Source organism: Brevibacterium linens ATCC 9172 (genome assembly GCF_900169165.1).
Taxonomy (GTDB): Bacteria; Actinomycetota; Actinomycetes; order Actinomycetales; family Brevibacteriaceae; genus Brevibacterium; species Brevibacterium linens.
Genome location: NZ_FXYY01000026.1, coordinates 1 through 44,127, shown reverse-complemented (window position 1 = coordinate 44,127; position 44,127 = coordinate 1). Strand labels below are relative to the sequence as shown.

Here is a 44,127-nt window from a genome sequence, read left to right as displayed (position 1 = left end):
TCGAGGCGGAGACATTCGAGTCTGGGTTATCGAGCACCGGTTGACTTCGAGGTCGATTACACATTTATGATGGACATTGCCGCCTGATAGTACACATTGATGTGTCCACTTCCAGGGGTTCACGCCCGGGCTTCTTACCGTGCTTCCGGGCCCGTTTGATCGTGAGGGAGAACAGTTCCTGCTGCGAGCACAGCCGCCACACACGACGCTCTGACGCCTCATATCCGCACGCGTGGAGTTCATCAGCGATGAACCGGTGCCCGAACTCGGGATCGTCCGTATGCACGTCGTAGGCGGCATTGATCAAGTGCGCCTCCTCGAGATCCCGGTCAGAGATAGGTTTCGCGCACCACTTGTAGAAGCCCTGCTTGGTAAAACCGAGGACCCGGCAGGCCACTGCCACCGGCACCCCGGTGGCAGCAAGGTCGAGGACCAGCGGATACATCATTTTGGGTGATGACCACCGAGCCTCAAGTTCGCTTGCGAGAGATACGCTGCAGCCTCGCGGAGGATCTTGTTCTCCCTCTCGAGCTCGCGAATGCGTTTCAGCGCTGCCGCCTGGGCGCGAGACTCCTCGACATCACGGGAGGGCTCGAGTCCGTGCTCGCGTAGCCGCGAGTCACGTACCCAGGCCTGGAGAGCTGACTTCGAGATGCCGAGGTCGGCGCAGACCTGCTTCTGGGTCATCCCCTCGCCCAGGAGCTCGAGCGCTGATTGCTTGAACTCATCGGTGTAGATCTTTGGCATGACTTCCATCCTTCCTGGAATTTATCCAGTCGTGAAGTCAACCAAACCTTCAGCAGTCCCTGCCAGTAACGGAAACACCCCAGGCCATTGACCTGGGGTGATGTTGCCGAGCCGCCTGCGGGAATCGAACCCGCGACCTATTCATTACGAGTGAATCGCTCTGCCGACTGAGCTAAGGCGGCAACCGAACCAACTTTAGCCAACTTCTCTGCCGGTGGTCAAAACGACGAATGCCATCCTGGACGGTTCCGACAGAGACCTTCGTCACCCCCTCTCCAGCAGGCGAGAACCGAGCACCTGGACCGCCTCAGTGCGGGTGCCGCCGGGGACTCGTCTCGGCACCCGTTAACCTTGAAAGGACAGTTGGTGCACAGACACGAGGGAGAGACATCCATGGCAGAGTTCGACTCCGACGACTTCATGAGCGACTTCCAAGCGCTCATCGAATGCGAGTCGTTCTCCAACGACCTCTCTTCATTGGCCCGCAGCGCCCGGCTCGTCTCGCGCATCGGCACCGGGATGCTCGGTGCCGCGCCTCAGATCATCGAGACCGACGGCCACCCGCATGTGCTGTGGCGCTTCGGCACCGGACCGCGCAAGGTCGTGCTTATCGGCCACCACGACACTGTCTGGCCGACGGGAACGCTCGCTGGTTTTCCGTATTCGGTCAAGGACGGAGTGGTCCGCGGACCCGGTGCCGATGATATGAAGGGCGGTCTGCTCATCGCCATCTATGCGTTGGCAAAGGTCCGCGCCGAACTCGGCAGACTCGACGGCGTCAGCCTCCTCATCACCGCCGATGAAGAACTCGGTTCCCCTGGTTCCCGGCAGATCATTGAAGACGAAGCGCGCGGAGCGAAGGCGGCTCTCGTGTTCGAAAGCGGCGCCGCCGACGGTGCCGTCAAGATCGCGCGCAAGGGAGTGGCGATCTACCAGCTCGAAGTCACCGGTCTGGCATCGCACGCCGGAGTCGAACCGGAAAAGGGCATCAACGCCACCATCGAAGTGGCCAACCAGGTCATCGAGATCGCGGCACTTCACAGACCCTCGGTCGGCACCTCAGTCGTCCCGACCGTGATGACCAGCGGATCAACCACGAACACCGTGCCTGCCAAGGCCGTTGTCGGAATCGACTCCCGAGCTGCCTCGGCGGGTGAACAGGTCCGCATCGACGACGCTCTGCACGCTCTGACGCCCACCGTGGCCGGTGCAAAGATCGAACTCAAGGGCGGAATCAACCGCGCCCCGCTCGAAGAGGACATGGCGATGGGCCTCTATGCCCGTGCCCAACGACTGGCAGGACGACTCGGGCATCCCCCACTGAGGTCAGTCGCAGTCGGCGGCGGATCGGACGGCAACTTCACCGCCGGAGTCGGGACGCCGACCCTCGACGGACTCGGCACCGTCGGCGGAGGTTCCCACGCCCGGACCGAACACGCTCTGCAGATCTGGATTCCCCGCCGCATCGAACTCACCGCGGCACTCGTCGCCGAACTCCTCGGCGACGACTGAAAGCCCAATCACTCCCCCAGCACCGGCGAACGTCGGCGATCAGAGTGCGCCCGTGCGGTCCTCTTGCAGCCAGGGGTTCGACAGCAGCACGAAGGCTGCTTCGACGATGAGCACGGGCGACATGTTCGTCTGCAGGCGCTGCCGGGCCTCGGTGATCGCATCGATGCGCAGCAGCGTGGTATCGGGCCCGTCCCGGTTCGCCTGTTCGGAGATGAGATCGATTTCGCCGGCATTGATCCATCCGTCTCGGATCCCCAACTGGTACATGAGGATGTCGCGGTAGAGGCTCATCAGCTCGAGGAAGATCCGGTCGAGCTCATCGTTGCGGGCCCGCACCGAGCGGCGCTTCTGCTCCTCCTCGAGCTTCCTGATCTGCGCTCTGGCCGACGGCGGAATCGTCTTCTCCCCTTCGACACCCAAGGTGGTCAGCAGCTGAGTCCGCTCGGCAGCGTTGCGCTCTTCGACTCGTGACTTCGCGGTTTCGGCAGCGTTGTCGACGATGCGGCCGGCCAAACGGATCGTCGCCCCCACGGAGGTGAGTTTGCCGGGGATCGCGAGAATCTGTTTACGTTCGGCATCAGCCGATTCGTTGAGTGCGAGGTATTTCGCGCGCCCGATGTGGTTCTGGGCCACTGCGGCAGCCCATTGTGCGCGATCTTCCGAGACGTTGTCGCGCTGCATCAGCAGCTGTGCCACGGCATCCCGAGAGGGGATGCGCAGTCGCACAGGACGACACCGCGACCGAATGGTGGTGAGCACATCGATCGGACTCGGCGCGCACAGCAGCCACACGGTTCCCGGAGGCGGCTCTTCGATGGCTTTGAGCAGCACGTTCGCGGTGCGTTCCATCATCCGGTCGGCATCTTCGATGATGACGACGCGCCATTTCGAGTTCACGGGCGACGCCTGTGCCTTGGACACGAGTTCACGGACCTCTTCGATCGATATGACCGATTTCTGCGTCGACATGATCGTCAGGGACTCGTGATGACCCGACAGCACTCGGGCGGTCACGTCATTCGATTCAGTGCCCCCGGAGATGAGCGCGGCGGCGAAGGCGCGTGCCGCATTCGATCGGCCCGACCCGGGCGGTCCGGTGAACAGCCACGCATGGGTCATCGCCGCCGGGTTGTCGAGCGCATAGCCGAGCTGGGTGATGACGTCATCCTGGCCGACGAGTTCGTCGAAGACGCTCACTTCAGGAATCCTCCCGGTTGGTGAAGCGACGGTTACTGCGTTCGCGCTGCCGGCGCAAACGCTCCCGAGCCTGCCGTTCGATCTCGGCCTGAGCCTGCAGTCGTTCACGGCTCATCTCGCGGGCGGTGCGGGCTGGCAGAACCGTGGTCTCCGCGTCCCCGGCAGCGGCCGAGTCATCGGCCGCGTCATCCGATTCGGTCTCCACCGCCGGTTCGGGACGGTGGACCACACGGGTTTCGGCCTCGTCGGGATCGACACGGTTGACGATCCGGGTCTCCGCTTCGTCGTCCGTGGCGATTCGGTCCGTCGGCACTCCGTCGGCATCGTCGCTGTCGTCGATGATCGCCTCGGACGTGCTCCCGTGGGCCGGCAGCACCGTAGTCGCCTCATCTTCGTCGGATCGGCGCGCACCCTTCTGTTCAAGGAAAGTCGGGAGCTCCTTTTCGTCATTCTCCGATTCCCGATCCGCGGCCTCACCCGTGGGTGCCGGAGAATTGGAAGCACCGGTCGATTCCTCACTCGCCGAGGCGGTCGGGTCGTCCCGCAGATCCGCTCCGAGGTCCACGCGTTCGGTGGGAACGGCGCCGGAGATCTCGGCATCGGCGTCGGTGACGGCAGAGGGAACGAACCGGTCGCCGGAGGCGGGAACGAAACGGGGTCCCCGTTCGTGCACCGCGTCATCGCCGCTCGTGTCGTTTTCGTCGGTGTCGCTGTCGTCTGCGACTGTTTCGTCTGCTTCGTCGTTGCCGTCGGCGGCGGTGTCGTCGGACTCGCTCTCACCGTTCACGTCTGAGGAGCTCTCACCGGAGTCCGCGTCGGCGGCCACGTCGTCGGCCTCCGCCGGATCACCTTCGTCCGCGGTGCCGGCGGCCACGGCAGCGATCGGCACGGAACTGCGTTCCGGACCGCTGTCGGCCTCAGCGATCGACGTCGAGGCGGGGGCCGCCTCGGTGCCGGTATCGCGTTTGACCAGCGTCTGCGGAAGCCTGGCGCGGATGGCTGCGAGGATCTGTTCGGTGAGCTCATCGGCGTCGACCGAAGCGTCGAGGACGACATACCGGTCGAGTTCTTTATGCGCACGGGACAGGTAGGTCTGGCGCACGCGCTGATGGAACTGCTGGTTCTCCTGGTCGAGGTAGTTGCTGTCGCCGCGTTTGCCCATCCGCTCGGCCGCGACTTCGGGTTCGATGTCGAGGACGATCGTCAGGTTCGGCACGAGCCCCTGGGTGGCCCACCGACTCAGTGCGAGGATCGTCTTCTCGTCGAAGCTGCGGCCGGCCGACTGGTAGGCGATCGTCGAATCGATGTACCGGTCGGTGATGACGATGTTTCCGGCATCGAGGCTGGGGTCGACCAGGGACGCCACATGGTGGGCACGGTCGGCGGCGAAGAGCAGGGCTTCGGTGCGCGGGCTCGGCGGATCCGAGTCGAAGAGGACGGAGCGGATCTTCGTGCCCAGTTCGGTGCCGCCGGGTTCGCGCGTGGACTCCACGTGATAACCGTCATCGGCCAGGGCAGCGGATATGCGTTTGATCTGCGTGGATTTGCCCGAACCGTCTCCGCCCTCGATGGCGATGAAGAACCCGGCGCCGAGGCGTTCGGCGGAGTTCCCGAGGCCGCCGGACGCGGTCTCCGGCTGGCTGGGCGGACGGAATCCGTGGACGATGTCGACGGACAGACCCTGCAGTCTGTGCGGGTCGAAGGTGAAGAGTCCGATGATTCCGGCGATGAGAGCGGCGATGCCGAAGACGATGAATGCGACGTCGCTGGGCGCCAGCACCCAGTCGGGGCTCGAGCCGACTTCGACCGTGCCGCCGAGGTCGAGTGCGTTGATCACCAAGGCCAGGCCGGCACCGGCGACGGCACCGTAGCGGCGGGAGAAGTCATAGGGCTGAGCGCGCACGCCGATGCCGACGAGGAACGCGATCGCCGCCGAGAGAACGACCTTGCCGGAGAGCTCGTTGATGCTGCCGGTGGCCAACAGCAGCACACCGGAGACGAGCAGAGCGAAAGTGGACACGCGCGGACGGGACATTCCGGGAGCGAAGGTCGGCCCCATCTCGAATCCGATGGCCCAGCCGACGAGGCAGCAGGCGATGATGACCGCGAAACCGGCCTGACCGTAGCCGTGGCCGATCGCAGTCGGCTGAGCGAGCATGAAGGTGGCGCCGAGGACGGCGAAGAGGCCGATGCACACCCACGGATTCGAAATCGATTCGGCGGGGCGGGCCACCCGGGCTTTGAGTTCGGGGAACTGCCCGGTCGTCGCGGACTCCGCGTGCAGGGCGCGTTCGGGGGTGAGGAAGATGATCACGGAACCGGCGGCCATGCCGATGCCCACCAGCAGTGACACCCATCCGAGCGCCTGGGTTCCCGCAGCGGAGCCGCCGAGGATCTGGAAAGCGCAGGAGACGAACACGAGGACGGCCGCGGGAATGCCGACACGGCGCCATGGCTTCTCGTGTCTGAAGGGATTGATGCTCATGAGCAGGCCCACCACGGCGCCGAGGAACAGGGCCGCGACCCAGGTCAGCCAGGCACTGGGAGCGAGGCTGAGGACGACGAGGATGGCGGCTTCGACGATCGCTGAGATCGACAGAGCGGTCTTGCGCACCGCCGGAGGTCGGGAGGCGAACACCTTGGCGGGGATGAAGAGGCCGGCGCAGGAGAGGGTGAAGACGATGAGCAGCGACAGACTGCCCATCTGGTTGTCGAAGCCTCCGGCGCTCAGCGACTCTCCCATAGCGGTGTACGCGCGTCCGCCCACCGTCGCGACGAGGCCGCTGGTTCCTGCCACGACGTAGCTGATCGCGACAAGAACGATCAGGGCACCCCAGGCGGCGGTCTCGGTGACCAGGCGGCCGGGGGCTCCGGGCAGTCGGTGTCCTGTAGTCGTCAACATGCTCACACCCCTACACTATCTGCCCGAACTGACATATCTCTTGGAAACGAGTGCGATCTGCGACAACCCGAACCGGACCGACGTCTGCCGATCCTCTACTCTTGAACTCGTGCACACAGACTCACAGGCGATGACCACGGTGGCCGCAGACGGCTTGGGCCCGGTGGAGGAACTCGCATTCGCCCGCGTCCTTCTCGATTCGGTCAAGGCCGGACGTCGCGGGGCGACTCTGCGGATGTACCGACCGGCCCCGACCCTGGCGTTCGGTGCTCGGGATCGTTTCCTGCCCGGTTTCGCCACCGCCGTCGAAGCGGCCCGGGACCACGGCTTCACGCCTGCACTGCGCAGCCTCGGCGGGCGTGCGGCTGCCTACCACCCGGGATCTCTGGTCATCGATCACATCGAACCGAGTGATTCATTCATCACGAACACCAATGCCCGGTTCGCCGGTTTCGGCCAGGACTATGTCGAGGTGCTGCGGAGGCTGGGCATCGATGCCCGCCTCGGCGAGATTCCCGGCGAATACTGTCCGGGTGAGCACAGCGTCAACGTGGCCGGGCGGATCAAAGCGATCGGCACCGCGCAGCGGGTGGTCTCCGGGGCGTGGCTGTTCTCGTCGTCCGTCGTCGTCGAGGACCCGAATCCGATCCGCGCCGTCCTCACCGACGTCGAAGCCGCCCTCGGCATCGATTGGGATCCGTCCACGGGCGGATCGATCAGCGAGATCCACCCCGAGGTGACGATCGATTCTGTCGCCGAGGCGTTCGCCGCCTACTATTCCGACGCGAATCCGCATACGCCCCTGTCCCCCACCGCCGAGGAGCTGGCCGAGGTGGCCGCCCACGCGGACAAACACCGACTCTGAGGACACACCATGACCGTCACCATACGTGAAGCAGAGCCGACCGACCTGCCCGACATCCTGCGCCTCGTCCACGCACTGGCCGTCTACGAGAAGGAACCGGACGCGGTCGAGGCCACCGAGGCGGACTTCGCGGCAGTGATGTTCCCCGACGATGGGCACGCGAACACGTTCGGTCTCGTGGCCGAGGCGGACGGCGACGTCATCGGCATTGCGATCTGGTTCCATTCGTTCTCCACCTGGACGGGCAGGAACGGCATCTGGCTCGAGGACCTCTTCGTCGCGCCCGACCATCGCGGTTCGGGAGCCGGGAAGGCGCTGCTCGGTCGGCTGGCGCAGATCTGCCAGGAGCGTGGACTGACTCGGCTCGAATGGTGCGTGCTCAAATGGAACACACCGTCGATCGGTTTCTACGAATCGCTGGGAGCGAAGCCGCAGAACGAGTGGGAGACCTATCGCCTCGACGGCCAGGCGCTCACCGACTTCGCGGAGTCATCGCGCGGCTGACCTCGTCCCTGAGGCACTGCTGACCTCGTCCCAGAAGCACTGGAGTACGTGACCGGTGTCGACCCAACAATCACCGGCCACGGGGTATCACAGGCCACGGGAGAAGAAACGACTTTCGCCACCGGCCCAGACCATCAGGCAGGTGGCGAAAGCAGTGACAGGTGAATGCCTCGGGCTCGACGGCCGTCGACTCAGGGAGTCTTCGGCTTGGCCGTGCTCGTCTTCTTCGCGGCCGTGGTCTTCGTCCCTGTCGACTTCGATGCCGTCGACTTGGCGGCCGTCGTCTTCTTCGCAGCAGTCGTCTTGGCCGCCGTCGTCTTCTTGGCCGGGGCCTTCTTCGCCGGAGCCTTGCGCGTCGTCTTCTTCTTGGCCGGTCCCTTCGCGCGCTTCTCTGCGAGCAGAGTCGCCGCACGTTCGAGGGTCACGGCTTCGACGGAGTCGTCCTTGCGCAGAGTCGCATTCGTCTCACCATCGGTGACATACGGCCCGAAACGGCCGTCCTTGACGACGACGGGCTTCTTCGTCTCCGGATCCTCGCCGAGTTCCTTCAGCGGTGCCGCGGCACGACGACCGCCGCGCTGCTTCGGCTCGGCATAGATCTTCAGCGCCTCCTCGAGGGTGATGTTGAAGATCTGCTCCTCATCCGTCAGCGAACGGGAGTCCGTACCCTTCTTCAGGTACGGTCCGTAGCGGCCGTTCTGCGCGGTGATGTCCGTGCCCTCGTCGTCCTGACCGACCACTCGGGGAAGGCTGAGCAGCTTGAGCGCGGTCTCGAGGTCGATCGAGTTCAGATCCATCGACTTGAACAGGGAACCGGTGCGCGGCTTCGGCTTCTTGGCCCCACGCTTCGGCTTCTCCGCAGGTTCGGGCAGCACCTCGGAGACATAGGGTCCGAAACGACCATTCTTCGCCACGATGGTGTGTCCGGTCTCCGGGTCGACACCGAGCTCGCGGTCGCCGTCGCCCTGGGATTCGATGAGTTCGGCCGCCTTCGCCGCTGTCAGCTCATCGGGTGCCAGATCGTCGGGGACGGAGACCCGCTTCGGGTCCTCGCCGTCCTTCTCCGAGGCGACCTCAAGGTAGGGACCGTAGCGGCCCACCCGCAGGTTCACACCTTCGCTGATGGCCACGGTGTTGACCTCGCGCGCATCGATATCGCCGAGGTCGTCGACGATTGCTTTGAGTCCCTCTCGGTCCTGACCCTTGTCGCCGAAGTAGAACCCGGCCAGCCAGTCGTTGCGGTCCTCTTCGCCCATCGCGATCCGGTCGAGTTCGGATTCGAGGTCGGCGGTGAACGCGTAGTCGACGAGTCCGGTGAAGTGCTCCTCGAGCAGGCGCACGACGGAGAACGCCAACCAGCTGGGCACCAGTGCGTTGCCGCGAGTGGTCACATAGCCGCGGTCCTGGATGACGGAGATCGTCGCCGCATAGGTCGAGGGACGGCCGATGCCGAGCTCCTCGAGCTGTTTGACGAGGCTGGCCTCGGTGAAACGCGGCGGCGGAGCAGTCGTGTGTCCGTCGGCTTCGGCCTTGACGACCGACAGCGCCTGGCCCTCTTCGACCTGCGGCAGCCGCGACTCCCCGGACTTCGTGTCGTAGCGGGACGCGTCCTGGCCCTCTTCATAGGCGGCGAGGAACCCGCGGAAGGTGATGACGGTGCCGCTGGCGCTGAATCCGGCCTCATGACCATCGGCGAGAGCTGCACTGACCTTGATGGTCGCGGTCTTGCCCTTCGCATCGGCCATCTGGCTGGCGACGGTGCGCTTCCAGATGAGGTCGTAGAGGCGGAACTCATCGCCGTTGAGCTGTTTGGACACCTGTGCCGGGGTGCGGAAGGAGTCACCGGCAGGGCGGATCGCCTCGTGGGCCTCCTGTGCCGATTTCTGCTTGCTCGCGTACTGGCGCGGTGACTGCGGAACGAATTCGGGGCCGTAGAGTTCGGTCACCTGCTTGCGGGCGGCGGCGATGGCCTGACCCGACAGCGCCGAGGAGTCGGTACGCATATAGGTGATGTAGCCGTGCTCGTACAGCGACTGGGCGGTGCGCATCGCCTGACGAGCGCTCATGCGCAGTTTGCGTCCGGCCTCCTGCTGCAGGGTCGAGGTCGTGAACGGCGCGGCCGGGCGGCGGGAGTACGGCTTCGACTCGACCGCGGTCACCGTCAGCGCATCCTTCGCACTGCCGTTGAGCTCTGTGGCCAGAGACTCCGCGCGTACCTGGTCGACGACCGTCGCCGAGGAGTTCTTCAGCTCACCCTTGTCGTTGAAGTCACGACCGGTGGCCACCCGCGACCCGTCGAGGGTGGTGAGGTTCGCGGCGAACGGGTTCGTCCCGTCCGGCAGACCGAGGTCGATGTCGAGGTCCCAGTAGTCGGCGGGCACGAAGGCCATGCGCTCGCGTTCGCGTTCGACGACGAGTCGAGTGGCCACGGACTGGACGCGTCCGGCCGAGAGCCCTGCGCGGATCTTGCGCCACAGCACGGGTGAGACCTCGTAGCCGTAGAGGCGGTCGAGGATGCGGCGGGTCTCCTGCGCGTCGACGAGCGAGGTGTCGATATCGCGGGTGTTCTCCAGGGCACGGTCGATCGCCTCAGGCGTGATCTCGTGGAAGACCATGCGCTTGACCGGGATCTTCGGTTTGAGGACTTCGAGCAGATGCCAGGCGATGGCCTCTCCCTCGCGGTCCTCATCCGTTGCCAGATAGAGTTCGTCGGCGTCTTTGAGCAGACGCTTGAGTTCGGTGACCTTCTTCTTCTTGCCCGGATCGATCCGATAGTAGGGGTCGAAGTTGTTGTCGACGTCGACAGCGAACTTTCCGTACGGCCCCTTCTTCATGTCGGCGGGCAGCTCCGAGGGGGTGGGCAGGTCGCGGATATGACCGACGGAGGCCTCGACGTCGTAACCGTCGCCGAGGTATCCCACAATCGTTCGCGCCTTCGTCGGAGACTCGACGATGACGAGGCGACGGGGCTTCTTCTCGGTTGTGGTCACGCTTTCACATTCCTCTCACGGCATCAGCTGCCCGCTGCAACGGACGATCCGGCCCAATGTAACACTGTTGAACGGACACGTTCCTCATCGACCCTTCCGGCCCGGATGCTGTCCGGACCTCGTCCGGTTTCGGCTCGGACACGGGGTCAACGGTTTCCGATCCTATCCCTATTCCGCCGACGTCCCAGTCGTCGAGCTCCCGACCGAACCGCTGTCGGGCAGCAGTGCACCCGCCGCGCACAGGGCTCTGACCTGGGCCACGAGTTGGTCTTCCAGTGCCGTGGGATCGACCTCGAGAAGCTGGGCCAAGGCCCCGGCCGTCTGTCGCAGGGTCAGCGTCCCGTCCGCGACGGACACGAATCCGGCCAGTGCCGTATCGAGGTCGAAGACCTGCCCGAAGCCGATCCCCTGTTCCAAGGTGATCGAGTTGGGTTCCGGCGCTCCGGGAACGAAATGGCGATGTTCGACGAGGTCGGGTGAGCGGGTGAAAGCGGTTGCGGCGATCTCCTCCGGCCCGGCCGATGCCAGCCACGACCGGATCGCGATGATCGTGGTGAGGAACTCTGCGAGTCCGTGCGGATTGTTCGCCGGCGCCGAGGTGACTCTGACCCTGGTCTTGAATACTCCCTCGGCCGTCCCCGACGGACCGCGGTCGACGTCCGAGGTGACGTCGCCGATCGCGGGATCTTCGGTACCAATCGTTGGCACATCGTTATCGGACTTCGCCATCAGCACGTACCCGAAGACGACTTCGTCCACAGCTCTGGTGGCGAAGTCGTCGAGCCATGCGGCGACTGCGTCGTTCCAGGCGGTGCTGGCGCGGGGGATCCCGCCGTCGCGGATCCAGGTTTCGGCGTAGGCGATGGGGTCGAGGGCCTCGCGTTCGATGACGAACACCGACGTATCCGCATCGTCGACCCAGGTCTCCGGTCCTTCGTCCGTCCCCGAGGCGGCTTCCCAGTTTCCGAGGCAGACGCTGCGTCCGCCCGGGGTGAGGTTCTCAGGGATCCGGGTGAACAGCTCCCGAACGAGGCGGTCTCCGGTCATTCCGCCGTCCCGGTATTCGAATGTGGTGTCCGTGCTGCGCGGGGTGATGACGAACGGCGGATTCGACACGAGCAGATCCACGGGTTCGTGCAATGGTTCGAGGAGGGACCCGTGCCGGAATTCGATCGTCGTCACCGCGTTGAGTCCGGCCGAGAGTTCGGCCAGGCGCAGGGCTCGGCGGGAGATGTCGGTGGCGATGACTCGGTCGCTGTGGCGGGCCAGCAGCAGAGCTTGGATTCCGCAGCCGGTGCCGATATCGGCGGCCACGCCCACGTGGTCACGCGGGGTGATCGACACCAGTGTCCGGCCGGCTCCGCCGAGGCCGAGCACGAATTCTCCGTCGAGCACATCCGGGGTGGTCAGGGTGCCGTGGTCGGCCACGAGGTAGAGGTTCTCGTCCCCGGGACGGAAGCCGCGCGGGACACCGACGGGAAGTTCATAGGGGGTCAGGGCGAAGGGGGCGACCACCTCGTCGTCGTCCACGGTGATCAGCCCCGCCTCGGTGGCGGTGTCGAAGGACTCCCCCAGCAGTGCTCGGACGTCGGTGACCGGGGCTGTGCGGTGGAAGTGGAAGAGCAGCGCCGCGCTGGCCAGGGTCCGGTCGGCGGCCGTCGACGACTGGTCCGCCAGCGTCCGGGTGCAGTGGTGGATGGCGGGTGCGGCGTTGTTGCGCAGCAGCGCCTCCGAGGTCGGGCCGCCCCAGAACTGGCGCAGCCGTGGTTCGGTGTATCCGGAATGGTAGAGGGTCTCGCCCAGGTGGGCCAACGGCAGATCAGTCACAGAAGAATCCTAGCGACTGCGCCATAATTGACTCATGGCCTCCTCTGCTCTTCTCGACATCGTCACCGGTTTCGGTGCCCGGGATGAGCGGATCGTCCATGTCCGCGATATCCCGCAGCGTTTCGAACGCGACGCCGCGTGGCCTGACTGGATCGACGAGGAACTCAAGCACGCCTGCCATGCCATCGGCGTCGACGCTCTGTGGCAGCACCAGCTCGAGGCGGCGCAGACGGCCAGGGACGGTTCCGACGTCGTCATCGCCACCCCCACCGCATCGGGCAAGTCTTTGGGATTCTGGCTGCCGGTGCTCGAAGCGATCCAATCGACTCGCGGGAAGCTGCGCTCCGCCTCGGCGATCTATATCGCTCCGACGAAGGCACTGGCCGCCGATCAGCTGGCCAAACTCGAACGGTTCGTCATCCAGGGCATGCGTCCTGCCAGCTATGACGGGGACACCTCGCAGGTCTCGAAGGACTGGGCGAGGCGGCATGCGAACATCGTCTTCACGAACCCGGACATGCTCCACCGGTCGATCCTGCCCCAACACGAGCGCTTCGCCCGGATGTTCAAGAACCTGCGCTTCATCGTCATCGATGAAGCCCACCGGTACCGGGGAGTGTTCGGCTCCCATGTCGCACTCATCCTCCGCCGCCTGCTGCGCATCGCCGCCCACTACGGGGCGGCACCGGTCGTCATCGGAGCGTCGGCGACGATGGCGGACCCGGACGCAGCCTTTGCGAAGCTGACCGGGCGGTCCGCGCATGCGGTGACCGAGGATTCGTCCCCGCGTGCAGCCGGCAGCTTCGCCCTGTGGGAGCCTCCCGTGTCTCCCGGCGGGGACCGGCGCAGCGGTCTGGTCGAAGCCGCCGATGTCATCACCGACTCCATGTGCGCCGGCTTTCGGTCGATCACGTTCATCGCCTCCCGCCGCGGCACCGAAGCCCTCGCCCAGACGGTCCGTGACCAGGTGGGGCAGGTGGATGAAGCCCTGACGGGCAAGGTCGCCGCCTACCGGGGCGGGTATCTGGCCGAAGAGCGCAGGATGCTCGAGACCGCGCTGCGTTCGGGTCAGCTGCTGGCCGTGGCGTCGACGAACGCCCTGGAGTTGGGCATCGACATCTCCGGACTCGACCTCGTCATCATCTCCGGCTGGCCGGGAACCCTGGCCTCCCTGTGGCAGCAGGCGGGGCGCGCCGGCAGAGCCGGACAGCGGTGGATGGCCGTGTTCATCGCCCGTGATGATCCGCTTGATACCTTCGTCGTCCATCATCCCGAAGTCATCTTCGACTCCCCCGTCGACGCCGGCGTCATCCATCCGGGCAACCCGCATGTGCTCTCCGGTCACCTGTGTGCGGCCGCCGCCGAGGTGCCTCTGAAGTCGGCTGACCTCGTGCACTTCCCGGACAATTCGCCCGCGGTCATCGACGACCTCGTGGAGGCGAAGATGCTGCGGGCACGCCCGACCGGATGGTTCTGGGCAAAGGACCAACCGGCGGCTGACCTGTCCGATATCCGCGGTGCCGGCGGCGGACAGTTCAGCCTGGTCGAGGCGAGCACCGGCACCCTGCTGGGCACGGTCGACGAATCGGGTGCACATACGGGAGCCCATCCGGGAGCGGTGTACACGCATCAGGGCATCGACTTCACCGTCCTCGATCTCGACCTCGAGGACCGGATCGTTGCCGTCGAACGCGCCGAGGTCGACTACACGACTCAGCCGCGCTCGCAGACCGAGATCTCGATCGTCGACACCGATGCGCAGCGGGTTCTGCCCTCCGGGGTGGCTGTGTGCAGCGGAACCGTCGACGTCATCGATCAGGTCGTGGCCTACCGGATGCGGGCCAAACGCGGTGGAGCGATCATCGCCGAACACGAGCTCGACCTGCCCGAGCGCACGCTGCGGACGAAGGCCGTGTGGTGGACGATTCCGCAGAGCGTCCTCGACGAGGCCGATGTCGTCTCCGGGGACCTGCCCGGAGCCGTCCATGCGGCCGAGCACGCCTCGATCGGTCTGCTGCCGCTCTTCGCCGGCTGTGACCGCTGGGACATCGGCGGCGTGTCGACGGCACTGCATGCCGACACCGGGCTGGCGACGGTGTTCGTCTATGACGGTCTGGCCGGAGGCGCCGGGTTCGCCGAACGCGGCAGCGAGGTCATCGATGAGTGGCTGGGTGCGACCAGGGACGCCATCGCCGCATGCGAGTGCGTCGACGGGTGCCCGTCGTGTGTGCAGTCGCCCAAGTGCGGCAACGGGAACGAACCGCTCGAGAAGGACGCTGCGCTGCGGCTGCTGCGCACCGTACTCAGGTAGCGATCCCCTCATTTCCCGGCGACGGCCTCCTCTCTGACCTTCGGCAGAGGCCCGGGGATGTCGACTTCGATGACGACGTAGGCGGATTGCTCACTCAGCGAGGCACGGCAGTCCTTGAGGTGACCGCCATTGCGAATCGCCACCTCCTTCGCCATCTCACACGGTTCGCCGGTGGCCAGTCCGCGCACGGCGTCCGCGGCGGCGAGCGCCGCCAGGTCCGCGGCGCTCTGCGCCCGACTGTGGGCCACGAAGGCCTGGCCGAGGCTGCCGATGGCGGCGACGAGGACGAGCACGATCGAGCAGAGCCCCACAACGATGTTCGTCATGACGGCCCGGACCTGTCCCCCTCGAATCGCGCAGTGGCATGCGCATCGACGGCGTCGAGGAAGAAGATCGCAGCCGGCAGTTCGATCGTGACGGTCACGACCGAGTATCCGCCGTCGGCTCGGACGCGGACCGAGGAGGACTCACCGGCGTGCTTCTTCGCTTCGGACACGACGGCGGCTCGGGGTTCGCCGCGGGCGATCTCACGGGCCGCCGACCGGGCGGCGTCGAAAGCTCGCAGCTGGGAGAAGCCGACCGCGGCGGCTCCCGTGAGCAGCACGATGAGAAGCACGACAGCCGGCATGACGACGGCGAATTCCGCGGTCGCCGTTCCCGCATCGCGATCCCGACCTCGCTGCCGCTGACGGGAGCCTCCGCGTGCCATGGCGGTTCAGCTTCCCAGACCGAGCGCCGTGGAGATGACCCCGGTGATGAGTTCCTTGATCGGCTCTGATTTGAGAACGACGACGAGCAGTGCGGCGAATCCGCATGCGGCCAGAGTGGTGATCGCATATTCGGCGGTGGTCGCTCCGGTGTCGGAGTCCCAGAACTGATCAATCTCAGTGTGGTCGTCGACCGGTTCGATCCGACCCTTCGGCGGGTACTCGATCTCCGGGGGCGGTGAAGTTGTGGCCATGCTCTCCTCCTTGGCTGAAACCCCGCTTGCACTCTGCGAGCGGACCTTCAGCCTGGGAGTGAGCGCACTGTCGTGTCCAGACTCGGTTTCGCGCCTGTGGAAACGGGTTCTGCATCCACAGGCTCACCTTGGACGAGTGGAGAGGCCGTCCACAGGAATCGGTGTGCGAGTCAGCGCCGCCGGTGCCTCAGGTGTTGCCGGCCCAGTCGTCTCTGAGGATGGCCATGATGACTTCGTCGTGGCGGCGGCCGTTGAAGAACACGGCCTCTCGTCGACGGCCTTCTTCGACGAAGCCGGCCTTGGTGTAGGAGGCGATTCCGCGGGTGTTGAACGCCCAGGTCTGCAGCTCGATGCGGTTGAGTCCCAGTTGGAGGAACCCGTACTTCACGGCCAGTCGCACCGCGTCCGATCCGTAGCCGCGCCCGTGGAATTCGGGTCCGAGGACGATTGCCAGAGTGGCGGACTGGTTGATGGGGTTGCGCCTGTAGAGGGTGATGTGGCCGACGAATTCTTCTGTTTCGGTCAGCTCGATGCTGAAGCCGACCGCTTCGCTCGATCTGTTCGCGCTCCACTGTGAGAACTGTTCGGATACTCCCCCTTCCGGCCGCGGCAGAACCGTGTGATTCTGCAGGACGACGATCGAGGGATCGAACCACCACTGTTCGAGATAGGGCAGATCATCCTCCCTCAGGGGCCGCAGACGCACGGATCGGCCGACGAAGAGGTTCTCGGCGTAGTCTTCGGCTTGTTCGACAGTGGACAGCTGATTGAAGGGTGTGACCGGTGCCATGTCCCGAGCCTATCGGTCGAGTCTGAAAACCAGGTCACCGCCGCTTCAGGACCGGGTGAATACCCCGGAACGCAGCCGTCGAGACCACGTGCCGCTGGTGCGCAGGAGCACTGAGGCTTCAGAAGAACACGGTTGTGAGGTCGGTCAGCAGCGAGATGACGACCGGAACGACCGAGAGCAAGAGGAACGCCGGCAGAATGCACACACCCAAAGGCAGCACCAGCTGCACACCCAATGAGGCGGCGGCCTCCTGCCGGCGCCGGCGTGAGGACGCCCGCAGCTCCTCGGCCACGGACTCGATGAGTGGTGCCGGGCCGACACCGGTGTGTTCGGAGAATTCGAAGACCTCGAGCACCGGCAGCAGCCGATCGTCGTCGGCGAGCCTGCGCCCGCCGATCGCCATCGCACGGGCGATCCTCTGCAGATCCGATCGGTCATCGGTCGCCTCGGCGGTCAAGGTCAGCGCCACGGGAATCGGCAGGCCCGAGGTCAGACAGATCGCCACGAGATCGAGGTCGAATGCCAACTGATCATCGGCCACCGCCGGCTCCGTCCCCGACCCAGCCGTGCTCGCCTGAGGGGCAGCCGCCTCGCTGCCGGTCGGATCGGTCCCGCCCTCGCCGAGGAGGCTCTGCAGTCTCCGGCGGGTCGATCCGGACCACAGCAGCACGCCGAGACCGACGCAGGCACCGATGAGCACAGCAAGCATGGTCACCTCTGCGCCCGCAGCATCATCGTCCGCATCCACCATCGGCCGGCCCCGTACAGGAGGAGCCCGGCACCGATGCTCAGCTGTCCCGGCAGCCCGCTGATGAGTTCCAGGGGTCGGACGCCGATGAGCAGGCCGAGGCCGACGCCGATGAGCGGCAGCCAGCTGAGCACCCGCACCGTCGACCGCGGACCGGCCATGGCGATGCGGCGTTCGCGTTCGGCGTCGAGGGCGTCTCTCTGGGCGGCCGCGTAACGCAGGATCATCTCCGCCGCGGGGGCTCCGGAACGTTCGGACACCGTCCATACGGCGGCCATTCCGGTCAGCACGTGAGCGGCGGCCTCTGACAGCGCGCTGCTGCGGGTGGCGATGGCGCGTCCGGGCTCCTCACCCAACGAGATCGCGCGTGAGATCGGGGCCAGCGCGTCATTGCGGCGGCTGAGCGTGGCCATCACCGCCTGCGGAGTCATCCCCACCTTGAGCAGATGGGCGCAGTTCTCCACCGCGGCGATCGCCCACAGCCGTTCGGCCTGATCATCGGCGGTGCGGCCGCCTCGGCGAAAGAGGGCACGCACTCCTTTCGGCACTGATCCGCCACCGTCGGCACGGTGCAGGAGTTCCCGCAGTCTGGCACCCGGGTCCGGGGGCGCCGCGAGGATGATCCCGGCCGCGATCAGAGCGGCGGTGAGGACGATCATTGTGCGGATTTCTGTTCGAGCACGGATTCGAACCGGGCCAGGGCACGGCGGTTGACGGTGCCGGCTGTCGACGGTGACGGGCGGCCCCACACCGGTTCCATAACGACTGCCTCGGCACCGACCCTCGTCGGGATCGCCAGTTCCGTGATTCCCCGCTCGGAGCCGCAGCGCCGCAGATGGATGACGAGGTCGATGGCGGTGGAGAACTGCGAATACACGGCATCCGGGCTCATCTGCGCCAACGCCCCGAGCGCGGCCACCCGGCTGGGCACGGCCTCGGCGGTGTTCGCATGGATGGTCGCGCACCCGCCCTCATGACCGGTGTTGAGCGCGGTGAGCATGTCCCGGACCTCCGCGCCGCGACATTCCCCGACGACGAGGCGGTCGGGCCGCATCCGCAGGGCGTTGCGCACGAGGTCGGTCAGAGTCACCTCGCCGCCGCCTTCGACGTTGGCTTGGCGGGCCGCGAGCTGGACGGTGTGCGGGTGGGTGACGATGAGCTCGCGGGAGTCCTCGACGATGACGATTCGCTGGATCGTCTCGACCAGGGACAGCAGAGCGCCGAGGAGGACGGTCTTCCCCGTGCCCGTCCCGCCGGAGATGAGGATGTTCGCCCGTGACGTGACCGCCTCGGCGATGAGGGGGCTGATCTCATCGGGGACGAACCCCTCCTCGCAGAGCTGGGAGTAGGGGAATCCGGAGCGTTTGGGCACGCGGAAGCTGATCGTCGTCGTGTCCCCGGAGATCGGAGGGACGATCGCGTTCATCCGCACCCCGTCGGGCAGGCGCACATCGACATAGGGAGAGGAATCGTCGAGGCGGCGCCCGCCGAGGGCGGCCAACCGGACCGCCAGTGACCGTACGTCCTCTTCGGCTCCCAGGGACAGGTCGAGCAGCCGGGGCCCGTCGCCGGTGTCGGCGAAGATCTCACGCGGCCCGTTGACGAACACGTCCGTGGTGCCGGGCACCTCGAGCACGGACTGCAGAGGTCCTGCCCCGGACAGCTGCGCGGACAGCCGGGTGACGAGCTCGAGCAGGGCGGACGAACCGAGCACACGTCCGGTGCGTTGGACCGCCTCGGCGACGGCGGCCGTGGTCACCGGTCCCGGCTTGTCGAGCAGCGTTTTGCGAACATCGGCGACCAGCGAGGCATCGAGCCATTCGCTCATTCGACCCACTCCCCCAGCAAGCGATCGACGAGGCGGCCGAGGTGCGCCCCGCCGGGGATGCCCTCGCCGCGGTCGACGGCGGCGGACAGTCCCCGATCATCGCGGATGCTCCCGGCCAAACTCAGACCGATGGAGTCGGCGAGGAGCTCGGCGTCGAGGCCCCCGGGACCGGTTTCGCGGACGACGAGGCGCACATCGGGGTGGGCCTGGGACAGACGCTTGGCCACTTGGGAGGAGGCGACGGCCGACCGGACCCGGGCCGGGGAGACGAGAAGGACATGATGGCAGCGTCTCGTCCATTGCGGTGGGGCGTGGCGGGGCAGATCGACGATGACGAGGTCGAAGGCCTGACCGGCTGCGGCGAGGAAGTCGTCGAAGACGTCGGGGTCGAGGTCGACGGTGTCGTCCCGCCCCCAGGACAGCAGCGCGAGTCCGTCGTGGCGGGGCAGCGCATCGGCCAGGGCTGAGGGACGCAGCTGTCCGCGGGAGGCGCTGAGGTCGGTCCACCGGGGTCCGGGCACCGCTTCGGCGCCGAGGACGAGGTCGAGTCCCCCGCCGAGCGGGTCGGCGTCGACGAGGACGGTGCTGTGATCGGCTCCGGCTCGTCGGGCGAGTGCGCATGCGAGCACGGAGGCACCCGCCCCGCCGCAGCCGGCGACGACGCCGACCGTGGTTCCGGGTGCGCCAGGCGGTTCGACTGCGGCGATCATCCGTCCGCTCAGCCATTCCGCGGCGGCGGGCAGCACGGCGAGCTGGTCGACGCCGAGGTGGGCGGCCTTCGCCCAGGTCGAGGAGGGTTCGTCATCGTTGAGGACGACGAGGATCGTGTCCGCTCTGTCGGTGGCGGGGGCTTCGCGGACGTCTTCGCCGAGGAGGATGAGCGACGCGGACTGCCAGCCTCCGGAGTCGGGAGGCAGAACGGTCAGGGAGATGCCGATACTTTCGGCGACTCGAGCGCATTCTTCGGTGATCGCACCGAGGTCGGTGATGAGGGCTACCTGCATGCACCGAGCCTGGACTCGACCGGTGGCCTCCGGCCAGGCCGGAGCTCTGCCCTGTGGAGGGGACGACGAAGGGGCGCCTCCTGTGAGGTTGAGTCACAGGAGGCGCCCCACGTGGCAGCCTGCAGCTTCCATCCAGGTCAGCTGCGGTGGCTCGGCCGCTCGGCCACCTCACGTGGTGCCGAGGGGCACAGAGTCGACCGTGGCGTGTCCACAGCGCTGACGTGCGAGTGGAAGCCGGACCGAATCAGCCGCGCTGGATTCCTTCGATATTGCGCAGGACACCGGTGGTGCTGCCGTCGGAGTCGCGGACCGTGAACGAGGACCCGTTGTCCTCGAGACTGAGGTACCAGTCGCCGGGGTAGATCGTGAACACCGGCATTCCGGTGGCCTCGTCCACGGCTTCGCGCGGCTCGGGAACGGCGAACCAGAACGCCTGGACGATGGGGCGTCGTCCACCGTCCTGGTTCTGTGCCCGACCGTTGTCGTGACCGGCGTTCCGGCCGTCGTTCTGCGCCATGGTCTCGTCGGTCGAGCTGTCCCCGCGCCCGTCGGTCTCCGGACGGTTGGCGTAGTCGGCGACAGGAACGTACTGAGTCGGCTCTTCGCTTTCGGGAGCGGTCGTCCGCTCCGCACTGGTGGCCGGCTCGATCACAGCGGTCGCCTGACCGTCATCATCCGCCGCTGTGTCATCGCCCGCAGGCGCCGTGTCATCGGCCGTGGGCTTGCCGTCTGCGACGACCGGGCCGTCTGCCGGAGTGCTGACAACCGTGGCCTCGGTGGAGCGGACATTCGCATCGTCGTCCTGACCCTGCGCCGGGGCTTCGTCGGTCGAGGCCGAGGACTCCGATGGCGAGGCGGTCGAGGACTGTGCGGCCGATCCCGCGCCGGCGATATCTGCGTCTTCCGCGGAGTTCGTATCCGAAGACTTCGCGTTGACCTTGGAGACCAGGTCGCTGCTCTCGGCCGGCGACACGACCGTCGGGGTGTCGTCCTCCTTCGCCGAGGCGGCCATGGACCTGTCCGCGGACGTGTCCTCATTCGCCGCATCGGTCTCAGCAGACGACACGGAGTCGGTCTCCGATTCGGGAGCGGCGTGGCGGCCACGCCGACGTTCGGAATCCGCGTGTGCGGCAGCGACACCGGCAGTACCGGCGCCGATCACCCCGGCGCCTGCAGCAGCGGCCGCAGCGCCCGAATGTGTCTTGTCGCCTGCCTCGGTGGGCTGGGCCTCGGCTTCAGCAGCCTGGCTGCTCGCGCCGGTGAGCTGACCGTCGGCCGCATCGTCCTGCGGCCGGCCGGCTCCGACACCGAACGCCTGAGTCGGCTCGCTCTGCGAATGCTGCGGGGCGTCCGAATCGCGACGGCCCAGATAGGTCTGCCCGTCACCGGTGCTGTGCACCGGCCCGTCGGCCGAGGCCTGGTCAGATGTCGTGTCTGAGGATCCGGGCGCAGCGCCCGCGCCCGAGGTGTTGGCAGGCGCGGCGAAGGAGCTGGCAGAACGCTCGGCGTCCTGCTCCTGCGGCGGAGCGTAAGGGCTGGGCTGGTTCTGGTCGTCGGAAGACTGGCCGAATTCGTCGGACGGATGGCCGACTTGCGCGGACGGCTGGTTCTGCTGGTCGGCAGGGGCGAACTGGCTCTGCTGTTCCGGACCGCCGAACTGACCCGACTGACCGAACCGGTCGTCGCCGGGCTGACCCTGCTGCGCAGGCTGACCCGGACCGCCGAATTGGTCCGACTGTCCTGTTCCGCCGAACTGACCCGACTGTCCTGGCGCACCGAACTGAGTCGGCTGGCCGGACTGTCCCGGTCCGCCGGGCTGACCGTAATCGCCGGTACCCGGCTGTCCGAATCCTGGCTGACCAGCGCCGGCCGGAGCGGCACCATACGGTGCGAATCCGGGTGCGCCGGCACCCGGTCCGGTCGCACCGGGCACATTGGCCACCGGTGCCGGATGCTGGGTGTGCTTGGTGACGGGGCGAGCCTTCGGATGGGTCTCGATGTCCTCGCGGCCGGCGAATTCCTTGGCGAAGAACGGCAGCATCGTGAACACTCCGGCGAAGAATGCGATGAGCCCGGCGAAGAACGCCAGGTACGAGCCCACATGCCAATAGACCGCCGAGGTGAGCAGGTCGATGAACACATAGGTGAAGGCGATCGCCGAGAGCACGGAGATGAATTGGTCGAGGCTGAGCGACCCGACCCGCAGTCGGCTGCTGCCGAGCTTGTTGACGAGCACGGCCGCCACGATGAGCAGGATCGCGAGCACCCCGAATACGAGCGCGCCCATATCCGCGACGTTCCAATGCCACAGCGTCGTCGTCTCATGTCCGAAGCCGTAGCTGTAGCTGCGGTAGGGCACGAACAGGGCGATGAAGGCGAGCAGACCGGCGAAGAGGAGGAAGAGATCGCGCAGAGTCAGCGGGCCGAGGATTCCCGGGCCGGTCTTCCGCTTGGGGGCAGGCGCTTGGCCGAACTGACCCTGGCCCGGCGCTGACCCGTACGGTCCCGGTGCCGAGCCGTACTGCCCGGGAGCAGATCCGTATGGTCCGGGTCCCGACCCGTACTGGGCCGGAGCCGATCCATAGGGTCCTTGCGCGGCGGGCTGTCCGGGTGCCGATCCGTAGGGTCCCGGTGCGGAACCGTAGGCCGGCCCGGGCGCCGAGCCGAACTGTCCCGGTCCCGAACCGTAGGCCGGCGGCTGACCGCCGGGCTGCTGCGCGTTCTGGCCCGGGTACTGCGGGGGCTGATCCTGCCACGGCTGTGGCCCGGACCCGGTTGGATGCTGCGGCGAACTCATCGCTGACTCCAGTCGATCTCGGGGAAAGGTAACAGTGTTTCCGTGTCCGCGCGGGTCGGATCCCAACGGACTCTGACCCCATCCTTGCAGAACACAGGCCGCCTGTGCACTCATACGCGCTTTCTCAAGCACGTCGGGAACCGCGTATTCCCTCACCGAGGAGGCTCTTCGGTGACCTCATCACCGTCGAAGCCATGTGACCCATACCACGACAATGGCGCGGCGGCTACCCCCGATTTCCCCGTTCATCGCATGAAACTGCCCTCCACTGCCCCCGACCACCGGTATACAGTGCAACTAGAATTTTCGATCCACCAAGGAAGTCGGAGGGAAAGCATGACCGAAACCGCTGCCGAGCAGACAGAGACGTTTGCCCCGCCTGAGCAGTTCGCCGCAGACGCCAACGTCAAGGCCGACGAATACGAACGCGCCGAGGCAGACTACTTGGGCTTCTGGGCCGAACAGTCCCGTGAGCTCGTCGACTGGCACGAGGACTTCGACGAGGTCCTCGATTGGACGAATCCGCCGTTCGCGAAATGGTTCGTCGGCGGAAAGCTCAATGTCGCCTACAACTGCCTCGACCGCCACGTCCTCGCCGGCAACGGCGACCGGGTGGCCATCAACTTCGAAGGCGAACCGGGCGATTCCCGTGCTTTCACCTATGCCGAACTTCTCGCCGAAGTGTCGAAGGCGGCGAACACGCTGACCGACCTCGGCGTCAAGAGCGGCGACCGGGTCGCCATCTACCTGCCGATGATTCCCGAAGCCGTGATCTCGATGCTCGCCTGTGCTCGCCTCGGTGCTGCACATTCGGTCGTCTTCGGCGGATTCTCCGCCGATGCACTGCACTCGCGCATCATCGACGCCGAAGCCCGCGTCGTCATCACCGCCGACGGCAGCTACCGTCGCGCCAAGCCCACGAGCCTCAAGCCGGCCGTCGACGAAGCGATCTCTCGGGGTGACACTCCGGTCGAGCACGTTCTCGTCGTCAAGCGCACCGGTCAGGACGTCGACTGGGTCGAAGGCCGCGACCAGTGGTGGGAGGATTCCGTCGGCCGGGCCAGCGGCGAACACGTTTGCGAGTTCTTCGACTCGGAGCACCCCCTGTTCATCCTCTACACCTCCGGGACGACAGGAAAGCCCAAGGGCATCCTCCACACCACCGGCGGCTACCTCACTCAGGTGCTGTACTCGATGAAGGCCGTCTTCGACATCAAGCCCGAGACGGATGTCTTCTGGTGCACCGCCGACGTCGGCTGGGTCACCGGTCACTCCTATGTCGCCTACGGCCCACTGGCCGCCGGCACCACTCAGATCATCTACGAAGGCACCCCGGACACTCCGCATCAGGGTCGCTGGTGGGAGATCATCGAGAAGTACAAGGCCACGATCCTCTATGCCGCCCCGACGGCGATCCGCACGTGCATGAAGTGGGGCGAGGAGATCCCGGCGAAGTACGATCTGTCCAGTCTGCGCCTGCTCGGCAGCGTCGGCGAACCGATCAACCCCGAGGCCTGGCGCTGGTACCACCGCGTCATCGGCGGTGAGCGCTGCCCGATCGTCGACACCTGGTGGCAGACGGAAACCGGGGCCCATATGATCGCTCCCCTGCCCGGCGTACTGTCGACCAAGCCCGGTTCCTCCCAGCGTCCGATTCCCGGCATCTCCGTCGACGTCGTCGATGATTCGGGGGAGAACCCGGCCGGCCCCGAAGGCGGGCTGCTCGTCATCCGTCGGCCTTGGCCGTCGATGCTGCGCGGGATCTGGAAAGACCCGGAGCGCTTCAAGGAGACCTACTGGTCGCGGTTCGAAGACACGTACTTCGCCGGTGACGGGGCCCGCCGCGATGAGGACGGGGACATCTGGTTCCTCGGCCGCGTCGACGATGTGATGAATGTGTCCGGTCACCGCCTGTCCACCGCAGAGATCGAGTCCTCGCTCGTCGCGCATCCCAAGGTCGCCGAGGCGGCTGTGGTCGGCGCTGCCGACGATACGTCCGGGCAGGCCGTCGTCGCGTTCGTCATCGTCTCCAATGGAGTCGAGGACTCCTCCGAGACATCTGAGGAGCTGCGTCAGCACGTGGGCAAGGACATCGGCCCCATCGCGAAGCCGAAGAAGGTCCACATCGTCACGGACCTGCCCAAGACACGCTCCGGCAAGATCATGCGTCGCCTGCTCAAGGACGTTGCCGAGAACCGCGAGGTCGGCAATACGTCGACCCTCGCCGATGCCTCGGTGATGGACCAGATCGAAAAGTCCGTCGCAGAAGCCTGAACCTCGCTCTGAGGCCGAGGTCGGATGACCCGTCGGTGACAGACGACCCTGCCGCATAGCGGCCGTCGTCGGGATCCGACGGGTTTTCCCGGTTCCCCGCCGATTCGCCTTTGGCCGCAGGGCACGATCAGACTACTCTTAAGTTAGATTGTCCTCGTTCTCGATTTAGGAGCTCTCATGGCCGAACGGTCCATCAGCGAACTGATCAAAGGCATCAGCGACGATTCCAAAGCGATCGCCGAAGAAGAGATTGCCCTCGCCAAGGCCGAAGCCACTGCCGGCGCGAAGAACCTGGGCATCGGAGCCGGACTGGCCGTTGTCGCTCTCTTCCTGCTCTTCCTGTCCTCGTTCATGGTGATCTTCGCCGGTGCGGCCGCATTCCATGAGGGATTGGGCTGGCCGTGGTGGGGCAGCTTCCTCATCGTCTTCGGTATCCTCGCCGTCATCGCGATCATCCTCGTGCTTGTCGCCCTCCCGCTGTTCAAGAAGGGCAACCCGGTGCCCGGCACCGCGATCGGCTCGGCCAAATCGCTCGTGGCCTCGGTCAAGCGTGCGGTGAAGAACCCCTCGGGACCCCGTTACTGAACCACTACTGATAGGACCCGCTCGGTCCTCGACAGCGAGACAATGAAGCGGCGCCGGACATCGTGTCCGGCGCCGCTTGTCACTTTCTCACTCGGCGTATTCGCAGTCAGCGCCGCTTCGCCGCCCGCTCCTTGGCTTCACGTCGCACCTGACGTTCCCGCTTGCGCGCTTCGGCCAGCACCTTCTGCGCCTGCCTGACGGCCTTCTGGGCCTCCCGCAGCTTCTTATCGGCGATGACATCGGGGGCATCATCAGTGATCGTGGCCTTCCCATCAGCCGATTCCCCGGCAGCGTCGCCGGAGGAGTCGGCCGGGGCTGTCGCGCCCGAGCCGTCCGCCGTCCCGGATTCGGCGCCGCTCCGCCTGCGCTCGACCCCGTCGATGAAGGCCTCCACTCCGTCGAAGCCGCGTTCGAGTCCGAAGTCGAAGGGATCGGACTCCGAGGTGAAGACCCCCGCATCGATCGCCCTTCTGAGGAACGGATATCCATCCTCGGTGATGACCGCGTCGAAGAGCCGCCGCTCCCGGGACGCCACCTCGGCGGCATCCAAGCCGGTCGTTCGACTCTTCTCCTCATAGCCTGCGGCGATCATTCCCTTCCAGCGGGCGACACCGGTGACGAGCAGGGAAACGGCGATCCGCTCCTCTTCCGACAGACCGGTATCCGAGAGCGCCTCGAGGCCGGCCTCCAGCCAGGCCGAGCTGTTCGGGGTGATCGGGCTGCCGGTGATCGGGATCGACAGCAGCCAGGGCTGTCGGACATAGATCAGTGACTGCGCCTGGTAGAGCTCGCTGAGGCGAGCCCTCCAACTGAGAACTTCCCCGTCCGCCTCCGGCGGCAGACCGGTCGCCTCCTCCTGCATGAGCAGGAGCAGATCGTCCTTCGAGCTCACGTATCGATAGAGCGACATCGGCGTGTACCCGAGGCGCTTTGCGACCGCGGACATCGACACCGCCTGGATGCCGTCGCTGTCAGCGATCTCGATGGCGGCGTCGACGATCTTCTCGACGCTCATCTCCCGCTTCGGTCCTCGCTGCGGTGTCGCCGCAACTCCCCACGCCAGCGCGATTCCGCTGGGGAGCTGCTCGATCGTGTCGTCAGAACTCATGTCACCATCTTATATTGTGTATGCCATATATTGCGTGTTAGTGTCATATACAGTTTCTGTCGTATACAGAAACCTGCTCGGTGATTCCGACCTGTGAGAGGACCCCATCATGACCGCCGACGGCTCCATCAGCACCGCTTCTCATCCAACCGCTCCATTGCCGCTCCCGGCGGAGGGCACGGCCACGGATGACACCCGAACTGCCGCCATCTCGTTCACTGGCGTGGGCAAGCGCTTCGGTGCGAAGTCCGTCCTCGACGGGCTCGACTTCCATGTCCGCAGGGGCGAAGTCTTCGCCCTCCTCGGCTCCAACGGCACAGGAAAGACCACCTGCATCAATATCCTCACCACCCTCGTCCGCCCGGACACCGGATCGGTTCGGGTCATGGATGTCGATGTGTGCGAATCACCCGCCGAGGCGAAACGTCGCTTCGCAGTCACCGGTCAGTCTGCGGCCGTCGACGCCCACCTCACGGCCGAGGAGAACCTCGTCCTCCTCGGCCGCCTCTCCGGACTGAGCCGTCGCGCCGCGAAGGCAAGAAGCCGGGAGCTGGCCGAGAAGCTCAGTCTCACAGCCTTCATGTCCGCTCGGGTCGCCGCGCTCTCCGGCGGCATGCGTCACCGCCTCGACCTGGCGCTCAGTCTGGTCGTCCCAGTCGAGGTGCTCATTCTCGATGAACCCACCACCGGTCTGGACACCCGCTCCCGGCAGGAGCTGTGGAACGAGGTCGGCGAGCTCTCCCGAGGCGGCGCGACGGTGTTCCTCACCACGCAGTACCTCGACGAAGCCGATGCCCTGGCCGATCGGATCGGGTTACTCGACAGCGGACGCATGGCGGGCCTGGGCACACCGGCAGAGCTCAAGGCACGCATCGGCGAAGACACCGTGTCCATCCGCGGAAGCGACGGGACCCAGCTGGATGAGATTCCCACAGACGGCACCGTCGACGGCCTCGCCTCGGCGATCGAGCCGTGGGTCGGTCGATCGTCCCGGGCCTCAGTGTCCCTGCACAGTCCCAGCCTCGATGATGTCTTCCTCGCCTTCACCTCGGCCGACAAGCCTCACTGACCACCCGCACCTCTGCCCGCGCCGCCGTGCATCATCACCGTCCAGAGAGGACACCGCAATGTCACACAGTCACCCGACCACCACGTCCGCGACAGCAGCAGCACCGAACGCAGCCGACCTCCCCCGCCGGACGACCCGGACACGCCCTCGCGGATTCTCCGCCGAGGCGACCTTCACCGGCAGAAGCCTGCGTCACGCTGTTCGAGACGTCGAATCACTGCTCATGGCCGTCGCTCTGCCGGTCATGCTCATGCTCATGTTCACCTTCGTCTTCGGCGGCGCCCTCGATCCCGATGGCGGATACGTCGACTACGTCGTCCCCGGAATCATCCTCACCTGCGCCGGCTTCGGTGCCGCCTCGACTTCGCTCTCGGTGGCCTCGGATATGACCTCCGGGTTCGTCGACCGGCTGCGGACGATGCCCGTGCGAGCATCTGCTGTCATCACCGGCCACGTTGTGGCGAGCCTTGCAAGGAATCTGTTCGCGACCTCCGTCGTCCTCCTCGTCGCCGTCGCCATCGGGTTCCGACCCTCCGCAGGAGTCGGAGAGTGGCTGGCGACCATCGGACTCGTCGCTCTCTACATTCTGGCGATCACGTATCTCTTCGCCGCCATCGGCCTCGCCGCAAAATCTCCCGAATCCGCAAACGGGTACGGTTTCATCCTCCTCTTCCTCCCCTACGTCTCCAGCGCATTCGTGCCCGTCGAGACCATGCCGAGGTGGTTGGAGGTGTTCGCCGACAATCAGCCGATCACTCCGATCATCGACGCCCTGCGAGCATTGCTCATCGGCACCGATATGGGCGCCTCACTCTATCTCGCCGTCGGCTGGTGTCTGCTCATTCTCGCCGTGACAGCGGTATGGGCCGCCGTGCTGTTCAACGCGAAGGCCGGACGTCGCTGAATAGCTGCGGACGCCTCGGTGATCGAGTTCAGAAGTCGATCGCGATAGGAGCGTTCTCGTCCCATTCGCGGGCCCAGCCGAGGTGGTCGAGGGCGAAGTCGAGGATGCCGGCGGTGAAGCCCCAGACCTTGAGGACTCCGACGTCGAAGGCCGGGGTCGAGAACTTCAGATCGGGGCGCGCAAAGGTGCCGCGATTGGCGGGGGCGACGAGGTCGGCGATGGCCACCCGATAGACGGAGTAGGACTCCCGCTGATCCATCACCTGCACGCGGCCCGGCTGACGCCAGTAGCCGACCACCGGCGTCACCTCGAACTTCGAAACCGGGATGTAGAGCGAGTCCATCTCTCCGAGCACTTCGACGGTGTCCGGGGAGATTCCCGCTTCCTCCTCCGCTTCACGCAGCGCCGCGGCCGCCATGGAATGGTCTTCGGGATCACGGCCGCCTCCGGGGAAGGCGACCTGACCGGGATGGTGACGCAGGGTCGCAGCCCGCTGGAGGAGCACGATGTCGACATCGGCGACACCGATTTCGGCCAAGCGTGATGCTTCTGAGCGCCCCGCCTCGGTGCGCGCTTCTCCCCCACGTCCGAAGAGCATGAGCACGGCGGCGTCACGAGCGGCATCCTTTGCCGAATCCTTCTGCCGGCGCAGCCACAGCGGGGACCCGTGCGAGGCGGCGAGAGCTTCGAGCTGCCCGCGCAGGACTCCATCGGCGATCGTCGCCGATCCGGGTGGGAGGTTGGGGATTCGGGCGCTCACTGTCCGTCCTCGGCGACAGCCTCCTCGGTGGGAGTGGCCAAGGGCGCCATTTCGAACCGAAGCATGGCGCGTGCCTTCTCCGGGTCGAGCTCCCCGATGCCGAACGAGGGGCACAGCGCGGTCAGGGGGCAGGCTCCGCAAGCAGGCTTGCGGGAATGGCAGATGCGGCGGCCGTGGAAAATCACCCGATGCGAGAGCATGGTGAGATCCTTCTTCGGGAACAGGGCCGCGATCTCATGTTCGGCCTTGACGGCATCGGTCTCCTCCGTCCACCCGAAGCGTCGGGCCAACCGGCCCATGTGGGTGTCGACGGTCAGTCCCGGAGTGTCGAAGGCGTTGCCGAGGACGACGTTCGCGGTCTTGCGTCCGACTCCGGCGAGCTTGACGAGCTTGTCCAACTTGTTCGGCACCACACCGTCGTACTCGTCGACGAGTTCGTTTGCGAGCTTGACGATGTTGCGGGCCTTCGCCCGGTAGAACCCGGTGGAGCGGATGTGCTCCTCGACCTCGATGAGATTGGCCACGGCCAGGGCGTGAGCGTCGGGGAAGGCGGCGAAGAGGCTCGGGGTGACCGAGTTGACGCGGATATCTGTGGTCTGAGCGGACAGGACGGTGGCGATGAGCAGCTGGAACGGAGTCTCGAAGTCGAGTTCGCATTTCGCGTTCGGATACACCTCGGCGAGGATGCGATGGATCTTCCGGGCCCGGCGGGTCCGCCCCAGCGGGGTCTCCTTCGCGAACTTCCGCGCGCTCTTCTCTGCCACAGTCAACACGGCTCACCATCCTAATCCGTGCCCCGTCATTCCGCAGTCATGCCGGTCACACCCTCGGCTCAGACCGGTGCGCCGGGATCCGCGCGCCGGGACGCGAGCATCTGCGGGAACGGTGTGGTCGGGAGTCGCGTCGGGCGATGCGACAGAGGTTTTCAGACTGATGGGCCACACTCCCACGTCTTTGCTGGTATCGATGCAGATGACCAGGTAGATTTATGTGTGATTATCACGACAAGGAGGAACCAGTGGATATTGAAGTGGTGCGGGGCGCGACGCTCTTCGCAGGTCTGGACGATGAAGCCACCAGTGCATTGATGAAGTTCATGAACCCGCGGAGTCTCCGTCGGGGAACCGTGCTCTTCCATGAGGGCGATGCCGGTGACGAGCTCTACCTCGTCTCCTCGGGCAAGCTCAAGATCGGCCGCGAGTCCTCCGATGGCCGTGAGAACCTGCTGTCCGTGGTCGGCCCGGGCGAGATCATCGGCGAGCTCAGCCTCTTCGATCCCGGCCCACGTTCGACCTCTGTCACCGCGGTCTCCCAGTCGGAGCTGCTCAGCCTCAGGCACGAGGACCTCACCACCTGGCTCAACGAGCGCCCGCAGGCCGCGATGAACCTGCTCAAGGCTCTCGCCCAGCGTCTGCGACGCACGAACGAGACCGTCGGCGACCTCGTCTTCTCCGATGTGCCCGGCCGTGTCGCCAAGGCCCTGCTCGACCTGGCAGCCCGCTTCTCGAAGCCGGCTCCCGACGGTGTGCTCGTCGCTCACGACCTCACCCAGGAAGAGCTCGCTCAGCTCGTCGGCGCCTCCCGTGAGACCGTGAACAAGGCGCTGGCTGACTTCGCCGCCCGCGGCTTCATCCGTCTCGAGGCCCGCTCCGTCGTCATCCTCGACATGGACAGGATGCGCAACCGCGCCCGCTGATCCTCCTCGCGGCGTCCTAACCGCCACATCGCACGAACGCCCCAGCCGCTTCGGCTGGGGCGTTCGTGCTGGCACGGGCAAGTGTGCGTCGTGACCGGCGCTCGCCGTCGCAGTGGCTGTCGCGTCAGGTCCGGGAAGCTTCGTACTCCAGTTTTGGACCAGTCATCGAGTTCAAACTCGATGACTGGATCAGAACCTGAGTCGTGAGTGGTGTGTCATCCAGTTAGACCGAAGACGTCGCGCGCCATGCACCGCGGCAGGGCACTCAAGGCGCTTGCAGCTGCGACGTCAGCGGCGTGCCTCAGGCGTCGGCGGCGGGCAGAGCGTCGAGGTAGGCCAGCTGGGCCTTGACGATCTGTTCGGCCGCCGGCCGCACGCTGTCATCGACGTCGTGGTAGACGATGTCACAGACCTCCGAGGCGGTGCTCGCTCCCTGCTCGAGTGCCGCTTTGACCTGCTCGATGCGTTCGAGTCGGTGGGAGCGGTAGTAGTCGATCACCTCGGCGGGAGCGTCGATGCGCTCGCCGTGGGCCGGCTCGATGATCGCGAACTCACCGGCGTCGAGCAGTTCTCTCAACCGCTCGAGGGAGTTGAGGTAGTCACGCAGCGAACCTTCCGGGTGGGTGACGATCGTCGTCCCCTCCCCCAGGATCGTATCGCCGCTGTAGAGGGCACCGGAGCGGATGAGGCTGATGCTGTCGCTCGTGTGGCCGGGGGTGGCGACGACGCGCAGGACATCGGCAGGGGTGCTGCCGAAGGCGATCTCGTCGCCGTCGACCACGGGATCCGTGTGCCGGGCGAAACGCTCGAGTACAGCGTAGACGGGAACCTCGGGGGCCCACTGGTCGATGCTTCCGAGCATCTCGGAATGGTCGGCGTGCTGGTGGGTGAGAACGATCGCCGCCAGATCACGGTCGGCCACCTCGGCGAGGAAATTCTCACGGTGGTCAGCCATCTCCGGTCCGGGATCGATGACGACCGCGGAGGTGTCGTCCTGACTGGTGAGCACGTAGGTGTTCGTTCCGGTCAAGGTCATCGGGCTGGGATTGTTCGCACGGATTCTCATGAGTCCTCGCTCTCCTCGTCTGCCGTTTCGTCGTCGTCATCGCCGCTGAAGGTCAGGAAGCCGGGGTTCTGGTCGGTGTCGGTCTCGCCGACGGCCACCGCACGGTCGCGCAGGCTGCCTTTGCTGTGAGGGTCCTTGCCGGTGTGGATGACGACTTTCCAGTCGCCGTCGTCGGCGATGATCTCCGGCCGCAGCGGGTGGACGTTGCGGATCTGTGCCATGGCCGCTCCCACGGACGGGACCCCGGTGAGGCTTTCGACGATGATGCGGGCGGCCGCGCTGATGCGGTTGGGGTCTCCGCCCACCTCGGCGAGGATCTGTCCGGGGCGTTTCCAGCCGGCGGAGGTCTCGTTCGGGGACAGGAAGTCGACTTCCTGGCCGAAGGGCACGGTGGCGATGAAGTAGGTGGTGTCGAACCGGTGCAGCTGGGTGGGAGTGTTGATCCAGCGCAGCCACGGTTTGCACAGATCGGGACGCAGCCGCAGGTCACGGTCGCGTAGGACCTGCGACCATGACACTTCGTTCGAGAACAGCCTCGACCGGGTGGTGTGCCAGTCCGTCTGCGGTGAGGCCACGATCTCCCGGTCGACATCCTCGGCGAGCAGGATTCCGGTGGCGGCGAAGGTGATGCGGGCGGCCGCAGAGAAGTGGTGAAGGGCGCGGGATTTGTTCTCGATGCTCAGCGCACGCGCGCACCGGGCCGAATTCCATCCGGCCAAAGGCAGCTTCCGCACATCTCCCGGGCGCAGGCTGCTGGTGGGAAACGCCCACCGGTTGCGGTCTTCGACGCCGCGAGCGTCGAGCTGCCGGGTGATGAAGAGTTCCAGGCCCTCCGGGGTGTCCCGGATGAGGACGATCGCCGAGGTGGGGCGGGGCGGCTCGGGGACGGGCCACCGTCCGTCGGACTGCCAGTGGTCGAGCAGCCACCGCAGTTCCGACGAGACGGGAAGGGTGCGTCCGCTAAGCGGCATCGCCTGAGACCTCGACGATGACTTCGACCTCGACGGGCGTGCCCAGCGGCAGCGTGTTGACGCCGACGGCGCTGCGCGCGTGCTGGCCGCGGTCTCCGAAGATCTCACCGTAGAGTTCGGACACGCCGTTGATGACGGCCGGCTGTTGGGTGAAGTCATCGGCGGAGTTGACGAAACCGGTGACCTTGACGACGCGCACGATCTCATCGAGGTCGCCGATGACCCCGGCGATGGCGGCCAGGGCGTTGAGCCCGGCTGTGCGTGCCAGCTGGTAGCCGGTGTCGAGGTCGACGTCCGTGCCCACGTGTCCGGTGGCGGGCAGTTTGCCGTCGACGACGGGCAGCTGGCCGGAGGTAAAGACGTAGTTTCCGGTGCGCAGTGCGGGAACGTAGGCACCGGCGGGGGTGGCGATCTCGGGCAATTCGAGTCCGAGTTCGGCGATGCGGTCAAGGGTTTGGGACATGGTTCCTCTTTCGACGTGGGTTTCAGAAGCCTGGCTGGTTCAGATCATTCCTTCGGGCGCTTGAGGTAGGCGACGAGACCGTTGTTGTCCGGGCCGGGGACGACCTGGACGAGTTCGTAGCCGTCTTCGCCCCACTGGTCGAGGATCTGCTTCGTCGCATGGACGATGAGCGGTACGGTCACGTATTCCCACTTGGTCATGATTCTCCTCGGTTGTCTGTTCACTATGGCAGGTGCCGCTCTCAAGACTAATCGCAATGACCTAGGACGGAAACTAATACGCAGTGCCACAAACGCCCATCGCGCCGCATCATTGAATCCCAACACTCATAATCCGGATCTGACTATTCGGAAGCGACATTCGGCAGCACCGGTGTAACGAAGTGGTGTATGACCTCGCTACATCGTGGACACTGAATTTCACCGCTTCAGGGACATACGGTCGCAGTACATGTACGCGGTGTGTTGTATCGGGATTTTTCAGACACTGTTCGGAGTCACTTATCGGATAGTGTCGGTACTGACTTATCTGACACTGGTCTTGATTTTCTGCGATCCTCAACGCCAGAGAGCAGTGAGCCTCCCCGCAAGTCGTGGACACGTGAACCACGTCACGCAGCCTACGTAGACGCTTCTTTCTGAACCTGACCGGCACTCTGCTCAGCCCAGAACTTCTCCTCAAACTCCACCGGCGGGACCATCCCCAACGCCGAGTGCAACCGCCGCCGGTTATAGACCACCACGATCCAACGAACGACTTACCGCATCTCCTCACCCCGGGTCTGCCAGACTCGCCGCTCGAAGAACTCCGTTTTCAACGACGACCAAAACGACTCCGACATCGCGTTATCCCATGCCCCTGCTGGGCCCGCCTGGGGTGGATAAGACCCATCTGGGGGTCGGATTGGGGATCAAACCCTGCCATCCCGGGTACCCTTTCGCATTCGACACGGCCACAGGATGGGCCGACCGGTTAGCTGCCGCGCATAACAGCGGGGCCGGAGTCGAGTGGGAGCTGAAGCCATTATCGGTGACGCGGATGGCCGGCTCGTCCCGGGTGACTTCGATGTCGGCCTCGACCCGTGTGGCTCCATTGGCGCAACGCAGTGAATCGGTCAGCGCTTCATCCACCATCCGGTAGACGGTGGTAATCAGGACAGGGCCGTCGGAGACGCTCCGTCCTTTCCAGGAAAGGCGTACAGGAAGACCTGCGATGTGGTAGACATCAACGAGTTCCTCAAGGTCGCGGACGTTGTGGCCCGATCGATGCAACTCGTCGTCGAGCACCGGATCGTCTTCGCGCAGGACCTGCAGGATGCGCTGCATCTCCGTGGGTGCGGCCCTTCCGACGTCCCCGAGTTTGACTAGTGCCTGAGCCGAGCGCTCAGGATGCTTCTCCCGACCGCTGCTGACCCCGACTTCCAGAGCTACCATGGTCGAGAGCGAATGGGCGAACGCAACATACATCTCCGCGGTGATGCGCTGCCATTCGACGACCTGCGCGGTCGCGAGGCGCTCGTTCACCTCTTCTGCCAGCCCTCTTCTTCGCTGCGTCGCGCCACGCACAGCGAAGCGGCCGGCCAGCGCGACGAGAACCACCGGGTCCAGCAGAGTCGGGGCTGCAACAAGTCCGTTAACGAGGAATCTGCCGAGTTCTGTCAGCATTGGTATGCCAACAACGATGAGGTGTCCGATCCCGACGGTCCAAATGCTACATGTCGTTGCGAATGTGTAAAGCATGATCGTCGCCGGAAGCATGAACACCACGCCGGAGAATTGCATGAGCCCGCCCAGGTCGCCGATGCTTTGCTGTGCGAGCATCGCGTTCGAGAGCCAGAGGGTCACATCGAGCAGGTCGAGGGCTCGCCGGCGGGAAAGCTACTTCGTGTGAGCGCGGCATTGTGGTCAGGCCCCTGTGCTATGGTCTGGAAACGCTGGTCTCATGACGCGTGCTGGCGCGATCGTATATCCCCACTCATGAAGGACGCGAGCCCCATGACCGAGTCCACCGATCACACGGCCCCTCTACGGCATATGAGCCTGCTTACTCAGGCAGACCGTCCGGACATCGAGGAGATCCAGAAGTACCTCAACAAGACCTATGGCACGTACCATCCCGAGTTCAAGGTCGACGTCGACGGCATCCCCGGGATCGGCACGCTACGAGCTATCACCGTGGGCGCGCAGGTCGAGCTCGGATGGAGTGGCGACCAGCTCGACGGTGTTTTCGGCGATTCGATGGCTGGGGTCATCCCGGCGATAACGCCGGGTATCGACGAGAAGGCGAACGAGAAGTTCATCAAGCTGGTCCAGTGCGGGCTCCGTTGCAAGGGCTACCAGGCGAGCACTGCGGATTCCAGCGGCTTCGGCAAGTACAACGCACAGACGCAGAGCGGCGTGGACGCCCTGCGTAAGGACGCTGACTACACTTTCTACCGGAAGGGCGACGGTGGCACCCAGAACGGTGGTGCGTCCATCGTCGACTCACAGGTGTGGAAGAGCCTGTGCCGCCAGATGGACTTCGTGAAGCTGGCGGCCGGCGATGAGAGTATCCGTGAGATCCAGCGGCATCTAAATCGCAACTATCAGCCTCTCGTCGGGTTGAACAGCAGCGACGGCTTCATGACCCCACTGTCGGCGCGCGCACTCATCAAGGCAGTGCAGCAGGAGTGCGGACTGGAACGAGAGCAGTGCGACGGCAGGTGGGGTCCGACGACGTCGGCACACCTGCCGTCGTCCGTGAACGCCTCGTCCAGCAGCGCGTGGCACAACCTGATCACGTTCGGGCTGTATATCAACGGGTACGACGTGGAGGTCGCGAAGCCGACGTGGGCAACGGCTCTGGCCAAGGCAAACCAGTTTTCCGAGTTCATGTTGCTGTCGACCAGCGCCTCGCCGGGAAAGGACCGCATCGCACCGAGCACGATCGCCGCTCTGTTCGTCAGCTACGGGGATCAGAACCGTGGTCGTTCCAGCATGCCGTACGATCCGGGAGCTGTTCGTTTTGGTATCGATCTCGCAACACCTCTGACCGGGATGAGCAAGACGCTCGTCGATTCCAACACTGGCTTGGGCAAGCTGGCCCCGCAGTTCGTCGCGAGGTACATGCAGAACGCGCCGCAGCCAGTGCATGACAAGGAACTCACGCCCGAGGAGATCGAGGAGATCTTCTCGCTCGAGGTCGTGGACGGGATCTATTCCTCGCCGATGGGCATCGTGCCGATCTGGCAGACCTCGGCGAACAGTCGCGAGTATTTCACGACTGCACAGGGCACGAAGGACGCCCAGCTTGCCAATGATCGCGGTGACTATCTGAGCATTCCCGACGACATCACGATCTACTACGCCGTCGATTTCGACGCATATGACGAAGCGACCATATTGGACATCCTGGCCTACTTCACGAGGGTGAACACGGAGACGGAGAGGATCGGCGGTCGCCCGATCGGAGTGTACGGCCCTCGGCAAGTGTGCAACGAAGTCGCGAAGAACGGGAGTGCGACCGCCAGTTTCGTCGCCAATCTGTCTTCAGGGTGGAGTTCGAATATCGGGCAGGGCATGCCTCAGAGTTGGTCTCTGGATCAATACAACGCGATCACGGGCGTCAAGCTCTACAACGATTCGGACGGCTCTTTCGCGAAGGAAGTGGATCTCGATCAGGTGCTCCACTCCGAGCGCCACGGGAAGATGTGGATGGGTGAAGGCATCATCAACTGATCCTCATCGCTCGCGGTAAGAACAACAGGGTCGGAGCAATCGCTCCGACCCTGATGTGCGTCACGACCACACGTGATGCTCGTAGTAGTACTTCATCAGTTCTACACCAGGACCCGGGACTTCCATGTGGTCGTCGTGTGCCACGAAGCTGCCCGGCAGTCTGGCATGGTTGTTGCTCAGCATCGTGTGAAGATGGTGACCGTTCACAGCGATCTCTGCCGAGAAACCCTCGGTGTTCTTATCCTTCGGTTTCGGGTTGAAGCCGTCGCCGGAGAGCTCCCACACCGTCCAGTTCTTCGTGCGGCGGACGCCTTCGTTATCGCGATAGGTGATCTGCGTGCTCCCAGCAGATGTGATGTGGAGCTTCTGCTCCGGGCCGCACTTGGTCACCTTCCAGCCGTTCCACATCGAAGTGGTGATCTGCGTGACGGAGACCTTGGTGATCGCGTCATCGGCAACTGTACTAGAGCCGAGTGAGGTGGAGGCGAGAAGGATCTTGTTGGTGGAGTAGGGGTTGAACGTTGCTTTCGAGGACTCCTTCTCCAGACCGTCTTTGATCTCTTCGGTCGAACCGGTGAGTGTCGGCAGATAAGCAAACGCCATCTGGTCATCGCCGACCGTGGTCCAGTCGTTCTTGCCGAGCTGATCGGGTGAGCAGTAGACATCCGGAGCTTCTGCGTGTGCAGCCTGCTGTGCCTGTGCGGAGGTTGAGGGCGGGGGATAGGGGTTGCCGTCGTTGAGATCGTTATCGGTTCCGGCAACGAGAGAATGATCGATCAGCATATATCCGGTGAGCGTGACAGCGAGGGCGAGCGCGCCGATGGTGAGCGACCATCGGGTTCTTCTGAGGTAATGCTTCTTGTTTGACTGCTTGCCCACGAGATCGATGTCCTTGATGGGGAATGGTGGATAACGAGGATGATAGAATTCTACACCCCGTGAGGTCTCGTCGAAGTGTGGAGTAGTTGTAGTGGCTGTGGAAAGATACTCCCCGAGCAGCGAATCACTGCTCGGGGATACGGCCGCATGGTTTAGTGAGACAGGTTATAAGGAGCGCTCACAAACGTGCCTACCAGCAGGAAGAAGTACATCCAGAAGTTCAAGGCTGATGCCAACGGAATGCAGAAGGGGTAGGCGGGCCGGTCACGATAAGACGGGCAGGGTCAGACACGCCGTTGCTGTACACACATTCTGATCATTAACCCGATTCGGGCGTGTCCCCCCATCAAAGCGTAGATGTCGTCTCCTCCTTCGTGGACCCGCACGGCTCCTAGCTGTTGCAGCTGAGTGCCGCCTACCGGGGCTGTGAAAAGCCCCTTCGAGTCCATCGCGATGCCGTCTTCGGGCGACCCTTCCCACACCGAAGACGGGTTCCAACTCTTCTCGTTGGTGTGAGTGCCGGTGAAGCGAGTCTCAACCTCCACTTGCTCGCCGCACCCGCCATTTTCCGAGCCACCGACGACAGGCGCCCAGCGCACACGCAGTGATTCCAGGTCCTTGTTCCCGATGTCCGAGTGCGGCTTCGACACTTCGGTCATCACAGTGAGCACTTCCCTGCTCAAGTCCACGTCAGAGGTCCACTTTCGTACCTGTGCATCGCCGTTGATCCCGTTTTTGTCAAGCCCCGGGTTTGATGGAGAGTTTTCTACTTGGAATTCGTCGACTCGCACACTAGTTAAGCAGTCCGTGGCAGCGCGGTGAAATAGTCTGATCGGAACGCGGCGGGAGTCGCCCCGCCGAGTGCTCCGTGAGGCCGGTACGTGTTGAACCAGTGCACCCACTCCGCCGTGGCGATCTCGACATCATCAATGCCCTTCCACGGAGCCTTGTTCCGGATCAGCTCGGCTTTATACAGAGAGTTCAGCGCCTCAGCGAGAGCGTTATCGTAAGAGTCGCCCTTCGACCCGACAGACGCGACAGCGTCTTCTTCGGCCAGAGCCTCGCCATAGCGAATCGCCCGAAACTGGACCCCACGATCCGAGTTAACCCGAATTCGGGTTAACACCGATTATGCCGAGGTTTTCGTTAACCCGAGGAATCTGTGTTCGGCCTGATCAGACTGGGCGTCCCTACTAATTCCTCGGGTTAACTCGCCGATCAGCTACCGGAGACTGTACAACGCTTCCAGTTGGGTTCCGGTCAGTGATGGGGCCGCCGGTGTCGGGGTTGCGGCGGTGATGGCTTGGCGCATCATGTCGATGGTCGCGAAAGCGTAGAACGCTTCAGTGGTTGAGGCGTTGGTGTGTCCGAGGAGCCGCATGATGATCGGTAAGGGGATTCCTTCTTGGTAGAGGTCCATCGCTTTCGTCTTCCGCAGCATGTGTGGGTGGATCCTGTCGGGAAGGGCCGGATACTCTTGTCGAGCAATTTTCGCGGCCTGGTTGAGGATCAGAGACACGGAGTCCGTCGATAGCTTCGAGACGTGCCCGTAGTGACGGGTGTAGAACAGCGGACGACCCGATTCTTCTTCTCCAGGGTGGAACACTGTCAGATAGGTCCGCAGATGATCGGTGGTGCGAGTGTTGATCGGCACGATGCGAGTCTTGTTGCCTTTGCCCCGGATTCTCACCTGAGCGGGTGGTCCGAGGTGGATGTCACTGCAGATCAGCCCGGTGAGTTCGCTGACTCGGGTTGCTGTGTCGTAGAGGACGATGAGCATCATGTGATTTCGCCGCGACTTCACCGTTGTGCCGGTGAACGCTGAGAGCAGAGCACGGGTGTGGTCGGCGGGAAGGTAGTCAATCGGGTTGGCGAGGATGCGGGGTGGTTTCACATCCGCGACTGCCTGCGACGTGGCGATCAGAGTGAGGTCGTCGGCGGCGCTGAAGGTGAGGAAGGACCGCAGAGCGGTCAATCTGAGCGTGACGGTGCGGGGAGCATATTTCTTCGTCGTGTTCATCCATTCGATCCAGGCCTTGACGTTATCGCGGCTGCAGTCGTCGAAAGTCACCTTTGCCCGTGGCCGGTGATTGGCATCGACGAGGAAGGCCAGGAAGCATTCGAGGCTGAGCCGGTAGGCGGTGATCGTCGCCGGAGAACATTGTCGAACGTTGCCCAGGTAGGAGTGGAGGAAATTCCGGGCGAAGACGAAGAAGTCCGGGGCACCGGTATCGGGGTTGTGTTTCATCGGGTACCGGCTTCCCGAATGACCATGTTCGCTGTCTTTCGAGCAAGACCTGAGTAGGCGGCCATGAAATCGGGAGAGGTATGGACGTAGTACAGGGTCGAGTCAATTCCTGCGTGGCCCATGTAGGCGCTGAGGTAGGGCAACATGGTGTTGACGTCGGTGCCATCGCGCATCCAGCGTTCAATATTGGCGTAGGCGAAGTGGTGTCGGAAATCGCAGGGCCGCGGGCGGGGTCCCGTTGCCGGACGGGGCAGCCCGGCGTGGTCCCAAATGCGGTTGAACATGACTCCAATCGTTGCGGGGCTGAGTCGGGCACCGGTGGAGGAGACGAAGAAGTGCTCACGATTGGGAAACTGTGAATGTGAGCGTCGGTGGCAGGTGCGCAGAATGCTCATGACATCGTCGGTGATGGGCAGTTTCCGGTCCCGGCCCGTTTTCGTTGCAGCGATCATGACGGAGTGATCGTTGAAGTCGACATCGGCGACCATCAGTTGCTTGGCTTCGCGGGTGCGCAGGCCGGCTGAGTGCATGAGGAGGAAGAACGCGGTGGCTTGCCATGCCCAGGGTGAATGGGCTGGGACGGTGCCAGCCGCGGTGAAGAATGCCTCGATATCGGTGCTGCTCATCAGGTACGGGGTGGAGTGGACGATACCGGCTTTCCATTCGTTGCCGAGGATGTGGGCGTTCGGGTCGCGGTGGATACGCATCCACCTGCCGAAGTCGCGGATGTAGGACATCCACGATCGGTGCCTCGAGCAGTGGCCCAGTTCGTTAAGGACCCAGCCTTCGACAGCACTACGATCGAGTCGGCCGATCGCGTGGTGTGTTGCCCACGTGTCGAAGTGACGCAGGTAGTGGATGCGCGAGTGCCCGGTCTTTCCGGTACGGGCTTTGAAGTCGATATAGGGCTACTGTCGGAGGAATATGCAATCGTGCGAAACGCCTACGACAGGTAGAGTAGATCTATATGCGTTATCGAACAACTACACTCAGCGTGGCTGGTCTTGTGTGCGTGACGGCGTTGCTAGCCGGATGCGCACAGGAGACGAACGGTCCTCCGGTCGAAGGGACGGAATCAACGGAAGGCCGAACGTATTCTGATCCTACTAGCTCTCCCAGCCCAGCGAAGGCTGAGCGAACGGTCAAGGCAGTGCCGGGGTGCCGGAATGCGCGGACCGCAGAAGAAAAGGCGGCAGGCACGCTTTTCGATTTCAATGCCAATGAGAATACAACCCAGATGGAGATCCTCGTCACGCCCATCTTCGTGGGGAGTCCGGACGTTGAAGACGTCAGCCTAAGCAACCATGAAGGCAAGAAGTGGCTGAATGAGTGGTCCGAGGACGTGGACACTCACAAGCTCCTGCTAAGTGTGGCGCAACGGGCTGATGGCGACTTCCGCAAGCTCTCCGGGGACGATCTCGACAAAGTCATGATTCGGGACGCTGATTCTCCCGACGGGGTCAAAGGGGTGGAGTGCGGCGATCCATTGCCGGCCTCGGCGCGCTTCATCGGTGAGCGTCCTGCCGACCCTGACTCGCATCCCACAACCATCTGGGAAATCTCGTCGGACGAGGACATCACGACAGATCCAAATCAGCTCTTCACCGCCTGGATCGACGGTGAAGAGCTGAATCAACTGGGAACGGTACACGTTGAGCACGAGGGAAACGACATAATCGCTTCACTCGGGAACACTCGTTTGGCTCGCGACGACCTCACGTACTACTACGCGAATCGTTGAGCCCTTAGGCGGGCTCGGGATACCAGAGCTGTCCGTTCTCGGGGTTGTGGATGAGCTGATCGACGCCGTGCGTGCCGATGAAGGTACCGTCGGCATCGTAGAAGTCCGCCTCGAACTCGAAGAACTGGTCGATCGCCCAGTTCGACGGCATCTTCTGCCCCAGGTTACCGGTCCACCCGTAGGAGAGGTTTCCCACGTAGCTTGCCGTGGCCAGCCCTTCCTCAGCGAGCCGGTTGCATACGGCGCGCGGGCCGTAGGCGCCAATCGGATTGCCGCCGATGGCCGACATCTCATCGTTGAGTTCACGGAAGTACGGGATGATGAGGTCCTCGATCGTAGAACCGAACGCATCGAAGTCGACAGCGAAGTAGATGGTCACGTTCTTCGGGATCCCGAACGCCTCGGCGCGAGTGTCGGCGGCCTGGGCATCCGACGTGCCGCGACCAGGAATGAAGTACCCGCCGTCGTTGGCCGAGGTCTGCCAAATTGGTGCGATTCCGAACGGCACCGTGCCATAGGCATTACTCGTACTGAGTTCGGCCAGTGCATAGATCTCGTCGATCGTCATCTCCTTGTCGAGGACCGGGTCGGGAGCGTTCTGGAGGTAGCGCCCGACAAAGCCGACATGCATCTGGTAGAGGTCGCTCTCGGGAAGCTCGAAGGTCCTTGTGAGGTCAGTGAGCCGACTGGCAGTATCGATTCCGATGGTGGGCTGAGTCGGGTCCGCGTCCCAGCGCAGATCATCGTAGCCACGCTGCTGGTCGCCATAGCTGACGAACAGTGCGGCGACGATCAGAGTACTGATGGGTCCGGTATCGGTGACGTTAAGGCGAAGCGACAGGCCGAAGCCGCGGGCGCGCTGGGCGACAGCGGACCACGACGGATCGTTGACATCCATGTCCGTGTATTCGTTGACGTAGAGGGCATAGGCCAAAAGGCGAGTCCACTGCTGGCCAGGAGCATCGATCGGGCCCTGGGCGCGCACCGCGTTTGCAGTCTTCGGCCCCCAGATGCCGTCCGGGTTCGCGATGCCGAGCAGAATCTGCAACGCCTTCATGAGACCACGCGCGAGCTGTGGGGTGATGATGCCATCGGTCGGGTTCAGCCCCATCTGTGGCTGGTATGCCGCGTCGTTGAGGCGCTGCTGGATAGTGCGAAGCTTCGCGTCGCCGCCTTGGACGAGCACGTAGGCGTCCTGACTGCAAAGACCCTTCCACACCTCGCGGTCGACCACGCCACCACCGGAGCCGGTCGTACCGGCCAGCGTCGTGTAGTTGGCATCGTTTCGCAGGGCGTTGACTGCACCGATGGTCCTATCGTTGTAGTCACCAAATCCGCCGAGGATGTCATCGACAGGTGAGGCGTCGTATCCCTTCACCCGAAGCGCCGACTGAACGAGACGGACGTTGGCCTCTCCGTTTCCACCGGTGGGATTCAGGAAAGGGACCCGAGAGTGGAGAGTGTCGCCGTAGACTCCGTCCACTTCGTTGTCTGACATGCCGAGCTCCAGCTGCAGGCCCCTGACGAGTCCACGAATGGGGATGAACCCTGAGTGGTGGACACGCTGAGTCTGGCCCATAATGGGCCGGAGAATGCGAGTAGAAACCATGCCAAAGAAGAAGTACTCCGATGAGTTCAAAGCCGACGCCGTCGCGCTGTACGAG

At 64.6% G+C, this 44,127-nt stretch carries 40 protein-coding genes, 1 tRNA gene and 1 pseudogene; 11 read left to right on the top strand and 31 right to left on the bottom strand.

What is annotated here, in order from left to right; genetic code table 11:
* Nucleotides 1-64: 64 nt before the first annotated feature.
* From BLIN9172_RS15210 to BLIN9172_RS15200, 3 genes are all read right to left on the bottom strand, one after another.
* Nucleotides 65-448 carry an IS3 family transposase gene (locus tag BLIN9172_RS15210; protein WP_101555796.1) on the bottom strand — a complete coding sequence of 128 codons (384 nt, stop codon included), beginning with the start codon at nt 446-448 and terminating at the stop codon, nt 65-67.
* On the bottom strand, nt 445-747 hold the full coding sequence (locus tag BLIN9172_RS18890) for a transposase (protein WP_062861102.1): 303 nt from the start codon (nt 745-747) through the stop codon (nt 445-447). The genes BLIN9172_RS15210 and BLIN9172_RS18890 overlap by 4 nt, the downstream gene beginning before the upstream one ends.
* 109 nt (nt 748-856) lie before the next feature.
* A tRNA-Thr gene (locus BLIN9172_RS15200) sits at nt 857-929 on the bottom strand.
* Nucleotides 930-1,140: 211 nt separating this feature from the next.
* Here BLIN9172_RS15200 and BLIN9172_RS15195 point away from each other — a divergent pair.
* Nucleotides 1,141-2,259, top strand: coding sequence for a M20/M25/M40 family metallo-hydrolase (locus tag BLIN9172_RS15195; RefSeq protein WP_101555795.1), 1,119 nt, complete (start codon nt 1,141-1,143; stop codon nt 2,257-2,259).
* Nucleotides 2,260-2,298: 39 nt separating this feature from the next.
* Here the strand turns inward: BLIN9172_RS15195 and BLIN9172_RS15190 are convergent, their stop codons facing one another.
* Together BLIN9172_RS15190 and tmk are read right to left on the bottom strand one after the other, a co-directional pair.
* Complete coding sequence (locus tag BLIN9172_RS15190) at nt 2,299-3,456, bottom strand: DNA polymerase III subunit delta' (RefSeq protein ID WP_101555794.1); 1,158 nt, start codon at nt 3,454-3,456, stop codon at nt 2,299-2,301.
* Nucleotide 3,457: 1 nt separating this feature from the next.
* Nucleotides 3,458-6,358, bottom strand: coding sequence for a dTMP kinase (gene tmk, locus BLIN9172_RS15185; RefSeq protein WP_101555799.1), 2,901 nt, complete (start codon nt 6,356-6,358; stop codon nt 3,458-3,460).
* A gap of 109 nt (nt 6,359-6,467) precedes the next feature.
* Here tmk and BLIN9172_RS15180 point away from each other — a divergent pair, with 109 nt between their 5' ends.
* Together BLIN9172_RS15180 and BLIN9172_RS15175 are read left to right on the top strand one after the other, a co-directional pair.
* Entirely contained in the window at nt 6,468-7,223 is a 756-nt protein-coding gene (locus tag BLIN9172_RS15180) for a lipoate--protein ligase family protein (protein WP_240812180.1), read from the top strand.
* A 9-nt stretch (nt 7,224-7,232) separates the two neighbouring features.
* On the top strand, nt 7,233-7,727 hold the full coding sequence (locus BLIN9172_RS15175) for a GNAT family N-acetyltransferase (RefSeq protein ID WP_101555793.1): 495 nt from the start codon (nt 7,233-7,235) through the stop codon (nt 7,725-7,727).
* Between the two features lie 191 nt (nt 7,728-7,918).
* Here BLIN9172_RS15175 and topA read toward each other — a convergent pair whose 3' ends face one another.
* Nucleotides 7,919-10,717, bottom strand: a complete 2,799-nt coding sequence (gene topA, locus BLIN9172_RS15170; RefSeq protein WP_101555792.1) for a type I DNA topoisomerase — start codon at nt 10,715-10,717, stop codon at nt 7,919-7,921.
* Between the two features lie 168 nt (nt 10,718-10,885).
* The gene (locus BLIN9172_RS15165) at nt 10,886-12,544 is read right to left on the bottom strand and encodes a methyltransferase (protein WP_240812179.1); all 1,659 of its coding nucleotides are present in this window, start codon (nt 12,542-12,544) and stop codon (nt 10,886-10,888) included.
* 34 nt (nt 12,545-12,578) lie between these two features.
* On the opposite strand from BLIN9172_RS15165, the gene sftH reads away from it, so the two are divergent.
* A complete protein-coding gene (gene sftH, locus BLIN9172_RS15160; RefSeq protein ID WP_101555791.1) occupies nt 12,579-14,855 on the top strand; it encodes a DEAD/DEAH box helicase in 2,277 nt (758 codons plus the stop codon).
* A gap of 8 nt (nt 14,856-14,863) precedes the next feature.
* Here sftH and BLIN9172_RS15155 read toward each other — a convergent pair whose 3' ends face one another.
* From BLIN9172_RS15155 to BLIN9172_RS15115, 9 genes are all read right to left on the bottom strand, one after another.
* Nucleotides 14,864-15,181, bottom strand: a complete 318-nt coding sequence (locus BLIN9172_RS15155; RefSeq protein WP_101555790.1) for an Rv3654c family TadE-like protein — start codon at nt 15,179-15,181, stop codon at nt 14,864-14,866.
* Nucleotides 15,178-15,564, bottom strand: a complete 387-nt coding sequence (locus BLIN9172_RS15150; protein ID WP_025778065.1) for a TadE family protein — start codon at nt 15,562-15,564, stop codon at nt 15,178-15,180. The genes BLIN9172_RS15155 and BLIN9172_RS15150 overlap by 4 nt, the downstream gene beginning before the upstream one ends.
* A gap of 6 nt (nt 15,565-15,570) precedes the next feature.
* Nucleotides 15,571-15,816, bottom strand: coding sequence for a DUF4244 domain-containing protein (locus BLIN9172_RS15145; RefSeq protein ID WP_101555789.1), 246 nt, complete (start codon nt 15,814-15,816; stop codon nt 15,571-15,573).
* Nucleotides 15,817-16,003: 187 nt separating this feature from the next.
* A complete protein-coding gene (locus BLIN9172_RS15140) occupies nt 16,004-16,606 on the bottom strand; it encodes a GNAT family N-acetyltransferase (protein WP_101555788.1) in 603 nt (200 codons plus the stop codon).
* 118 nt (nt 16,607-16,724) lie between these two features.
* Nucleotides 16,725-17,315, bottom strand: a complete 591-nt coding sequence (locus BLIN9172_RS15135) for a type II secretion system F family protein (RefSeq protein WP_101555787.1) — start codon at nt 17,313-17,315, stop codon at nt 16,725-16,727.
* A 2-nt stretch (nt 17,316-17,317) separates the two neighbouring features.
* Nucleotides 17,318-18,013: a type II secretion system F family protein gene (locus BLIN9172_RS15130; protein WP_101555786.1), complete on the bottom strand. Its 696-nt coding sequence runs from the start codon at nt 18,011-18,013 to the stop codon at nt 17,318-17,320.
* A complete protein-coding gene (locus BLIN9172_RS15125) occupies nt 18,010-19,182 on the bottom strand; it encodes a TadA family conjugal transfer-associated ATPase (protein ID WP_101555785.1) in 1,173 nt (390 codons plus the stop codon). The genes BLIN9172_RS15130 and BLIN9172_RS15125 overlap by 4 nt, the downstream gene beginning before the upstream one ends.
* Entirely contained in the window at nt 19,179-20,186 is a 1,008-nt protein-coding gene (ssd, locus tag BLIN9172_RS15120; protein ID WP_101555784.1) for a septum site-determining protein Ssd, read from the bottom strand. Before ssd ends, BLIN9172_RS15125 begins: the two co-directional genes overlap by 4 nt.
* 244 nt (nt 20,187-20,430) lie before the next feature.
* Complete coding sequence (locus BLIN9172_RS15115) at nt 20,431-22,983, bottom strand: hypothetical protein (protein WP_101555783.1); 2,553 nt, start codon at nt 22,981-22,983, stop codon at nt 20,431-20,433.
* Between the two features lie 336 nt (nt 22,984-23,319).
* On the opposite strand from BLIN9172_RS15115, the gene acs reads away from it, so the two are divergent.
* Nucleotides 23,320-25,257 carry an acetate--CoA ligase gene (gene acs / locus BLIN9172_RS15110; protein WP_101555782.1) on the top strand — a complete coding sequence of 646 codons (1,938 nt, stop codon included), beginning with the start codon at nt 23,320-23,322 and terminating at the stop codon, nt 25,255-25,257.
* 177 nt (nt 25,258-25,434) lie between these two features.
* A complete protein-coding gene (locus tag BLIN9172_RS15105; RefSeq protein WP_025778074.1) occupies nt 25,435-25,842 on the top strand; it encodes a phage holin family protein in 408 nt (135 codons plus the stop codon).
* A gap of 106 nt (nt 25,843-25,948) precedes the next feature.
* On the opposite strand, the gene BLIN9172_RS15100 is transcribed toward BLIN9172_RS15105, so the two are convergent.
* The gene (locus tag BLIN9172_RS15100) at nt 25,949-26,950 is read right to left on the bottom strand and encodes a TetR family transcriptional regulator (protein WP_101555781.1); all 1,002 of its coding nucleotides are present in this window, start codon (nt 26,948-26,950) and stop codon (nt 25,949-25,951) included.
* 109 nt (nt 26,951-27,059) lie between these two features.
* On the opposite strand from BLIN9172_RS15100, the gene BLIN9172_RS15095 reads away from it, so the two are divergent.
* Together BLIN9172_RS15095 and BLIN9172_RS15090 are read left to right on the top strand one after the other, a co-directional pair.
* Complete coding sequence (locus tag BLIN9172_RS15095) at nt 27,060-28,019, top strand: ATP-binding cassette domain-containing protein (RefSeq protein ID WP_101555780.1); 960 nt, start codon at nt 27,060-27,062, stop codon at nt 28,017-28,019.
* 58 nt (nt 28,020-28,077) lie between these two features.
* Entirely contained in the window at nt 28,078-28,923 is an 846-nt protein-coding gene (locus BLIN9172_RS15090; protein ID WP_101555779.1) for an ABC transporter permease, read from the top strand.
* Nucleotides 28,924-28,951: 28 nt separating this feature from the next.
* On the opposite strand, the gene BLIN9172_RS15085 is transcribed toward BLIN9172_RS15090, so the two are convergent.
* Nucleotides 28,952-29,683 (bottom strand): NUDIX hydrolase, encoded by a 732-nt coding sequence (locus tag BLIN9172_RS15085; RefSeq protein ID WP_101555778.1) that lies wholly within the window; start codon nt 29,681-29,683, stop codon nt 28,952-28,954.
* Complete coding sequence (gene nth, locus BLIN9172_RS15080) at nt 29,680-30,456, bottom strand: endonuclease III (RefSeq protein WP_051505149.1); 777 nt, start codon at nt 30,454-30,456, stop codon at nt 29,680-29,682. Before nth ends, BLIN9172_RS15085 begins: the two co-directional genes overlap by 4 nt.
* A 245-nt stretch (nt 30,457-30,701) precedes the next feature.
* Between nth and BLIN9172_RS15075 the strand changes: the two genes are divergently transcribed.
* Nucleotides 30,702-31,379: a Crp/Fnr family transcriptional regulator gene (locus BLIN9172_RS15075; RefSeq protein ID WP_101555777.1), complete on the top strand. Its 678-nt coding sequence runs from the start codon at nt 30,702-30,704 to the stop codon at nt 31,377-31,379.
* Between the two features lie 301 nt (nt 31,380-31,680).
* Here BLIN9172_RS15075 and BLIN9172_RS15070 read toward each other — a convergent pair whose 3' ends face one another.
* The 6 genes and pseudogenes from BLIN9172_RS15070 to BLIN9172_RS18975 all read right to left on the bottom strand — a co-directional run bounded on the left by BLIN9172_RS15070 (nt 31,681) and on the right by BLIN9172_RS18975 (nt 35,723).
* Complete coding sequence (locus BLIN9172_RS15070) at nt 31,681-32,445, bottom strand: MBL fold metallo-hydrolase (RefSeq protein WP_101555776.1); 765 nt, start codon at nt 32,443-32,445, stop codon at nt 31,681-31,683.
* Nucleotides 32,442-33,416, bottom strand: a complete 975-nt coding sequence (locus BLIN9172_RS15065; protein WP_101555775.1) for an NUDIX hydrolase — start codon at nt 33,414-33,416, stop codon at nt 32,442-32,444. Before BLIN9172_RS15065 ends, BLIN9172_RS15070 begins: the two co-directional genes overlap by 4 nt.
* A complete protein-coding gene (locus BLIN9172_RS15060) occupies nt 33,406-33,879 on the bottom strand; it encodes a RidA family protein (RefSeq protein ID WP_101555774.1) in 474 nt (157 codons plus the stop codon). The genes BLIN9172_RS15065 and BLIN9172_RS15060 overlap by 11 nt, the downstream gene beginning before the upstream one ends.
* 44 nt (nt 33,880-33,923) lie before the next feature.
* Nucleotides 33,924-34,079 carry a Sp36 family protein gene (sp36, locus tag BLIN9172_RS18220; protein WP_009883339.1) on the bottom strand — a complete coding sequence of 52 codons (156 nt, stop codon included), beginning with the start codon at nt 34,077-34,079 and terminating at the stop codon, nt 33,924-33,926.
* Nucleotides 34,080-34,498: 419 nt separating this feature from the next.
* Nucleotides 34,499-34,732: pseudogene (locus BLIN9172_RS18645) on the bottom strand (integrase core domain-containing protein); the annotation flags it as partial.
* A complete protein-coding gene (locus BLIN9172_RS18975; protein WP_170286937.1) occupies nt 34,725-35,723 on the bottom strand; it encodes a sensor histidine kinase in 999 nt (332 codons plus the stop codon). The pseudogene BLIN9172_RS18645 and the gene BLIN9172_RS18975, both read right to left, overlap by 8 nt.
* Before the next feature lie 150 nt (nt 35,724-35,873).
* Here BLIN9172_RS18975 and BLIN9172_RS15055 point away from each other — a divergent pair, with 150 nt between their 5' ends.
* Nucleotides 35,874-37,595: a glycoside hydrolase domain-containing protein gene (locus BLIN9172_RS15055; protein ID WP_170286936.1), complete on the top strand. Its 1,722-nt coding sequence runs from the start codon at nt 35,874-35,876 to the stop codon at nt 37,593-37,595.
* Nucleotides 37,596-37,655: 60 nt separating this feature from the next.
* On the opposite strand, the gene BLIN9172_RS15050 is transcribed toward BLIN9172_RS15055, so the two are convergent.
* The 5 genes from BLIN9172_RS15050 to BLIN9172_RS15030 form a co-directional block, all read right to left on the bottom strand.
* Nucleotides 37,656-38,474, bottom strand: a complete 819-nt coding sequence (locus tag BLIN9172_RS15050; protein WP_101555772.1) for a hypothetical protein — start codon at nt 38,472-38,474, stop codon at nt 37,656-37,658.
* A gap of 284 nt (nt 38,475-38,758) precedes the next feature.
* On the bottom strand, nt 38,759-39,265 hold the full coding sequence (locus BLIN9172_RS15045; protein WP_145997975.1) for a hypothetical protein: 507 nt from the start codon (nt 39,263-39,265) through the stop codon (nt 38,759-38,761).
* A 5-nt stretch (nt 39,266-39,270) separates the two neighbouring features.
* The gene (locus tag BLIN9172_RS15040; protein ID WP_101555770.1) at nt 39,271-39,600 is read right to left on the bottom strand and encodes an integrase core domain-containing protein; all 330 of its coding nucleotides are present in this window, start codon (nt 39,598-39,600) and stop codon (nt 39,271-39,273) included.
* Between the two features lie 96 nt (nt 39,601-39,696).
* Nucleotides 39,697-40,722 carry a tyrosine-type recombinase/integrase gene (locus BLIN9172_RS15035; RefSeq protein ID WP_101555769.1) on the bottom strand — a complete coding sequence of 342 codons (1,026 nt, stop codon included), beginning with the start codon at nt 40,720-40,722 and terminating at the stop codon, nt 39,697-39,699.
* Nucleotides 40,719-41,459, bottom strand: coding sequence for a tyrosine-type recombinase/integrase (locus BLIN9172_RS15030; protein WP_205751071.1), 741 nt, complete (start codon nt 41,457-41,459; stop codon nt 40,719-40,721). Before BLIN9172_RS15030 ends, BLIN9172_RS15035 begins: the two co-directional genes overlap by 4 nt.
* A gap of 500 nt (nt 41,460-41,959) precedes the next feature.
* Between BLIN9172_RS15030 and BLIN9172_RS15025 the strand changes: the two genes are divergently transcribed.
* Nucleotides 41,960-42,463 (top strand): hypothetical protein, encoded by a 504-nt coding sequence (locus tag BLIN9172_RS15025; RefSeq protein WP_101555767.1) that lies wholly within the window; start codon nt 41,960-41,962, stop codon nt 42,461-42,463.
* A gap of 4 nt (nt 42,464-42,467) precedes the next feature.
* Here BLIN9172_RS15025 and BLIN9172_RS15020 read toward each other — a convergent pair whose 3' ends face one another.
* Nucleotides 42,468-43,961, bottom strand: coding sequence for a glycoside hydrolase domain-containing protein (locus BLIN9172_RS15020; RefSeq protein ID WP_170286935.1), 1,494 nt, complete (start codon nt 43,959-43,961; stop codon nt 42,468-42,470).
* Nucleotides 43,962-44,127 lie beyond the last annotated feature (166 nt).

Bases quoted from the DNA above. Each gene is read 5' to 3' on its own strand.
- BLIN9172_RS15210 (WP_101555796.1), bottom strand. From the start codon at position 448: ATGATGTATCCGCTGGTCCTCGACCTTGCTGCCACCGGGGTGCCGGTG.
- BLIN9172_RS18890 (WP_062861102.1), bottom strand. From the start codon at position 747: ATGCCAAAGATCTACACCGATGAGTTCAAGCAATCAGCGCTCGAGCTC.
- BLIN9172_RS15195 (WP_101555795.1), top strand. From the start codon at position 1,141: ATGGCAGAGTTCGACTCCGACGACTTCATGAGCGACTTCCAAGCGCTC.
- tmk (WP_101555799.1), bottom strand. From the start codon at position 6,358: ATGTTGACGACTACAGGACACCGACTGCCCGGAGCCCCCGGCCGCCTG.
- BLIN9172_RS15175 (WP_101555793.1), top strand. From the start codon at position 7,233: ATGACCGTCACCATACGTGAAGCAGAGCCGACCGACCTGCCCGACATC.
- sftH (WP_101555791.1), top strand. From the start codon at position 12,579: ATGGCCTCCTCTGCTCTTCTCGACATCGTCACCGGTTTCGGTGCCCGG.
- BLIN9172_RS15155 (WP_101555790.1), bottom strand. From the start codon at position 15,181: ATGACGAACATCGTTGTGGGGCTCTGCTCGATCGTGCTCGTCCTCGTC.
- BLIN9172_RS15150 (WP_025778065.1), bottom strand. From the start codon at position 15,564: ATGGCACGCGGAGGCTCCCGTCAGCGGCAGCGAGGTCGGGATCGCGAT.
- BLIN9172_RS15145 (WP_101555789.1), bottom strand. From the start codon at position 15,816: ATGGCCACAACTTCACCGCCCCCGGAGATCGAGTACCCGCCGAAGGGT.
- BLIN9172_RS15140 (WP_101555788.1), bottom strand. From the start codon at position 16,606: ATGGCACCGGTCACACCCTTCAATCAGCTGTCCACTGTCGAACAAGCC.
- BLIN9172_RS15135 (WP_101555787.1), bottom strand. From the start codon at position 17,315: ATGCTTGCTGTGCTCATCGGTGCCTGCGTCGGTCTCGGCGTGCTGCTG.
- BLIN9172_RS15130 (WP_101555786.1), bottom strand. From the start codon at position 18,013: ATGATCGTCCTCACCGCCGCTCTGATCGCGGCCGGGATCATCCTCGCG.
- BLIN9172_RS15125 (WP_101555785.1), bottom strand. From the start codon at position 19,182: ATGAGCGAATGGCTCGATGCCTCGCTGGTCGCCGATGTTCGCAAAACG.
- ssd (WP_101555784.1), bottom strand. From the start codon at position 20,186: ATGCAGGTAGCCCTCATCACCGACCTCGGTGCGATCACCGAAGAATGC.
- BLIN9172_RS15115 (WP_101555783.1), bottom strand. From the start codon at position 22,983: ATGAGTTCGCCGCAGCATCCAACCGGGTCCGGGCCACAGCCGTGGCAG.
- acs (WP_101555782.1), top strand. From the start codon at position 23,320: ATGACCGAAACCGCTGCCGAGCAGACAGAGACGTTTGCCCCGCCTGAG.
- BLIN9172_RS15105 (WP_025778074.1), top strand. From the start codon at position 25,435: ATGGCCGAACGGTCCATCAGCGAACTGATCAAAGGCATCAGCGACGAT.
- BLIN9172_RS15100 (WP_101555781.1), bottom strand. From the start codon at position 26,950: ATGAGTTCTGACGACACGATCGAGCAGCTCCCCAGCGGAATCGCGCTG.
- BLIN9172_RS15095 (WP_101555780.1), top strand. From the start codon at position 27,060: ATGACCGCCGACGGCTCCATCAGCACCGCTTCTCATCCAACCGCTCCA.
- BLIN9172_RS15090 (WP_101555779.1), top strand. From the start codon at position 28,078: ATGTCACACAGTCACCCGACCACCACGTCCGCGACAGCAGCAGCACCG.
- BLIN9172_RS15070 (WP_101555776.1), bottom strand. From the start codon at position 32,445: ATGAGAATCCGTGCGAACAATCCCAGCCCGATGACCTTGACCGGAACG.
- BLIN9172_RS15065 (WP_101555775.1), bottom strand. From the start codon at position 33,416: ATGCCGCTTAGCGGACGCACCCTTCCCGTCTCGTCGGAACTGCGGTGG.
- BLIN9172_RS15060 (WP_101555774.1), bottom strand. From the start codon at position 33,879: ATGTCCCAAACCCTTGACCGCATCGCCGAACTCGGACTCGAATTGCCC.
- sp36 (WP_009883339.1), bottom strand. From the start codon at position 34,079: ATGACCAAGTGGGAATACGTGACCGTACCGCTCATCGTCCATGCGACG.
- BLIN9172_RS15055 (WP_170286936.1), top strand. From the start codon at position 35,874: ATGACCGAGTCCACCGATCACACGGCCCCTCTACGGCATATGAGCCTG.
- BLIN9172_RS15035 (WP_101555769.1), bottom strand. From the start codon at position 40,722: ATGAAACACAACCCCGATACCGGTGCCCCGGACTTCTTCGTCTTCGCC.
- BLIN9172_RS15030 (WP_205751071.1), bottom strand. From the start codon at position 41,459: ATGTCCTACATCCGCGACTTCGGCAGGTGGATGCGTATCCACCGCGAC.
- BLIN9172_RS15025 (WP_101555767.1), top strand. From the start codon at position 41,960: ATGGAGATCCTCGTCACGCCCATCTTCGTGGGGAGTCCGGACGTTGAA.
- BLIN9172_RS15020 (WP_170286935.1), bottom strand. From the start codon at position 43,961: ATGTCAGACAACGAAGTGGACGGAGTCTACGGCGACACTCTCCACTCT.